Origin of the sequence: Brevundimonas nasdae (assembly GCF_016654005.1) — a bacterium.
Classification (GTDB): domain Bacteria; phylum Pseudomonadota; class Alphaproteobacteria; order Caulobacterales; family Caulobacteraceae; genus Brevundimonas; species Brevundimonas nasdae.
In genome coordinates this window covers 619,001-674,520 of sequence record NZ_JAEPWN010000001.1, presented here as the reverse complement: position 1 = coordinate 674,520, position 55,520 = coordinate 619,001, and the positions used below count along the sequence as shown (strand labels likewise).

Genomic DNA, 55,520 nt, shown 5'->3' with positions numbered 1-55,520 from the left:
GGACCCGATCCCATTGCTTGCGGCTGACCATCGGGCCGACCGAGACGTCCGGGTCGTGGGGATCGCCCGCCTTCACCGCCTCGACGGCGGCCTTGATCTTCTCCAGCGCCTCGGCCTTGCGGCTTTCGGGGACCAGAATGCGTGTGCCCGCCACGCAGGCCTGGCCGCTGTTCAGGAAGCCCGAACCCACTACCGCGGGCATGACCGCGTCCAGATCGGCGTCGTCCAGAATGATCTGCGGCCCCTTGCCGCCCAGCTCCAGCGTGACCCGCTTCATCGTCTCGGCGGCGGCGCGCAGGATCGACTTGCCCACGGCGGTCGAGCCGGTGAAGGTCACCTTGGCCACATCGGGGTTCGACGTGAACTCGGCGCCCACCACGTCGCCGCGTCCGGTGACGATGTTGAACAGGCCCTTGGGCGCGCCGACCTCGTGCAGGGCCTCCATCACCACCTGGGTCTGGATGGCGCTCATCTCGCTGGGCTTGATGACGATGGTGCAGCCCGCCGCCAGCGCCATGGACATCTTGGCGGTGATGAAGCTGGCGTTGCTGTTCCACGGGGTGATGCCCGCCACCACGCCCAGAGGAGTCATCCGCACCTCGGCATGGCCGATGACCTGATCGAAGTCATAGGATTGCAGCGCCTCTGCGGCTTCCAGGAAATTGGTCGCGGCCATGTCGGCCATCCAGTCGACCCGGCCCTTGGGCGCGCCATATTCCTCGACGATGGCGGCGATCAGGTCGTCGCGGCGGGCGGCGACGGCGGCATGGAACCGGCGCAGAAGGGCGATGCGTTCTTCTTTCGTCGTGCGCGACCACGCCGGCAGGGCGCGTTTCGCCGCCGCCACCGCCGCCCGTGCATCCTCGGCGTCGCCCAGACGCACCGTGCCGATCACGGCCTCGGTCGAGGGGTTGAACAGTTGGAACCGCTCTTCACCGTGCGGGGTGACGAAGGCACCGTCGATATAGACCTGATTGATGTCGCGCATGGTTGCTCTCCTTGTTGGAGCCGGGATGTAGCGCCGCGCCATTGCCTGTATAAGCAACCAAAACCGACACGAACTGTCCCGGAAACCCGAACAATGAACCGCAGCGGCCTGATCGAACTGGAAGCCGTGGTCGCCGTGGCCCGACGCGGGGGCTTCCGCGCCGCCGCGCGTGATCTGGGCATGTCGTCATCGGCCCTCAGCCACGCGGTCGGGGCGCTGGAGGCGCGGCTGGGCGTGCGCCTGTTCGACCGCACCACCCGCAGCGTGGCCCTGTCAGCGGCGGGCGAACAGTTCGTGGCCCAGGTCAGCCCGGCCCTGGCCCAGATCCACACCGCCATCGAAGACGTGGACCAGCACCGCGACCGCCCCTCCGGCACCCTGCGGCTGAACACCTCGCTCGGCGCGGCCCGCATGGTGTTCGAACCGCTGATCCTGGAATATCTGCGCCGCTATCCCGACATGAAGGTCGAACTGGTCACCGAAAGCCGCTTCATCGACCTGGTCGAAGATGGGTTCGACGCCGGTTTCCGCCTGCAGGAAAGCCTGCCCGCCGACATGGTGGCCATTCCCTTCAGCCGCACCATCCGCTCCATCGTCGTCGGCTCGCCCGCCTATTTCGAAGGGCGCGAGCGCCCGCGCGTCCCGCACGACCTGCTGAACCACGACTGTATCCGCATGCGGATGGCCTCGGGCGCGATCTATCACTGGGAGTTCGAGAAACGCGGCGAGGCGATCGAGATCGACGTCCCCGGCCCGCTGGTTCTGGACGAAATGTCGTTGATGCACGAGGCCGTGCTGGCGGGCGTCGGCCTGTTGCTGATCGCGGAACAGACGGTCGCCGACGATCTGGCCGCCGGGCGTCTTATTCAGGTGCTGGACGACTGGACCCCGGCCTATCCGGGCCTCAGCCTCTATTACCCCGGCCGCCGCCACGCCCCGGCGAAACTGCGCGCCTTCATTGATCTGGTGCGCGAAAAGGCCTGCTGACCGCTCTCACCAGGCGCCCAGTTCGCGCAGTTGCCGCACCAGTTCGTCCGGCGCCTCGCCCGCATCCAGGGTGTCGATGTCGGCGGGCGCGTCCTTGGGCTCGAAATAGCGCCAGCCCTGGAACGGCCTGCGCGCCATCGGGGCCGTGCGGATCACCCTGGGCTCCAGCGTGATCTCGCAGCGGCTTTCCTTGCCCTCGCCCAGGGTCGTGATGTCCACGATCGGCTGGCGGCAGGCGATGCTGCCCTTGATGACCCAATACAGCGATCCGCCATCCTCGATCTCGGCCGCACGCTTGGGCGTCATCCGGGTGTGAACCACCAGAGGCTGGCCGCTGGCGGCCCGTGTCTCCAGCCATTCGACCTCGGACACCCCGACGCAAAGCTTGATCATGTGAAGCGACATGGCGCCCACCTAGTCACCCCGCCCCGGAATGGCCAGACCCGTCGTCTCATGACGCCCCTCTACGGCGCAGGATTCAGATACGGCAAGGCTTCGACCAGTTGGTAGCCCGGCGTGTTCTGCACGAAGTGGCGCAGCCAGTAGCCGTGTCCCGCACCGAACACGACCACGATCCGATCGCCTGGCCGCGCCACGGCCATCAGCTTGGTGAAGATCTTGGCGTTGCGCTCATACCAGCCCGCGTTCAGCTCGGCGCCCGGTTGCTCCGCCCCGTCACCGAACTTCAACAGGCCGTAGTAGATGTCCATATTGCCGCTGATCGGATGATCCGGGCTGCTGTCCTCGGCCAGCAGCTGACCCAGGGTTTCATGCTTCTGGCGCTCCGACAGTTCGGCGGCATAGGCGGCGACGGGGGCGTTCAGGGCCGCGAACTCAGCTTCCCGGTGACGGGCTGTGAACCAGGCCTGCACCTTTTCGAACGGGAAATAATCTCGCCCGCCTTCTTCCGGCTGTTCATCAATGGCGTAAACGCGGCTCAGCCCCTCCAGGTTCGCCAGCCGATAGCCGATCTGATAACGCTCATCGGCGTGGGTCAGCAGCATTGACGGCTGGAACGAGGGATAGACCTGATCCAGCAGGGTCGTCTTGTCCGCCGCCACACGCTCCAGCGCCACCGCCGTCGGGCGAAACCGCCGCAGTCCTTCAGCCACCGCCTCCAGTTCCGCCTGCTTCTGCGGCGTCGTCACAGGATCAACGACGACGTTGTTCAGGTCCTGTCCCGGATTGTCGAAATGGAACGCCCCCACGATCATGACCTGAACCGGCTCCGGCGCGGCGGCGGGCGGCGCCGACTGCGCCGATGCGGCGACGGGGGCGAAACAGGCCACGGCGAGGGCCGAGGCGGCGACAAGGATTCTGAACACAGGCTTCTCCAACACTTCTACAGCGTCAGAGGCTTTGACCGACGTCAGCGGATGCAGCTATCCTCATTAAATTTCAGACAGATAACTCCGTAAAGATGTGGTTCAGACGGCTTCGGCTGACGCCTTCACCACCGCCAGAACGGTCGCTTCGGTGACCTGATCCCCGACGCTGGACGAGACGCTCTCGACCACCCCGTCGAAGGGCGCCGTCAGGGCGTGCTCCATCTTCATGGCCTCCAGCACCACGACAGGCTGGCCCTTGGTCACGACGTCGCCCGCCTTGGCCGGCGTGGCGACGATCTTGCCCGGCATGGGCGCGCGGAGGCTGCCGTCTGAAGCGGAACCTTCACCCTGCCCCCGCACATGGCTAATTGCTGTAACAGGCCAGGCGTCGCCATGCTCGAAGATGACTCCTTCGACGCCGCCCATGGCTCCAACATAGCCGAGCGTCACATCGTCACCGACGACGATCCGATCTCCAGCAGCGCGACTAACGACCGCTCGACCGTCGACTTCGATCTTCCAACTGAAATCTCCACGTCCGTTGCTCAGAGCCGACCCTTCGACTCTCTCGCCATTGATCTGCGTCTGAAACAACGCGCGCGACGGGCCATTAAGACGAAAGCCAACGGCCGCGCTGTCGGCATCCGACGACCAAGGCGACAGATATTCGCCCAGTTGCGGCGACAAATGATGATGGTCCGCGATCAGGTTCAACGCGGCGACTCTGGCGTCCGACGACGGCCCGCTTCCCAACAGCGCCGCCTCTTCTTCCGCGATGAAGCCCGTATCCACGTCGCCCGCTACAAAGCGCGGATGGACCAGACAGCGTTTCAGGAAGCCCGCATTGGCCTTGACCGGCCAGACCTCGACCTCGCCCGCCGCCTCGGCCAGCCGCGCCGCCGCCGCTTCGCGCGTGTCTTCGTGCACGATCAGCTTGGCGATCATCGGGTCATAGAACTGGCTGACCTCGCCGCCCTGCTCCACGCCGGTGTCGACGCGGATGCCGTCAGGCATCACGAAATGCTCCAGCTTGCCGATGGAGGGCAGGAAGCCGTTCGCGGGGTCTTCGGCATACAGCCGCGCCTCCATGGCCCAGCCGTTCAGTTTGATCTCGTCCTGTTTCAACGGGATCGGCTCGCCCGCCGCCACGCGGAACTGCCATTCGACCAGATCGACGCCGGTCACGCTCTCGGTCACCGGATGCTCGACCTGCAGGCGGGTGTTCATCTCCATGAACCAGACGCCGTCCGCCTTCAGCCCGTCAGAGGCGTCGGCGATGAATTCGATGGTTCCGGCCCCGACATAGTTCACCGCCTTGGCCGCCTTGATCGCGGCCCCGGTCACAGCGGCGCGCACGGCCTCGCTCATGCCCGGCGCAGGCGCCTCTTCGATCACCTTCTGGTGGCGGCGTTGCAGCGAACAGTCGCGCTCATACAGGTGGACGACATTGCCGTGCTTGTCCCCGAACACCTGCACCTCGATGTGGCGCGGGCGGGTGATGTAGCGTTCGATCAGCACCCGGTCGTCGCCGAAAGCCGCCGCGCCCTCGCGCTTGGCGCTGGCCAGACCGGCGGCGAAGTCGGCGGGATCATCGACCCGCTTCATTCCCTTGCCGCCGCCGCCTGCAACCGCCTTGATCAGCACGGGATAGCCGATCCGCGCGGCCTCCGCCGTCAGCGTCTCTTCCGACTGGTCCGCGCCCTGATAGCCGGGCGTCACCGGCACATCAGCCCTGATCATCAGATCCTTGGCGGCATCCTTCAGCCCCATGGCCCGGATCGAGGACGGGTCCGGCCCGATCCAGATCAGGCCCGCCGCCGCGACAGCCTCGGCGAACTCGGCGTTTTCGGACAGGAAGCCGTATCCGGGGTGGATCGCCTCCGCCCCCGTCGCCTTGGCCGCCGCCAGCACCTTGGCGCCGTCCAGATAGCTTTCCCGCGCCGCAGCCGGGCCGATCAGGACCGCCTCGTCGGCTTCGCGCACATGCAGGGCATGGGCGTCGGCCTCGGAATAGACGGCGATGGTGCGTATCCCCATCCGCTTGGCGGTGCGGAAGACACGGCAGGCGATTTCGCCGCGATTGGCGACAAGGACGGACTTGAACATAGCCCATCCTTAACCGGATCATGCGCATCAGGCGAGAGGGCGGGCGCCATCGTTCTCTCGTCCCAAAATGTGCGCCGCCAGTTCCCGTGCGGTCCTGAACCCGCTATCCCGCAGCCATGTCACTGCGCCCCCTCTTCGTCACCCAGGTCTATGAAGCCTCCCTCGCCGACGGCCGGGGCTGGCCCGACTTCAACGAACAACTGATCGACGTCATCCGCATGATGGCGGAAGAGGATGAAGCCGGCCGCCGCTGGTGCCGCGCCAACGCCTATCGGGGCTACACCTCCTATGGCTCGTTGAACGACCTGCCGCAGCGCTTCCCCGAGTTCGCGGAGCTGAAACGCCATCTGGACCGTCACGCCGTCGCCTACGCCAAGGCCCTGAACTTCGACCTGGCGCGCAAGCCACGGCTGGACAATCTGTGGGTCAATATCCTGAAGCCCGGCGGCGGTCACACCGGCCATATCCACCCGCACGCCTTCCTGTCCGGCACCGTCTATATCGACATCCCCGACGGCGCCTCGTCGCTGAAGCTGGAAGACCCCCGCCTGCCCTTCATGATGGCCCGTCCCGGCGTCACCGAGGACGCCCCCGAGGCCGAACGCCCCTTCGTCTATCTGCGCCCTCAGGCGGGGACGGTGCTGATGTGGGAAAGCTGGCTGCGCCACGAAGTCCCGACCAATCAGGCCAAGTCTGACCGCATCTCCATCAGCTTCAACTACGCCTGAACGACGCGGCCGCCCCTTCAGCGCCACATTCAACCCTAGCCTCCCCGCAACGCTTCAGGGGGAATCACGAATGAAACGCTCGGGCCCGGCCGTTGCACTGATGGCCGTTCTCGCCGCCGCCTGCTCGCCCAAGGCGGACGCCCAATCGTCGCCGCAAACCGCAGCCCAGGCCCAGGCCGCCCAGGCGGAAGGCGCCCCCTATGTGCTGAAGGGCACCCAGGTCTGGACCGTGCCAGATCCGGTTTCGGGCCGCGACTACGAGGTCTTCGTCAGTCTGCCCGCCAGCTATGAGGCCAATCCCCAGCGCCGTTATCCGGTGCTGTACGTCACCGACGCGGACTATGCCTTTCCCATCATCCGTCAGGTCGCCCGACGTGTGAATCTGGACGGCCCCCGCCTCGAGGAGTTCATCCTGGTCGGTCTGTCCTATTCGCGCGGCGACAGCGGCGTGGTCAGCCGCAATCGTGACTACACCCCAACGCCCAACGGCCCGCGCAGCGCCAGCAGCAACGTCCATGGCCAGGGCGCGGCCTATCAGACCTATCTGAAGAACGAAGTCCTGCCCTTCATCGACAACCGCTTCCGCGCCGACCCCGCGCGCCGCGTCCTGCTGGGTCATTCCTACGGCGGCCTGCTGGGCGCCCAGATCCTGTTCACCGACCCGTCGATGTTCCAGGCCTATGTGCTGGGCAGCCCGTCCTTCTGGTTCGACAAGCGCCACATCATGACGATGGAGGCCGCCTACGCCCGCAGCCACACCGACCTGCCCGCCAATGTCTTCATGTATGTCGGCGATTGGGAAGTGCCCGGCCCCAGCCCTCGCAATACCAGCGGCGCCAATCTGGTGCGCGACATGCAGACGATGGAGACGACGCTGAAGTCCCATCACTATCCGAACCTGCGCGTCCAATCCCTGGTCCTGACCGACGAAGACCACCTGACGGTGGCCCCGGTCGGCTTCACCCGCGGGCTTCTGGCGGTGCTGCCGGCGAAGTAGGCGCCTCACCTTCGTCATTGCATGGGAAATGTCACGGCCGCACCTGGACAGGGTTTCACAGACCCCGCCAACCCGCCGCAGGCTTCGGGGTTAAGGCGATAAGACCGCCACCATTCAGCGCCCCGAGCTTGCAGGCCAACCACCCGCGCGGGGCGTCAACCCCGGCGCCCCGGCTTGCCCTCCACTCAGGCCTCCCAACATCGCAGCTACGGCGCGATGCCACAGTCGTTTGTGCGCGGCCTTATTTGCCCTTCGCGCTCCGGGTCGCTACATCCGCCCGAACCTCCCACGTCAAGACGAACCCGAAGGGCGAAACCGCACCTCATGGCGCAACAATATATTTTCCAGATGCAGGGTCTGACCAAGACCTTCCCTGGCGGCCGCAAGATTTTCGAAAACATCTGGCTCAGCTTCTACAACGACGCCAAGATCGGCGTCGTCGGCGTCAACGGCTCGGGTAAATCGACCCTGCTGAAGATCATGGCCGGCCTGGACACCGAGTTCACGGGTGAAGCCCGCGCCGCCGACGGCATCAAGCGCGGCTATCTGGAGCAGGAGCCCCAGCTGGATCCCGCCCTGAACGTTCGCCAGAACGTCGAGGCCTGGTGCGAAGAGAAGCAGTGGGTCAACCGCTTCAACGAAGTCGCCGCAGAACTGGGCGAAAACTACACCGACGAACTGATGGAGGAGATGACCAGCCTCCAGGAGAAGATCGACGCCGGCGACGTTTGGGACATCGACAGCCGCATCGACCAGGCCATGGGCGCTCTGCGCTGCCCGCCGGACGACTGGGAAGTCACCAACCTGTCGGGCGGTGAAAAGCGCCGCGTGGCCCTGGCCCGCCTGCTGCTGTCCAAGCCCGACATGCTGCTGATGGACGAACCGACCAACCACCTGGACGCCGAATCCGTCGCCTGGCTGCAGCACCACCTGGAGAACTTCCCCGGCTGCGTCATTCTGGTCACCCACGACCGCTACTTCCTGGACCAGGTGACCAAGTGGACGCTGGAGCTGGACCGCGGCAAGGGCCACCCGCACGAGGGCAACTACTCCTCATGGCTGGAAGCCAAGACCAAGCGCGTGGTGCAGGAACAGTCGGAATCCGAAGCCCGCCAGCGCGCCCTCACCCGCGAACTGGAATGGGTCCGTTCGGGCGCCAAGGCCCGTCAAGCCAAGTCCAAGGCCCGTCTGGCCGCCTATGAGCGGATGGTCGAGGAACAGGAATCGATGCGCGGCGCGCAAACGCACGCCCACATCCAGATCCCGCCTGGCCCGCGTCTGGGCAATGTGGTTCTGGAGGTCGAAGGCCTGCAGAAGTCGTATGGCGAGAAGACCCTGTTCGACAACCTGACCTTCAAGCTGCCGCCCAACGGCATCGTCGGCGTCATCGGCCCCAACGGCGCCGGCAAGTCGACCATGTTCAAGCTGATCACCGGCCAGGAACAGCCCGACGGCGGCACGATCAAGGTCGGCGAAACCGTCAAGCTGGCCTATGTCGACCAGTCGCGCGACGACCTGAAGCCGGACGAAACCATCTGGCAGGCCATCTCGGGCGGCACCGACGTGATGATGGTCGGCAAGCGCGAGATCAACACCCGCGCCTATGTTGGCAGCTTCAACTTCAAGGGCGGCGACCAGCAGAAGAAGGTCGGCCAGCTGTCCGGTGGTGAGCGCAACCGCGTCCACCTGGCCAAGACGCTGGCGTCCGGCGGCAACCTGATCCTGCTCGACGAACCGACCAACGACCTGGACATCGAAACCCTGCAGAACCTCGAAGAGGCTCTGGAGGAATTCGCGGGCTGCGCCGTGGTCATCTCCCACGACCGCTGGTTCCTTGACCGTCTGGCCACCCACATCCTCGCTTTCGAAGGCGACGGCCATGTGGAATGGTTCGAAGGCAACTTCGAAGCTTACGAACAGGACAAGATGCGCCGCCTGGGCGCCGACAGCATCATCCCCAAGCGCATCCAGCACCAGAAGTTCGGTCGGTAATCGACTGATCGATAAAGAGGAGCCGCTGCATGACCCAACGCCCCGCCGTTCTCATCATGCAGCGGCATCTCGCCCCGCTCTCCGGCTTCCTCGAGAGCGCCTACGACGTTTACCGCTTCTGGGAAGGCCCGCCGGTCGAGGCCGCCCACGATATCCGCGTCATGGTCGTCGCCGGGGAATACCCGCTCGACAAGGCCCTGATCGAACAGCTTCCCAATCTCAGCCTGATCGCCTGTTTCACCTCGGGCTATGACGGCATCGATATCGAATGGTGCCGCGCGCGCGGCCTGCCGGTCACCCATGCGCCCGGCGTCAATCACGAAGACGTCGCCGATCACGCCCTGGGCCTGATCCTGGCTGCGCGACGCCAGATCGCATCCGGCGACCGTCAGGTCCGCACAGGCGAATGGACGATCGAGACCCGCAACATCACCGCCTCCATCGGCGGCCAAAAGCTGGGCGTCGTCGGCCTGGGCCATATCGGCAAGGCCGTCGCCAGCCGCGCCGAAGCCTTCCGCATGGCGGTCAGCTGGTGGGGCCCGCGTCCACACGAGGCGCAATGGCCCCGCGCTGAATCCCTGCTGGCCCTGGCCAAGGCCAGCGACGTCCTGGTCGTGGCCTGCAAGGCGGATGAGACCAATCGCGGCCTGATCTCACGCGAAATCCTCGACGCGCTCGGCCCGGACGGACTGCTGGTCAATGTCTCGCGCGGGCAGGTGGTGGACGAGGATGCCCTGATCGCTGCATTGAAATCCGGCGCCCTGGGCCAGGCGGCGCTGGATGTCTTCATCGACGAGCCGACCGATCCCGCGCGTTGGGCCGACGTGCCCAACACAGTCCTGACGCCCCACACCGGCGGCGCCACGACCGCCGGCGTGCAAGGCATGCTGGTGCTTCTGATCGAGAACCTTCAGGCGCATTTCGCAGGCGAACCCTTGAAGACGCCCGTCGTCTGATCTCAGCGCGGGCGCTGGGGCCGTTCGTCCGCTGTCACGACGCCGTCGCCGTTCTTGTCCAGCGTCTTGAACTCGGCCTGAACGCCCGCATCGAACTCGGCCCGCGTGATCCGGCCGTCGTTGTCCGCGTCGAACCGTGTCAGCATCCGCCCGCCGCGGCCATTGGCCAACTCGGTCGCATCGACAACGCCGTCGTGATTGGCGTCCAGACGTTCGAACAACTGCCCCATCCGCGCCTGAAACTGGGCCAGGGTCTCGCGTTCCGGCGGTCGCATTCCGCCCCATTGGCCGCCGCCCTGCCCCCCGCCCATCGGCGGCCCCGCCATCTGCGGCGGCTCGGGGAAATCACTCTGGGCCAGGGCCGGGCCGGCGGCGGCAAGTGCGAAGGCGGTAATCAGCAGGATACGCATGGGACCACTCCAAAAGGGCTGCGAAACCTTGAACGCACGCACGAAGTTTTCCCGTCGCATCCTTATCTGAGAAGCGATTTCACTTGCCAAATCATATAAGGATATCTTTATATGATCGCATGAGCCTGTCCGCTGATCAGACTGTCGAAGCCCTGCGCGCCGCTGGCGAGCCGACCCGCCTGCGCGTCCTGTCGTTGCTGGCGGGAGAAGAGCTGTCGGTCATGGAGATGTCGCGGATTCTGGACCAGAGCCAACCCCGCGTCTCGCGCCATCTGAAGCTGATGACCGACGCCGGTCTGATCGAACGCTTCCCGGACGGCGCCCGCGTCTATTACCGCCTGTCGCACGACGCCCAGGCCCGCCGCCTGATCGACACGGTGCTGGATATTCTGGCCGAAGACGCCGGTGAAGCCGATCACCGCCGCCTTGATGAAGTCCGCAAGGACCGCGAGGAAGCCGCCGTCAGCTATTTCGAACAGGTCGCGCCCCAGTGGGACCGCCTGCGCAGCCTCTATGTCAGCGAAAGCGCCGTCGAAGCCGCGCTGGAGAAGGCCGTCGGCCCCGGCCCGTTCGAGCGCGTGGTCGATCTGGGCACCGGCTCGGGCCGGATGCTGACCCTGTTCGGCAAGAAGGCGAAAATGTCCGTCGGGCTGGATCTCAGCCAGAACATGCTCAACATCGCCCGCACCAATGTCACCAAGGCGGGCGTTGAGCAGGTCGAACTGCGCCACGGCGACATCTTCGCCACCCGCCTGCCCGCCGCCAGCGCCGATCTGGTGATCGTCCACCAGGTGCTGCACTACCTTTCCGACCCCGCCGCCGCCGTCGCCGAGGCCTGCCGCCTGGTCAGCCCCGGCGGGCGTCTGGTCATCATCGACTTCGCGCCCCACGACTTCGAACACATGCGCGAGGCCCATCAGCATCGCCGCCTGGGCTTCGCCGACAGCGAGATCAACGGCTGGCTGCAGGATGGCGGCCTGACGCCGTCCGCCCCCATCGCCCTGCCGCACGACGCCGAGGGCCTGACCGTGACCATCTGGACGGCGGAACGCCGCCTCCAGGACAGAAAGACCGCCTGATGGCCTCCCCCGCTCCGCTCAATCTGGCCGAAGCCCGCGCCCTGCTGCTGTCGCCGCTCGGCCCCGTCGCCCGTGCGGGATCGAACCGTAACGAGGTCCGCGTCTCCTTCGAATTCTTCCCGCCCAAGTCAGACGAGGCCGAGGCCAATCTGTGGAAGGCGATCCGGCGGCTGGAGCCGCTGAACCCAGCCTTCGTCTCCGTCACCTATGGCGCAGGCGGTTCGACGCGTGAACGGACCCACCGGACGGTTCAGCGCATCATCACCGAAACCTCCCTGCGCCCCGCCGCCCACCTGACCTGCGTCGACGCCAGCCGCGAAGAGGTCGATGAGGTCATCGAGGGCTACAAGACCATCGGCGTCGATCATATCGTCGCCCTGCGCGGCGATCCGCCCGGCGCATCCGGCATCGGCGGCGCCTATCAGCCCCGCGCCGACGGCTACGCCAACGCCACCGAATTGACCGCCGCCATCAGCCGTATCGGCGGCTTCGACGTCACGGTCGGCGCCTATCCCGAACGCCACCCCGAAAGCCCCTCCATCGACCACGACATCGATGTGCTGAAGGCCAAGGTAGATGCAGGCGCTACCCGCGCCGTCAGCCAGTTCTTCTTCGACATCGATGCCTTCCTGCGCTTCCGCGACCGGGTCCGGGCGGCGGGCGTGACCATTCCGCTGATCCCCGGCGTTATGCCGGTGTCCAACTTCAACGGCCTGAAGCGGATGTGCGGCTCATGCGGCGCGTCGGTGCCGGAATGGCTGGCCGGGCATTTCGACGGGCTGGACGACGATCCCGAGACACGCAAGTTGCTGGCCGCCTCGGTCGCCGCCGAAACCTGCGCCCGTCTGCAGGAAGAGGGCTTCAGCGACTTCCACTTCTACACCCTGAACCGCGCCGATCTGGTCTATGCGATCTGTCGCGTGCTGGGCGTGCGTGAAACCAAGGCCGTCGCGTAATGACATCCCCCCTGACCCGCCCGGAACGGATCGCCGCCCTGCACGCGGCGGCCAAGGAACGCATTCTGGTTCTCGACGGATCGTGGGGCGTGATGATCCAGCGGCGTGGGCTGAACGAGGCAGACTTCCGCGGCGACCGCTTCGTGACCGCCAACGGCTACAACGAAAAGGACCAGATGAAGGGGAACAATGACATCCTCTGCATCACACGTCCCGACGTCATCTCCGACCTGCACGACCAGTATTTCGCCGCTGGCGCCGACATTTCCGAGACCAACACCTTCTCGGCGACCACCATCGCTCAGGAAGACTATGCGCTGGACGCGCAGGCTGTGTGGGACATCAATCTGGAAGGCGCCAAACTGGCCCGAGCCGCCGCCGACCGTTGGACCGAGAAGGAGCCGCACAAGCCCCGTTTCGCCGCCGGCTCCATCGGCCCGCTGAACAAGATGCTATCCATGTCGTCCGACGTGAACGACCCCGGCGCGCGGCTGGTCACCTTCGACCAAGTGTACGAAGCTTATCGCCAGCAGGTGAAGGCCCTGAACCAGGGCGGCGTCGATCTGTATCTGATCGAAACCATCACCGACACGCTGAACTGCAAGGCCTGCATCAAGGCGATCAAGGATCTGGAGGACGAGGGACTTGATCCCCTGCCCATCTGGATTTCCGGCACCATCACCGACCGTTCGGGCCGCACCCTGTCGGGCCAGACGGCCGAAGGCTTCTGGAACAGCGTGCGCCACGCCAAACCCTTCGCCGTGGGCTTCAACTGCGCGCTGGGCGCCGACCTGATGCGCCCCTTCATCGCCGAACTGAGCCGCGTCGCCGACACCCTGGTCGCCGCCTATCCCAACGCGGGCCTGCCCAACGCCATGGGCCAGTACGACGAACAGCCCCACGAAACCGCCCACTTCATTGAGGAATGGGCCGCCTCCGGCCTGGTCAACATCGTCGGCGGCTGCTGCGGCACGACGCCCGACCACATCAAGCATGTTGCCGAAGAGGTCGCTCCGCTGAAGCCCCGCGCCATCCCGGAACGCCCGGTGGCCCTGCGCCTGTCGGGACTTGAACCGTTCGAGCTGGCTTCCTGATGCGTCCCGTCTTCATCAACGTCGGCGAACGGACCAACGTCACCGGCTCGGCCAAATTCCGCAAGCTGGTGGTCGAGGGGAACTATTCCGCCGCCCTGGACGTCGCCCGTCAGCAGGTTGAGGCGGGCGCCCAGATCATCGACATCAACATGGACGAAGGCCTGCTGGACGGCGTCGTCGCCATGCGGACCTTCCTCAACCTGATCGCGGCGGAACCTGACATCGCCCGCGTGCCGGTGATGATCGACAGCTCCAAATGGGAGGTCATCGAGGCAGGCCTGAAGTGCGTTCAGGGCAAGCCGATCGTCAATTCGATCAGCATGAAGGAGGGCGAACAGGCCTTCCGCGACCACGCGATCCAATGTCTGCGCTACGGCGCCGCCGTCGTGGTCATGGCCTTTGACGAAGTCGGTCAGGCCGACACCGCCGCGCGCAAGATCGAGATCTGCACCCGCGCCTACAACATCCTGGTGAACGAGGTCGGCTTCCCGCCCGAGGACATCATCTTCGACCCCAATATCTTCGCCGTGGCGACGGGGATCGAGGAGCACGACAATTACGCCGTCGACTTCATCGAGGCGGTCAAGGTCATCAAGGCCACCCTGCCCTACGCCCGCGTCTCAGGCGGCGTGTCGAACGTCTCGTTCAGCTTCCGCGGCAATGAGCCGGTGCGCCGGGCGATCCATAGCGTCTTCCTGTATCACGCCATCAATGCGGGCATGGACATGGGCATCGTCAATGCGGGCGACCTGCCCGTCTATGACGACATCGACCCGGTGCTGCGCGAGGCCGTCGAGGACGTGATCCTGAACCGCCCGCAGCGGACCAATGTGTCCAACACCGAGCGGCTGGTGGACATGGCCCCCACCTACAAGGGCGAAAAGGGCGCGGCCCGCGTCGTGGATCTGAAATGGCGCGACGCCCCGGTCGGCAAGCGGATCGAGCACGCTTTGGTGAACGGGATCACCGAATATATCGACGCCGACACCGAGGAGGCGCGCCTCTCGGTCGAACGCCCGCTGCACGTCATCGAAGGTCCGCTGATGGACGGGATGAACGTGGTCGGCGACCTGTTCGGATCAGGCAAGATGTTCCTGCCGCAGGTTGTGAAATCCGCCCGCGTGATGAAACAGGCCGTCGCCTGGCTCGAACCCTTCATGGAGGCCGAAAAGGCCGGTAAACCCCGCGAACAGGCGGGCCGGATCCTGATGGCGACGGTGAAGGGCGACGTCCACGACATCGGCAAGAATATCGTCGGCGTCGTGCTGCAATGTAACAACTACGAGGTCATCGACCTGGGCGTCATGGTCCCGGCCGACCGCATCCTGGACGCCGCTGTCGAGCACAAGGTGGACATCATCGGCCTGTCTGGCCTGATCACCCCATCGCTGGACGAAATGGTCTTCGTCGGCGCCGAGATGGAGCGCCGCGGCTTCGACATCCCCCTGCTGATCGGCGGCGCCACCACCAGCCGCACCCATACGGCGGTCAAGATCGAACCCGCCTATCGTCGCGGCTCGACCACCTATGTCATCGACGCCAGCCGCGCCGTGGGCGTGGTCGCGGGTCTGCTGTCGCCGACCGAGCGGGCCAGGAACGAAGCCGCCACCCGCGACGAATACATCCGCATTCGCGAACAGTACGCCCGCGGCCAGGAGGTGAAGGCCCGCGCCACTCTGGCCCAGGCGCGCGAGAACCGTTTCCGCCCCGATCCGTCCCTGCCCATGCCCGGCGCCCCGTCCTTCATCGGGGTGAAGGCGTTCGACGCCTGGGATCTGCAGGACCTGGTCAACCACATCGACTGGACCCCCTTCTTCGCCAGTTGGGAGCTGATCGGCCGCTATCCGCTGATCCTTGAGGATGAGATCGTCGGCGAGGCCGCACGCGACCTGTTCAAGGACGCCCAGGCCATGCTGAAGCGCATCGTCGAAGAGAAATGGTTCACGGCAAAGGGTGTCGTCGGCTTCTGGCCCGCCCGCGCCGTCGGCGACGACATCGCCGTCTTCTCGGACGAAACCCGCACAGAGGAAATCGCCCGCTTCCACACCCTGCGCCAGCAGATCAAGAAGTCGAACGGCAAACCGAATCTTGCCCTGTCCGACTTCGTCGCCGAGGAAGGCGATGACTACATCGGCGCCTTCGCCGTCACCGCCGGTCATGGCGAACTGGAAATCGCCAAACGGTTCAAGGACGCAGGCGACGACTATTCGTCAATCATGGCCACGGCGCTGGCCGACCGCCTTGCCGAGGCCTTCGCCGAACGCCTGCACAAGGAAGTCCGCACTCAGCTGTGGGGCTACATGCCGGATGAGGCCACCAGCGTCGATGACCTGATCGCCGAGCAATATCAGGGCATCCGCCCTGCCCCCGGCTATCCGGCCCAGCCCGACCACACGGAAAAGGCCACACTGTTCCGCCTGCTGAACGCGGGCGTGAATGCAGGCATGGCCCTGACCGAAAGCTTCGCCATGACGCCCCCGGCCTCGGTCTCGGGCCTATACTTCGGCCACCCCGGCAGCCACTATTTCGGCGTGGGCAAGATCGATCGCGATCAGGTGGAGGACTACGCCCGCCGCAAGGGGATGGAGGTCGCCGTCGTCGAACGCTGGCTGTCCCCCATCCTCAACTACGATCCCTACGCCGCACCACGCGAAACGGCAGCCTGAGCGCCAGCTCAGACCGCCGTTACAGGTCGCCAGCGTCGATCAGTTGGCGGCGGGCTCTTCCAGACCGACGTCCGCCGGCGTCGCGGGCGGCGTCGTGATGTTGTTTCGAATGCGGCGCGCCGCGTGTTCGCAGCGGCCCGGCAGACCATAGAACAGGCCGAACGACTGGCTGCGCGCCGCCTCGTCCTGACTGGCCAACAACGGCGCCCACTGCGCCTTGGCCGCTGCAGCCGCCTGTTGCGCCGCCGCCTTCGACGCCGCCGTCTGACGTGGCTCAGCCGCCGCCAGGGCGCTGCGGAAATCCTGTGCCTCCAGACGGCCCAGACGCACCAGCTCCGTATCCTCAGGCGAACGATTGGTCAGTGTCTCGCCAAGATCCGCATGACCCGTCACCAACGCATCGCACCAGGCCACCAACGGATAGTCCTGCGTCGGCGCCCCGCGCGGCAGCGTGTTCGAATAGGCGATGGCTTCCCGCGTCCTCAATGCATCCGCGCTTTCGTTCGAGCGGTTCGTGACGATCGGACCATCCTGATCCTGCGCGAAAGCCGCAGACCCCACACTGACGGCAATCGCTACGGCAATGAAGATGCTATTTTTATTCATGAAATTCCTCGACCCTAGGATGGGCTGCACAACCTAAGCGAAAGCAACGCTTACCCAGGCAAATGGTTTTAATGGGGCGAAAAAAAGCGGCGAGCAAAATGCTCGCCGCTCCCAGTGCTAGATCGAATGACTTTTAGAAGTCAGCCGTGATGCCGATGAACATGAATCGACCCATTGCATCGTAGGTTTGTGGATAGGTGTTGTTATTGCCGGTGGTGCCAACGCTGTACGATAGCGGAGGATCGCGATCGAAGACGTTGTTGATGCCGACGCGCAGCTTCATATTGTCACGCAGTTGCACGTTGGCAGCCAGATCGAAGTAGTTTTGTGCATCGAAACTGCTGTCAAGACGTCCCGGACCGGCGACGTTATCGACGCCACCGTAGTAACGCCACGTAGCCGACAGGTCAGCGTTCCAAGGCATCTGCCAGGTCACACGCGCGCGGTGACGCCACTCATTCTTGGGCGTTCCGCACTCACCGGCAAACTTACCGACACAGTCATATACGGCAGCACCCGCGCCCGGATCGGTTTCCATCTTGTCGAGCCACGAACCGACCATGTTGAAGGCCAGACTGCCGTAAGTGTCCAAACCAAAGCGGTCGAGGCCGACGTTGTAGTTGACGTTCACATCGATGCCCGAAGTCTTCAAACCACCAATATTGGTGTTGAAGGCCTCGACATATCCACCCGTTGTCCAGAGGGTGCCAATGTTGCTGCGAACGACACGCGCACACGCATCCGCCTGGTTGTTAACATAGCAGTTATCGAGGGTGACCAACGGATCAATGATGTCGATCCGGTTCTTCAGATCAATATTGTAGTAATCGACGGAGATATTGAGGCCACGCACGAACGAAGGAGCGAACACTGCCCCGAACGTGTAGGTGTCCGCCGTTTCAGGCGCGAGGTCCGGGTTACCGCTCTGCAAGTAGTTGTACTGCCCGGCTGGGCTTTCCAACAAACCGCCGACCAGGCCGTACTGAGCGGACGGAACGCCGGTTGCTACGCACTGAGCAAGCGTCGCTGTCGGATTCGGCCCGCAAGGGTCGCCATCCGCATCAAACAGGTTCAGGCCTTGCGGGCGGAACAGTTCGATAACATTCGGCGCTCGCGTCGTTCGCGCCAAGCTGGCCCGGAAACGAAGATCCGAGACAGGGGCCCAGTCGATGCCAAACCCATAGGCGTCAGACTTGAACTTGTCGTAGGTCGAATGGCGGTACGAGCCGTTGATCGACACCTGGTCTGCAAAGGGACGCCCCTCGATGAGCGGCAGACGGAATTCGCCGAACAGATCATAGACCTGAACAGAACCAGCCACGCTCTTCGTGGGTCCGCCTTGCCCGGCCAAATCACCCGTCTCAAACGAGGTGTCCGAAGTCGCGACAAGCTTGTCGCGACGGTATTCAGCGCCGAAGGCGACTTGCAGGCCGCCATCAGCCCATGGGCTGCTGACATACGAACTCAGATCGCCCGTCACAGCAAGCGTGATAACCTGCTGTTCCGTGGCCCCGCGCTGAAGGCCCGGGGTCTGGAGATACGCCAAGGCTTCCGGCGTGACGCCATCCGGCGAATAGATGTTGTAAGGAACGCAGGCGGCATCAACGGCAGCCAACGGACCGGTCGGACCGTCGGGATCGATCGCCGAAACGCACGCAGCCTTACCCGTTGCCGGATCGATCGCCACGTCAAGCGCACGTCCAATACGCTGGTTCGAGAAATCGTTCAGATAAGTGCGGCTAAGGCTGACCTTCGAATAACTGGCGGCCAGATCGTAGCTCCAAGTGTCGCTCAAATCACCGCGGATGCCGACGACCCCACGATAGTTCTGGGAACCAATGGAATCCTGACGACCGCCGCCTTCGACGTTACGACGACCAATCAGCACCTCAACCGTATCAACACCTGGAGCACAACCCAACGCAGTCGCCTGAGCGCCCGACAGAAGAGGATTGTCGCAGCTGATGTTGTAACCGCCGTTTGCCGACGTGCCGCCGCCGAAGAATACACCGGAAGGAGCGATCTGAGCGACGGTGCTGTAGTCGCTAAAGCTCAGGCTGGTGAAGGCTTCAATCTTATCATTGACCTTGTAGGTCCCGTAGGCGCCCAGGGTGTAGCGTTCATCAGGGCGCTGATAGTGGTTCAGCGGGCCAAAATTATAGGCGTCGTCACCCGTATAGTTGCGGAAACCACCGCCACTGGCGACAGTCAGGTTGGCGCCATTCTCCAATGAGTTGAACCGCCCGGTCGCATTGGTGCTGGAGCCGCCGCATACAAAGCTGCCTGCATTCTCGCCACCCAGCGAACAAGAGGAATAGTCGCGATCACGACCCAGGATCTTGTTGTTCTTGCGATAGCCTGCGTAAGCTGTGAGGTTGCCACGTCCATCCGGGGCGTTCACCCCCATGATAATGGTGACTTCACGGCTAAAGCCGTCCATCACATTGTCATCCGGCAGCTTGAACTGTGAAGGGTTGCCAGCCGCACGACCTTCAATGACACTGCGCAGGTTGCCTGGACCGTCATAGTCGTTGTGATGCTGATAGAAGCCGTACTGGGCATCGATCCGCAGCCCTTCGAAGTCTTTCTTCATGATGAAGTTGACCACGCCGGCGATGGCGTCAGAGCCATAAACAGCTGCTGCGCCGCCCGTCAGGACTTCCACACGATCAACCAACTGACCCGGAATCTGGTTCAGGTCGGCAGCCGTATCATTAGGCGAACCGTAACCCATACGGCGACCGTCGATCAGAACCAGCGTACGGTCCGAGCCAAGCCCCCGGAGATCGACCGTAGCAGTGCCCGACGCGCCATTGGCGACAGTTGAGTTTTGAGCAGCAAACGCTTGGGGCAGTTGGTTGATCAGATCTTCAACGCGGGTAACGCCCTGAACATTGATATCCTCTCCGGTAACCTGGGTCACCGGGCTGGTGGTTTTCAGATTCGCTTGAGGAATACGCGACCCCGTCACGACGATGTCTTCGACCTGTGCAGTACCCGTCGTGGATTGCGCCATTGCTGGCGCAGCTAGACCAACGAGGGTGATCCCCGCGATGATCGTAGATGCGAGCAAGAACTCGCGTTTCATCCGATTCTTCAAAACCCACCCTCCTGAGATTCCAGCAACCATATAACTAAGGCTTAGCTGCTATTGTTAAGTTGAAGCGCCCGCCAGATTGTTATGGCGCATTCACACTGGCAGGTTAGGCACGCACATCATAAACTCGCCATGGAAATTACATATTAGCCACGATCATGGCACCACACTGTCACTCCTTAGCCACATTACCCCAATGCTAAGCTTTGATGTAGTTGATGATGAGCGCCCGAAATTAGGGTCATTTTTTTACCCATGGAGCCCAGATGAAGTTCACAATTGCGGCTGCGACCCTGATGATAGGCATCAACATGCCCATCGCCACCACGGCGGCGCGACAAGCTTCAGATCAAAAATCTGTGTTATTTGAACAGCTCGCAGCGTGTCGCACGATAGCGAATGACACAGAACGACTCGCCTGCTTTGATCAGCGCGCTTCAACATTCGAAACGGCGCAACGAACCGGAGACGTGGTTGTCGTTGATCGCAGTCAAATCCGCCAGGCTAGACGCCAGCTGTTCGGATTCGAGCTTGGCTCCATGCCAGACATTTTCGCGGGCCATCAAGCTGAGGCCCCAATTGACGCCATTGAGACGTCGCTCACTTCCGCAGTCCAAGGGGGCGATGGAAAGTGGGTGTTCAAGCTCGCCGATGGCTCGGAATGGCGCCAAATAGACTCTGATCCCGTGCGTTTTCGCAATCAGGAGGGAATACAAATTCGCATTCGACGCGCTGCGCTTGGAAGCTATCAGCTTGTCGCGGGCAACAGTCGGGCCGTGCGGGTTCGTCGGCAGTAATAGACTATCGCTCAACCGCCACGCGACTGGCGTACGGCGCAGGTTCCGGCGTGCAGGAGGCTGTGATCAGTTGCGCCGCCATGAGACAGATTATGGCGGCGGCTATCGGTTGCAGCCGATTTGAGACAGCGTAGGTGAGCGTGCGGGCCACAATGAGCACTCCGGGACAGGTTACCGAGACCTTAACGCAAGGCCTGAGCCACGATTGGAGCGCCCCGCTATGATTCCCTATGTGCGCCAGTTCGACTTCGCCTATGGGCGGCGCGATCAGGTTTCACCGCTGATCCAGAGAGTGATCGCGGCCAATCCGGGACCGTTCACCTTTACCGGCACAGGGACCTATATCGTCGGCAAGCCGGAGGCTGGCGCAGCCGTGGCGGTGATTGATCCCGGGCCGCTGGACGACGCCCATCTGGCGGCCCTGCTGGCGGCGGTCGAGGGACGCACTGTCAGTCACGTGCTGGTCACCCACACACACCGCGATCACGCGCCTCTGGCCCGCCCCTTCGCCGCTGCGACCGGGGCGACGATCCTGGCGGCCCAACCGCCTGCGCGCGACACCCATGCCTCTGGCGCGCTGGATGAGGATGATGACGCGGACTTCGAACCCGATGTCGTACTGAGCGGCGGAGAGGTCATGGCGGGCGACGGCTGGACGATGGAGGCGGTCTTCACGCCCGGCCATGCGTCCAACCACATGGCGTTTGCGCTGCATGAGGAAAACGCCCTGTTCAGCGGCGACCACGTCATGGGCTGGTCAACCACTGTGGTGGCCCCGCCGGACGGGAATATGCGCGACTATTTGAGAAGCCTGGATACGGTCATCGCGCGTGAGTTCACGACCCTCTGGCCGACACATGGTCCGCCGATCACAGAGGTCAGGCTCTTCCTGGAGGCCTATCGCGCGCACCGACTGGATCGCGAGGCGCAGGTGTTGGCGCGGTTGAGGGCGGGCGACCGCACCATCGCCGACATGGTGCCGGTGCTCTACGCCGCCGTGGATCAGCGGCTGTGGCCCGCCGCTTCACTGTCGGTCCTGGCGCATCTGATCAAGCTGGTTGAGGACGGGGTGGTCGCGGCTTCTCCGGCTCCTGCCCTATCGGCTGAGTTTCGCCTGATCTAGCGAAGCTCGGCTTCCAGAGCCTCGACGATCTTGGCTGTCAGACGGCAGGTGGCGCCGCCGTCCGGACGTGCATCCCGAGCGACCACACGAATATCGGTGCGGCCCGGTCGGATGCGGATGACGGCGTCATAGGCAAAGCCGAACCAGGCCCCCTCATGCACGCCCTCGACCTGGAAGGTGGTGGCCCGCGTCACGGGGAAGCCGGCATCGACCAGGGCCGAACTAGCCTGCTGGGCAGGGACCTGGCTGGGGATCGACCGCGCTGCGGGACAGGCGGCCGGATCGGTGAAGGTCGAATGGCGGTTCAGATCGGCCAACTGCGCCGCGGGCGGTTCCTCCACATTGGTCGAGACGTCGCGCGGAGTGTCTTTCGACAGTTGGTTCTGCTGCCACAGGAAGCCGCCGACCGTCACGCCTGACAGGATCAGGGCGATGGCGGCATAAACGCCCCTGCCCTTCATATCCCGCACCGCCAGCACCACCGCGACGAGCGCCCCTACCAGACCGATCCAGGCCAATCCCCGCGCCACGGTCCATGTCAGCAGGTCATAGCTGATCGACAGGTCCAGACCGCCGAACCGCGTCGCCGCGATCGCCGCCACGATCAGAACCCCTGGCGCGGCCGCAAGGGCGGCTAGCCAGGGCAGAACGGCGGGAACAGGCTTTCTGGACGGCATCTGGACCTATGGGGATCAGGCGGAAGGCGTGGTTTCCGGTAGACGGTAGTCCTTCATCCGCTCGCGCAGAAGCTTCTTGTCGATCTTGCCGGTGGCTCCCAGCGGGATTTCGTCCACCGCCACCACGTCGTCAGGCATCCACCATTTGGCGATCTTGCCCTGCAGGAAGTCGAGATGCTCCTGCTTGTCCAGGGTTTGGCCCTCTTTCAGCTTCAGCAGCAGGACCGGGCGTTCGTCCCATTTCTTGTGGGCGGCGCCGATGACGGCGGCCAGCTCGACCTTGGGGTGACCGACGGCGATGTTCTCGATCTCGATAGAGCTGATCCACTCCCCGCCTGACTTGATCACATCCTTGGAGCGGTCGGTGATCTGCATGAAGCCCAGTTCGTCGACGGTGGCCACGTCGCCAGTGTCGAAGAAGCCGTCGTGGTCCAGAATGGCGTCGTCCTGACGGAAATAGGCGCGCGCCACCGTCGGCCCCTTGACCAGCAGGTGGCCATAGGTGCGCCCGTCGTGCGGCAGGATCTGACCCGCGTCGCTCTTCAGCTCCAGCTCGACGCCCAGCGGCGGCGTGCCCTGTTTGACGCGGTACTTGATCTGCTCGTCATAGGGCATGTTCGCCGTCTCGGGCGTCATGTTGGACAGGGTGCCGATGGGCGAGGTCTCGGTCATGCCCCAACCCTGCAGCACCTCGATGCCGAACTCGTCGTTGAAGGCGCGGATCAGGCTTTCCGGCACGGCGGCGCCGCCGATCAGCACACGGGTCACGCTGGAAAGTTTGAGGTTGTTCTCGCGCATATGGGTCAGCAGGCCCTGCCAGACGGTCGGCACTGCGGCGGAGAAGGTGACCTTCTCCGTCTCCAGCAGTTCATAGATGGATGCGCCGTCCATCTTCGGTCCTGGCATGACCAGTTTGGCGCCCGACGCCGGACCGACGAAGGCGATGCCCCAGGCGTTGGCGTGGAACATCGGCACGACCGGCAGGATCACCTCGGTCGTCTTGGCCCCGACCACCGTCGACTGCATGGCCATAAAGGTGTGCAGGAAGTTGGAGCGGTGCGAATACAGCACCCCCTTGGGGTTTCCCGTCGTGCCCGAGGTGTAGCAGAGGCCGCAGGCGGTGTTTTCCTCGAAGTCGCCCCAGACCACATCCGCCGACTGGCCCGCCACGACCCGCTCATAGGCTTCGGCCTTGGGCAGTTTGGTGGCAGGCATATGGGCCTCGTCAGTCATGACGATCACCCGTTCGACCTTGGGAATGTGCGGCAGGATGGCTTCCAGCAGCGGCACGAAAGTCAGGTCGACGAAGATGATGCGGTCTTCGGCGTGATTGATGATGTAGACCAGCTGCTCGGGGAACAGGCGCGGGTTCAGGGTGTGGCACACGGCGCCGATGCCCATGACGCCGTACCAGGTCTCGATGTGCCGGTCGTTGTTCCAGGCCAGGGTGGCGACGCGGTCGCCGGGCTTGACGCCCCAGGCCTTCAGGGCGTTGGAGACGCGTTTGGCGCGGTCGTGTATCTGGCCATAGGTGGTGCGCGTGATCGGCCCTTCGACCGAACGGGTCACCACTTCGCGGTCGCCATGCCAGTTTTTGGCGTGGTCGATGATCTTGTCGACCGTCAGCGGCCAGTCCTGCATCAAGCCCAGCATCGTATCGTTCCTGTCCCTTGGATGCGCCTGCTCTACATGCGGCGCTTGGCAAGACGCTATATTCGTTATCAATGTTAAGCAACGTGACCAAAGGGAAGGTTCGGCGCGGCGGATCGTCTCCAGTGGCGCAAAACGGCGACGCGCTCTAGAAGCCGCGCATGGCTATACTGATCGCGATTACGGGGGGCTCCGGCTCCGGAAAATCCACCCTGGCTGAGGCCCTCGTCTCATCCCTGCCGCAGGGAGCTGCGGTTCTGGTGCGCGAGGACTCCTATTACCGCGACGCCGCCTCGGTGCCGGATTTCGACGCCGACACCTTCGACTTCGATGACGTCGCCGCGCGTGATCACGACCTGATGATCGCCGACCTGAAGGCGTTGAAGGACGGCCGCGCCGTCACCGCCCCCGTCTATTCGTTCATCCACCACGGGCGAGAGCCTGAAGGCGAACCGATCCCCGCCGCCGAGGTGGTGGTGGTCGAGGGCATTCACCTGCTCTGCACGCCCGAACTGACCCAGCTGTTCGACATCCGCGTCTTCGTCGACACGCCTGCCGACATCCGCTTCATCCGCCGACTGCTGCGCGATCAGGCCGAACGCGGCCGCTCGGCTGATTCCATCGTGTCGCAGTATCTGGCCACCGTGCGTCCTGGCCATGAGCGCCTGACCGAACCGTCCCGCGTCCATGCCGATTTCGTTGTCGCCGATGCGACGGCGGCGGTGCGTCTGGAAGACCCGCAGGCCGTGGTGCGCCTCGCCGCGCCGGTGCTGGCCCATCCGCTATTGCAGGGGTTCCCGAGGCGCTGAAGTCTTTGCCCCAGGAGAAAGAGGCCTAGGGCCACAGCCGCTCCGACGTCCATCCATCCGCTGCTCGCACGAAACGCAGCCGGTCATGCAGTCGGAACGGCCGATCCCGCCAGAACTCCACCGACTGGGGCGTGACGCGCCAGCCGGTCCAGCGCTCGGGCCGGTCAACCTCATGGCCGTCGAACCGCGCCGTCTCGCGCGCCACGGCGGCCTCCAGCGTCTCGCGCGCATCCAGAACCCGCGACTGGTCCGAGGCCCAGGCGCCGATCCGGCTTTCGCGGGCGCGGCTGGCGAAATAGGCGTCCGCCTCCTCCACCGTCACCGGCTCGACGGCGCCGCGCACCCGCACCTGGCGACGCAGCGACTTCCAGTGGAAGGTCAGGGCCGCCACCGGACGCGCCGCAAGCTCCAGCCCCTTGGCGCTTTCGCGGTTGGAGTAGAAGGTGAAGCCCCGTTGATCCACGTCCTTCAGCAACACGATCCGCGCGTCCGGCAGGCCGTCCGCATCGACGGTCGACAGGGTCATGGCGTTGGAATCATTGACCTCATGCGCGCCGGCATCGGCCAGCCACTCGATGAACAGGCTGATCGGCTCGGGTCGGGCGAAGATGCTCTCGTCGCCGTTGGCGGCCAGGGCTGCGGCATAGTCGCGGGCGTATTCCTCACGCGACGGGCTGGGCGGGATCACAGGAGCAGTCATGCCGCCTGATTACGCCCCGCAAGCGCCGCTGCAAATGATCGAGATCAAGTCACAGCCCGCAAAAAAGCGAATCACAGTTAACCCGCTCTTGACCATGATTGACGAACGGTAGGGGCATGAGCGCCATCCGTTCCCGTTCCGATGCTGTTTCCGTTCGTGAGGCCCTGTCGATTCTGGGTCTGCACGGCGCCGTGGACGCCGCGTCGCTGAGCGCCGCCTTCCGGGCTGCTGTGAAGTCGGCCCGTCCCGATCAGCCGGGCGGCGATGACGACCGTTTCCGCCGCGTGATCGCCGCCTATCGCCTTATCCAGGCCAGCGGCGGCGCCCTGCCCGCGCTTGAGGCGCCCAAGGTCAAGCCCGCTCCCGCACCTGTGCTGGCCATCACTCCCATGCAGGCGATCAACGGCGCCCAGATCGACCTGCGGCTGGGTGCGCGCACCATGCGGGTGAAGGCCCCTGCCGGTCTGCGCACCGGCGAACACCTGCGTCTGCGCGGCGGCGGGGAGGACGGGTCGGATATGTATCTGCCCGTGCTGATCCGGCCCGCAGGCGGCCTGTCGGTGCTGGGCGACGACCTGTTCATGACCGCATCCACCAGCCCCCGCACCCTGAGCGAAGGCGGCCGTGTCGAGATCGAGACCCACCTCGGCGTCCGGTCTGCGTGGATCATGCCGGATGCGCCCGAGCCCGTGCGTCTGCGCCTGCGCGGCCTGGGCCTGCCGGCGCGTGGCAACAGGTCCGCAGGCCATCTGTTCGTCACCCTGACCCCGTGTGAGGACGCACCCTCGGCGGCGGAAGACCTGCTGCTGCGCTTCAACCGGGTCTGGACGCCGCAAAGACTGGCCGCCTGAGACGCAGTTCCGCATGTTTCGCGCGCAGCGGAACGCCATCAGCAGTTCCGTCTGAAACGATCATGCTCTAAGTCGGCCCCATGTCGCACAATACCTTCGGCCATCTGTTTCGCGTGACCACCTGGGGCGAGAGCCACGGCCCGGCCATCGGCTGCGTCGTCGACGGCTGCCCGTCGCTGATCCCCCTGACCGAAGCCGACCTTCAGCCCTGGCTGGACCAGCGCAAGCCCGGCGGCTCGCGCTTCGTGACCCAGCGCCAGGAAAGCGACACAGCCCGCATCCTGTCGGGCGTGTTCGACGACGGCGACGGCCCGGTGACCACCGGAACGCCCATCTCGATCATGATCCAGAACGAGGACCAGCGGTCCAAGGATTATGGCGAGATCGCCCGCGCCTATCGCCCCGGCCACGCCGATTATGCCTATCAGGCCAAATACGGCGTGCGCGACTATCGTGGCGGCGGACGCTCCTCGGCGCGTGAGACGGCCAGCCGCGTGGCGGCCGGCGCCGTGGCCCGCAAGCTTCTGGGCGACGGCGTCAAGATCCGCGCAGGCGTGGTCCAGATCGGCCCGCACAGGATCGAGGCCGACCAGATCGACTTCGAGGCCGTTCACACCAATCCGCTGTTCGCCGCATCGACCGCCGTCGTGCCCGAGTGGGAGGCCTATCTGGACGGCGTCCGCAAGGCTGGCTCATCCATCGGCGCCATCGTCGCGTTAGAAGTCACGGGCGTTCCCGCTGGCTGGGGCGCGCCGCTGTACGGCAAGCTGGACTCTGAGCTGGCCGCCGCCCTGATGTCGATCAATGCGGCCAAGGGTGTCGAGATCGGCGCGGGCTTCGGCGCCGCCGAACTGTCCGGCGAAGAAAACGCCGACGAAATGCGTCTGGACCTGAACAGGCAGGCGGTCTTCCTGTCCAACAAGGCGGGCGGCGTGCTGGGCGGCATCTCGACGGGCCAGCCGGTCACGGCGCGGGTGGCGTTCAAGCCGACCTCGTCCATCCTGACCACGCGCCAGACCATCACCCGCGACGGCGAGGAAACCGATCTGCGCACCAAGGGCCGCCACGACCCCTGCGTCGCCCTGCGCGCCGTTCCGGTGGTCGAGGCCATGGCCGCCTGTGTCCTGGCTGACGCCTTCCTGAGGCACCGCGCCCAGGTCGGATGAACCTGATCCGCCCCATCTCCGATGGCGACGAAGCCGCCGTCATCGCCCTGTGGTCCGCCTGCGACCTGACCCGACCGTGGAATGATCCGGCGCAGGACCTGCGCCTGGCGCGCGACACCGCGACCTCCGCCATTCTGGTGGCGACGGATGACGACCGGATCATCGGCACGGTCATGACCGGGTTCGAAGGACACCGGGGCTGGGTCTATTATCTGGCGGTCGATCCCGCGTATCGGGGCGCGGGTCTGGGCCGCCTGCTGATGACGGCGGCGGAAGCCTGGCTGAAAGCTCAGGGTGCGCCGAAACTTCAACTGATGGTGCGCGCGGACAATGCCGCGGCGCTGGGCTTTTACGAGCGGCTGGGCCTGGAGCGGCAGGACGTCGTTGTGCTGGGCCGCAGGCTGGACGGGCGATAGGCTTCCGGCGCCGACCGGCTCTCCACGGGCCGTTCATCCTGGCGCATCAGGGCCATCAGGCCCGACAGTCCTGTCGTCATCACGATCATGGATCGACTCCTGCAACTGCGAACCGTTTGCAGGTTTGCGCATGTTTCGGCTGCGTGCAAGAGGGGATGGTCGGTGGCGTAAACCTCAGGAGATCAACCGTGCGTGAAGACGGCAAGCTGGACTATCTCGAACTGCCCGCGACCGACCTGGCCCAGACCAAGGACTTTTACACCAAGGCGTTCGGCTGGACCTTCGTGGATTACGGCCCGACCTACGCGGCCTTTGATCAGGGGCTGGACGGCGGCTTCGACGCGGACGCCGAGCGCACGAAGACGCCCCTGCCCGTCCTTTACGCCCACGATCTTGAAGCCATGCAGGCCAAGGTCGAGGCTGCGGGCGGCACGGTGCTGAAGCCGATCTACAGCTTCCCCGGCGGGCGTCGTTTCCACTTTGCTGATCCGGCGGGAACCGAAATGGCCGTCTGGTCCGAGACCTAGCCTCTAGCGCAGGTCGACCGACTGGCCGATCCGTTCAGCCAGGTCCCGGTCAGCACCTTCAACGCTGGCGACCCAGACGTGGATTTCACGTGGGGCGGTCTGGCGTTGGAACAGATGCTCCAGCGCCAGGCGTCGCCCGCCCTCTGTCACGACGATGGAGGCGCGGCCGGCCGCATAGACCTGCTCGCCGTCATAGATCGGAAACTGCGACGCCGGTCCCGCATAGATCATCAGCAGAGTCTGGGCGCCCCGCCGCACGGAATAGACGTTCCCGTCCGTCCCGGCAGGCATGCGCACGATGCTGAATCCGCTCTGCAGATCGACCGAGAACGGCAGGGCCGCAATCTCAGCAGGCGTCAGGGCGCGCGCCGCCGTCGCCGGGTTCGTTGCTGGCGACGCCGCTTGAGGTGGGACCGGTGCAGGGCTCTGAGCGGGCGCTGGTGTCGCAACGGGCGACGCCGTCGCCGGACGAGGCGGCACAGCGGCGGGCGGCGTCGGCCTTAAACTGGGGCCTGTCGCAGCAGGCGTCGCCGGAGCAGTTGCAGGCGGCGTCACGGTTGGCGTCGGCGCAGGTGCAGCCTGACGCGGCGGGGCGGCGGTAGGCCTAGCCTGTGCAGGAGTCGCCGTCGCTGAAGTCACCGGTGTCGCAGGCGTGCTGGCGGGCGGGGCCGCTGCCGTCGGCGCTGCAGCGGTCGGCCGCGTCGCTGACGGCGGCAAACTGTTCAGATCATGGGTCAGCGATGACGCCGGCGCAGCGGCGGCTGCGGGCCTGGGCGTCTGAGGCGCAGGCGTCACAGGTCGAGATGTCGGCGCTGTGGCAGCGGGCGCGGGTGCGGGCCGCACAGCGGGCGAAACCGGTGCAGGCGCCGACTGCTGAACCGGCGGCGGTGCTGCAGCGGTCGAAGCCGACGGCGGCAGGCTGTTCAGATCGCGCGTCAGATCCGATCCCGGACGCTGGGCGGGCGGGATCGTCTGCCCGGACAACAGGGCGGCGGCGGCGAGTGCGATCATCGACATGCGCCGACCATTACGCTCACACGCGCTGACGGCAAGAGCGTATCAGGCCTTGGGCATCAGCACCCAGAAGGCCGCGCCCTCGCCTGGCTCGGACACGACGCCGATTGTTCCCTGCTGCAGTTCGACCAGGCGCTTTGCCAGGGCCAGGCCCACGCCGTGACCCTCGATGCTGGAACGCTCCAGCCCCAGGCGGTTGAAGGGTTCGAACAATTGAGCCTGTTTCTCGACGCTCAGCCCCGGGCCGAAGTCCACCACCTCGATCCTCACGCCTTCGCCCGACCGGGCGGCGCGCAGAACGACCCGCCCGCCCGATGCGCCGTATTTCAGGGCGTTGGAGGTCAGATTTCCGATCACCTGGGCCAGACGCTGGGAATCCGCCAGCACCGTCAGCGCCTCGCCCTCGGCCTCAATATCAATGGTCAGATCGCGGGCCTCGGGACGCAACAGGGCGGCGCGGCGCGTATCCTCCAGCAGGCCCGCAACATCCGTGGGCCGCACGTCCACCTTGATCGCTCCTGCCTCGGCCCGGGCGACATCCAGCAGGTCATGCGCCAGAGCCTCTACCTCGCGCGCCGTGCGCACCAGCATGTCCGCCATCTCGGCCTGCTGCGGCGTGATGGCGCCCAGTTGCCCGTTCTTCCACAGATCGCCGATGCCGATGATGCCCGCGACGGGGCTCTTGATCTCGTGGGCCACGTTGGCCAGCAGGCGTGACTTGGCTTCCGATACGCGCTCAGCCCGCGCCTGCCCCGCCTTCGCCCGCGCCGCCAGCCGATTACGGTCTTCCAGCAATGAGGCCAGCAGGATCATGGGCACATAGCCGATCAGCACCAGCAACTGCGCGGCCAGGACCTGTTCCGCCACCGCCTCGTCACGCAGATAGGGCCCCATGCCGTTCATCGCCGATCCGACCGCCAGAACGGCGACGATCAACAGACTGGTCGCCGCGCCGATCACGCCCAGCCGCGCCGACGCCAGCATCAGCAGCGGCAGCAACACGAAACCAAACGTCAGCTGCCCGTCATAGATGGCGGTATAGACCACGCCGATGGCCATCATCAGGGCGCAGAACTCGATCAGGCGCGCCGGGCGCATCAACCGCGCCAGACTGGCGCGCGTCACCGCCAGACCCAGACAGCCCAGAATGGCGATCCCCATCGCATGGCCGAACCACCACGTCTGGAAGTTGGCCAGGAAACCACCCTGCCCGCTCAGGGTCAGGACGCTGGAGATCAGGATTCCCGCCGGGATCGGTGCGATCAGGGCCGCTGCAAACACGAAACGCCCGGACATGGTGGCGCTCGACATATTCTGCCCAGGCGCGATGCGACGCGCCAGCACGACGGCGACGGTGATCTCCAAAATATTGGCGAAGGCGAACAACAGGGCGTAACCGGGCGCATTGCCGGCCAGTATTTCGCCGATCAGCATGCTGATCGTCAGGACCGCGATGAAGGCGGCGTCTTCCTTTCGGCTGCTGCTGTTTCTCAGCCAGATGGCGATGGCGACGCCGCCCCCGCCCCAAAGACCCGCAACCAGTCCCGACGAACGCGTGAACATGATCGACAGCACGATCAGGATGGCGACGATCAGCCCGGTGGCGATCAAGGTCAACGGGTGTTCAAAGGTGCGGACGGCGTCGCGGCCCTCGTCCCTGACGGCCCGACGCGGCTGCGCCTGCGCATCAGACTTTCGCGCGGCGCCCGTTTCGATGTCGAGCGCACGGCTCATGGCGATAATCTCGGACTGGAACTGACGGCCGAGACTATAGGAGAGGTTCCTAATATCCCCTGAAACTAAGGATTCACCAATAGGTTGAACGCTGCAACCGCAAAGGCTGCGCCCTTGGGATGCCTCCACACGCCCGCGCTGACGGCGATGAAGTCCGCGCCCGCCCTGGCGACCTCCGCCGCATTATCGATGGTGATGCCGCCGATGGCGACGCAAGGCACCTCGACCGTCTCCTGCCAGACAGTCAGAAGCTCCAGAGGCGGGCGATGGACCGTCTCCTTGGTGTCGGTCGGATAAAAGGCGCCAAAGGCCACATAGTCAGCCCCGCCTTCCGCTGCGTCCCAGGCCAGGTCGCGGTCATCATGGCAGGTGACGCCGATCATGGCGTCCGGCCCCAGAATGCGCCGCGCCTCGGCCAGAGATCCGTCTTCCTGGCCGATATGAACGCCGTCGCAGCCCGTCGCCTTGGCCAGATCGGGCCGGTCGTTCAGCAATACGGCCACGTCATGCCGTCGCGCGATGGGCGCCAGCACCTCGACCGCCGCGCGGATGGCCGCGTCATCGGCGGGCTTCAGCCTGATCTGCAAAGCCGCCACGTCGCCGGCGGCCAATGCCTGGTCCAGCGTCGCAGCAAAGGCGTCGAGATCGGGGATCGACGGCGGCGTGATCAGATACAGTCGGCAGGGCGGACGGTCGGGGACGGTGGGAGTTCTGGCCATGCCCGTCCTTCCCTCTCCCGCGACGATCCGTCAACGGCCCAAGCCTGAGAACGACTTGCAATCGCCTTAAGGAATGCTATAGCGAACCATTCTCAGTCAGTGGATCGCGTAGAACCCTCGTGTACGTCTGCAACTGCAATGGCCTTCGCAAGCGTGATGTCGCCCAGTCGATCGAGGCTGGCGCCTGCCGCCCGCGCGATATTTTCGCCAGCCACCAATGCCAGGCCCAGTGCGCCAAGTGCGTCTGCGAAATGCGCCAGATGATCCAAGACAGCCGCGAAGCATTCGCACTCGCAGCCGAGTAGTCAGCGCCGCCCATCGCGGGCGAAAATCACTCGCACTATCAATGTACTGATAAAAACTCGCAAATAAACAACGCGGGTTTTACTGTGGTATTGCATCGCTCAACAAACGGCGAAGACGCCGTGGCGAGACCAAGGACCATGGCCATGAAGGGCGACCCCGCAATCATCCGCACGCTGAACGCAGTGCTGACCAACGAACTGACGGCCGTGAACCAGTATTTCCTGCATGCGCGCATGTTCGAAAGCTGGGGCCTGTCGCACCTTGGCAACGTGATCTACGAAGAATCGATCGGCGAGATGAAGCACGCCGACATGCTGATCAAACGCATCCTCTTCCTGGACGGCCTGCCCAACCTGCAGGACCTGCACAAGCTGAAGGTCGGCGAAGACCCCATCGAATGCCTGGGCGCCGACCTGCAGCTGGAGATCGACAGCCGCGCCACGACCGCCGCCGCCGTGACCCAGTGTGAAGAGACCCGCGACTATGTCAGCCGTGATCTGCTGATGAAGATCCTCAACGACACCGAGGAGCACATCGATTTCCTCGAGAACCAGCACAAGCTGATCGAACTGATGGGCGCGCAGAACTATCTGCAGTCCGCCATGAAGGAAATCGTCACCGACGGCGCCGCGACCGGCGGCTGAGGGAACCCTGGTCCGCTCCGGCCATTTGCTTTTGCAGGACATTCCTGGGGCTAAGCTGGAGCGGACCATGACTGACATCGACGAAGCCATCGACGACGTGCGCGATGCGGCGACGGACTTTCTGAACAGCGAGGGCCGCAGCGCCAGCCATGTCGTGGCGGGCATCATCATCACGGCGGGCTTCGCCCTTCTGGCGAGCGGCATCGCCTCGGGCGCATTGAGGCCAAAGCGGTCGCTGAAGCGTTTCCGCAATCGCGACCTGCCCATTACCGAAAAGCCGCAGGGCGCCTTCAGCCTGATCCTGCCCGCCGTCTTTTCCGCCACCACATTATCAGCGGTTCGGGTCTGGAACGCGCCGCCCGCCCGTGAACGCACCGCAGCCCTTGGCCTGTGGGCCGCCGCCCAGACGGTGAATGCAGTCTGGCTGGGGCTGCGTCCCGCGTCGATGTGGAAACAGGTATTCGCGGCCATGTCCTCCGCCGGTCTGGCCGCCGCCTTCGCCCATGAGGCCCGCAAGCTGAATGAGGGCGCCGGCAAGATGGCCGCGCCCACAGGCGCCGGGGTCCGCGTCAGCAACTACATCCATCGCAAGGCCAGCCAGGTCGGCGAGCGGTTCCGCACCCTGCATTAAGCCAGCCCGTATTGTGCTTTTGCGGGGCTTCCTTTACGGGTCGCGCCCTTCGCCACGCTCCGGACCGGCTGCGTGAGCGCAACCCCAATTCCGATGTGACCCCATGAAGATCAACGGCAACACCATCAAGCCCGGCATGGTCCTGCAGCACAATGGCGGCCTGTGGGTCGTGACCAAGGCCAGCCACGTCAAGCCCGGCAAGGGCGGCGCCTTCGCCAACGTCGAGGCCAAGAACCTCGAAACCGGCAACAAGCTGAACGAGCGCTTCCGGTCGGAAGACAAGGTCGAGCGCGTCACGCTTGAGCAGCGCGACTACTCCTACCTGTTCGACAACGGCGACAGCCTGGTCTTCATGGACGACGAGTCCTACGAGCAGATCGAACTGCAAAAGGGCTGGGTCGGCGAAGAGCGCATCCCCTACCTGCAGGAAGGCATGAAGGTCATCATCGAGTCGCATGAGGACCGCCCCATCGGCCTGGAGCTGCCGGACCAGGTGGTTCTGGAAGTCGCCGAAACCGAGCCGACCGTTAAGGGCCAGACGGCTTCGTCGTCCTACAAGCCCGCCATCGCCAACAACGGCGTGCGCATCATGATCCCGCCCTATATGTCGGCGGGTGAGAAGATCGTCGTCGATACGGCGACCGGCGAATACGTCCGCCGCGCAGACTAAGACGTCCCACGGCCCCTTCGGGGGCCGTTTCCTTTCTTGAACTTCTCCGCATCTCCGGGCCCCCATCTCAATCAGAATGGGCCTTGTCAGGACATGCGGACCAGGAGATTCCCCCATGGCTCTCGCCTCCGCCCTTCTTCAAGTCATGACCGATGCGGTCCGCAAGACCGCCCGTCCGATGATGCGCGACTTCGGCGAAGTCTCCCAGCTTCAGGTCTCCCGCAAAGGCCCCGGTGATTTCGTCACCGCCGCCGACCTGCGGGCCGAAGACACCCTGTTCGAACTGCTGATGAAGGCCCGCCCCGGCTATGGCTTCCTGGGCGAAGAGCGCGGCATGGTCGAAGGCACCGACAAGTCGCACACCTGGATCGTCGACCCCATCGACGGCACCACCAACTTCATGCACGCCATGCCCCACTTCGCCATCACGGTGGGTCTGGAGCGCCGCGCGCCTGACGGCTCCAGCGAGATCGTCGCGGGCGTCACCTACAACCCCGTCATGAACGAGCTGTTCTGGGCCGAAAAGGGCAAGGGCTGCTACCTCAACGACCAGCGCATCCGTGTCGCCGGTCGTCGCGACCTGTCCGAAAGCCTGATCGCCACCGGCCTGCCCTTCATCGGCAAGTCGGGCCACGCCCAGGCGATCAAGGACATTCACGCCGTGGGCCAGCGCGTCGCGGGCATCCGCCGCCTGGGCTCCGCCGCCCTGGACTTCGCCTGGGTCGCCGCAGGCCGCTATGACGCCTATTACGAACGCAACCTGAAGCCCTGGGACGTAGCGGCGGGCATCCTGTTCGTCACCGAGGCGGGCGGCCGCGTCACCACCATCGACAACGACGGCGATCCCAAGACCGGCTCAACCATCCTGGCCTCTAACACCGAACTGCACCCGCAACTGCGCAAGGTGCTGCAGGGCGCGTAAGACGCACAAAGCCTCTCCCTCTCCTGCGTGGGGAGGGAGAGCATCCGGCGCTGTCACGCCCCCGTCGCGTCCCGGCCCTATCCAGCGGCCATGATCCGCGCCATCCTGACCGCCCTGATCCTGTTCACGGGAGCCCCAGCCGTGGCCCAGCCCCTGATCATCGCCCATCGCGGCGCGTCCGGCGAACGGCCCGAGCACACGCGTTCAGCCTATGAGCTGGCCATCGAACAGGGCGCGGACGTGATCGAGCCCGATCTGGTCATGTCCAAGGACGGCGTCTTCATCGACCGGCATGAAAACGAGATCGGCGGCACGACAGATGTGGCCAGCCGCCCGGAATTCGCCGACCGCAAGACGACCAAGACCATCGACGGCGTCGTGACCGTCGGCTGGTTCACCGAAGACTTCACCCTGGCCGAACTGAAGACCCTGCGCGCCCGCGAGCGCCTGCCCCAGGTCCGCACCAGCAACGTCGCCTATGACGAGCGCGACCCGATCCTGACCTTCGATGAAGTGGTCACCATCGCGCGTGAGGCCTCAGCGCGCACCGGTCGCACCATCGCCGTCGCACCCGAGCTGAAACACCCGACCTATTTCGCCGGGATCGGTCTGCCGATGGAGGACGCCTTCGTCGCCGAACTGGAGCGGCTGGACCTGACAGGCGCCGACGCGCCGATCATCATCCAGTGTTTCGAAGTCGGCCCGCTGGAGCGGCTGTCACGTCGCATCACGGCCCCGCTGGCGCAGTTGGTCGGCGTGGGCGGCGCGCCCGAAGACCGGCCCGACCTGACCTATGCCCGGATGATCACGCCGGAAGGCCTGAAAGCTGTCGCCCGCTACGCCGCCTGGGTCGCGCCCGATGTGACGCTGGTCATGCCCCGCGACGCCCAGGGCCGCTCCACCGCGCCCTCCACCCTGGTGGCGGACGCCCACGCCGCCGGGCTGAAAATCGTGGTCTGGACCGTTCGCGCCGAAAACATCTTCCTGCCGCTGGAGCACCGTTCCAACGCCCTGCCCGCCGTCCATGGCGACATGGCGGGCTATGTCCGCGATTTGGCGGACACAGGCGTGGACGCCATCTTCAGCGACTTTCCCGGACTAGCGCGCGAAGGGCTGCGTTAAGGCCCCCTACGTCCCCCGGAACTGCAGCTCCGCCAGACGCGCATACAGGCCGCCCTGCGCCACCAGTTGATCGTGCGTGCCCTCTTCGACCACGCGGCCGTCGTCCATCACCACGATGCGGTCGGCGCGCAGCACGGTGGCCAGACGGTGGGCGATGACCAGGGTGGTGCGCTCCTCCATCGCCTGATCCAGTGCGACCTGCACCAGACGTTCGCTCTCGGCGTCCAGGGCGCTGGTCGCCTCATCCAGCAATAGGATCGGCGCGTCGCGGACCAGGGCGCGGGCGATGGCCAGACGCTGACGCTGACCGCCCGACAGGCTCTTGCCGCGTTCGCCCAGAGGCGTGTTGAAGCCTTCCGGCAGGGCGTCGATGAAGCCCAGCGCCTGGGCCTTCTCGGCGACGATGCGCGCTTCTTCCAGCGTCGTTTCCTCGCGCCCGAACTGGATGTTCTCCAGCGCCGAGCCTGAGAACAGCGGCGTCTCCTGCGACACCCAGGCGAAACGGTTGCGCACGGCGACCGGATCGGCCTCACGCACATCCACCCCGTCCACCGACACCAGCCCCGTCTGCGGATCGTAGAAGCGCAACAGCAGACGGAAGACCGTCGACTTGCCCGCGCCCGACGGCCCGACCAAGGCCACCGTCTCGCCCGGACGCACAGTCAGGCTGAAGCCCTTCAGCGCGGGCAGGTCAGGACGTCCCGGATAGGAGAAGCCGACCGCCGACATCGACACCTCGCCGCGCGGCGGCTGAGGCAGGGCGGTGGCGTGAGCAGGCGGCGCGATGTCGGGCACAGCCTGCATCAGCTCCTCGATCCGCTCCATGGCGCCCGCCGCCTTCTGGACATCGCCCCAGCTTTCACCCAGCGCGCCCACGGCGCCCGCCGCGAACACCGACAGCAGCACGAACTGCAGCAGGGCACCGGGCGACATCACGCCTGCGACCACATCCTGCGCGCCCAGCCACAGCACCAGGGTCACGCCGCCGAACATGACGACGATGATGAGAGCCGTCATCCAGGCCCGCGCGGCCATGCGGGTCAGCGATGCGTTGAAGGCGTCCTCCACGGCTGCGCCGAACCGGTTGATGGCGCTGCGCTCGCGGCCAAAGGCCTGCACCGTCTCGATGGCGTCCACGCTCTCGCCTGCAAAGCCTACGGCGTTAGCGAACCGATCCTGCGAGGTGACGGTCAGCTTGCGCACCCGACGCCCGAAGATGAAGATCGGCCCCAAGAGGAACGGCACGATCAGCAGCACCAGCCCGGTCAGTTTGGGACTGACGAAGAACAACAGGGCCACGCCCCCGATCAGGGTCAGGAAGTTGCGCAGCGCATAGGACACCGACGTGGTCATCAGCGTCTCGACCAAGGCGATGTCCGTGGTCAGGCGCGACAGCACCTCGCCCGTGCGCATATGGGCGTAGAAGGACGGGTCCAGCGTCAGGATGCGCCCAAACAGACCCTTGCGCAGATCCGCGATCACGCGCTCCCCCGTGCGGGTGACGTAATAATAGCGGGCGGCGGTGGCCAGACCCAGGAACAGGGCGTTGGCGCCCAGCAGCAGGAACCAGATGTTCAGGTTCGCGCCGCCTGCCTCGAACCCATGGTCGATGGCCCCACGCGCCAGCGCGGTCAGCCCCAGCGACGCCGAGGTCGACAACAGCAGCCAGAACACCGCCATCAGAGCATGGCCCTTGTGGCGCAACGCATAGGGAATCAGTCGCGCCAGCGGGCGGATGTCGCGGCGCTTGGCGCGTTTCTCGCCGGCCTCGGACATTTGTTCGGCCAGCAGAGCGCCCGCGCTGGGGCGGCCTTCCAGCTCGGCCCTGGCGGAATGATGGGATGCGGCAGGAGGAAGATCAGTCATTGCGCCTGCCTCTTGCCCCGGAACGCCCCCCGGTGTAAACGCCGCCGCTCATTCCCGCCCTCATCGGCGGGTTTCTCATTTCATGCGCACAGACGGTCGGCATCGTCATCGCGCCAGAGACCGGACGCCACCATGAAGCCCGACACGCACCCCGACTACCACTTCATCACCGTCGTGATGACCGATGGCAGCACCTACCAGACCCGTTCGACCTACGGTAAGGAAGGCGACAAGCTGGCGCTCGACATCGACCCGTCGACGCACCCGGCCTGGACCGGCGGCAACGCCCACCTGCTGGACCGGGGCGGCCGCGTTTCGCGCTTCAACAACAAGTTCGCCGGCTTCATCAAGAAGTAAGACCCTTAAGGCTGCGGCATACTGCAGCATTATGGTCACGAAGAGCGTCGGTCGCAGGACCGGCGCTTTTTGTTTGTCTGGAACGCCGATAACATACGGGCGTTCGGGGTAAGGCAAAGCAAGGCGTCGATCCACGGGGGTCGAACTGATCGAGAAGCAGACTGGTTATGAATAGACGGGAACTGGGTCTGGGCGTCGCGACCGCGACCATGGCCCTCGGCTCTACGGCGCGCGCACAACAGGTCTATGTGCAGCGGACCCTGGAGGCGACCGCCTTCTACAACAGTTTCAACGACCAGATCGGCCGCCTGCCGCAAGCGCAACAGCCTGATGTCCGCGCCTTCTATGAAATGAACGGCTGGCGCCCGGTGTGGAACGCCGAACGCATTCGCGCCCTGAACGCCGTCGCCCAACGGTCGGAGCGTCACGGTCTGGCCTCCAGCGACTTCTTCGATTTCGTCGGCCTTGCCGCCGACCCGGCATCGTCCGATCTGCGCACGACGGCGGCGGCCCTCGGCTATGGCCGTGCGCTGGCTCTGGGTAAGGTTCGTCCCGAAACGGTCGAAGACCTGTGGGAGATGCAGAAGAACCGCGTCGACCTGCCGCGCGGCCTGTCGGACGCCCTGAATCGCAACATTCTGCTGGACTGGTTCGAAGGTCTGGCCCCGACGGACATCGGATATCAGAACCTGTCCGCCGGCTATGTCCGCTACCGCCGTATCGCGGCGCAGGGCGGCTGGCCCGCCTTCCCCGCCGGTCCGACCATCGAACCGAACGCCAGCGACCGTCGCATCCCCGCGCTGATCGACCGTCTGGTCGCCGAGGGCGATCTGACGTCTGCTGACGGCGCGCGCCTGAAGGCCCAGGGCCTGACCTACAGTTCCGAACTGCAAAAGGCGGTCGAGGGCTTCCAGGTTCGTCACGGCCTGGGCGCAGACGGCCGCGTCGGCGCAGGCACCCAGCGCTCGCTGTCGGCCACCGCCGAGACGCGCGCCCGGCAGATCGCCCTGAACCTGGAGCGCCGCCGCTGGCTGAAGCGCGACGTCGCGCCTGAGCGGATCGAGGTCAACACCGCCGCCGCCATCATGGTCTATTGGAAGGACGGCAAACCGGTCCACTCCAACCGCGTCGTCGTGGGATCCGCCGACAACCAGACGCCCAGCCTGGAAAAACCGTTCGCCTCGGTCGTGGCCAATCCGCCCTGGTATGTGCCCGCCGGCATCGCGCGCCGCGAAATCCTGCCAAAGGGTCCGGGCTATCTGGCCGCCAACGACATGTATGTTCAGAACGGCACGGTCATCCAGCGCGCCGGTCCCCGCTCGGCCCTGGGCTATGTGAAGTTCGAACTGCGCGACAGCTACGCCATCTTCCTGCACGATACGCCGTCCAAGGGCGCCTTCAACCTGTCCATGCGCCAGCGCAGCCACGGCTGCGTCCGGGTTCAGAATGCGGTGGAGTTCGCTCGCCTGCTGCTGTCGCCCGACCCGACCAAGCTAAACCAGTTTGACGCCGCCCAGGACAGCCGCGAGACGACGCGTGTCACCACGGGCCGCGAAATCTCGGTGCGCCTGCTGTACTGGACCGCCTTCGTGGATGGTCAAGGTCGCGTGGCCTTCCGTGAAGACGGCTACGGCCGAGACGACAAGCTGGCCCAGGCGCTGGGCATCGCCGTCAACCTGCCCAAGCCCATCGACGACGGCGGCCGCCGCGACGCCAGCGACGTCGGACCGTAAAAGACAACCCTCTCCCATTGGGAGAGGGCTTGAACGCACGAGAGCGCCAGCGATCGTTCTTGCGTGAAAGGGTGAGGGTCACGACGGCGACGTCACTTCGGCGAACAGAACCCTCGTCCGACCCCACGGGCCACCTTCTCCCAACGGGAGAAGGAAATCGCGCCCTCTACTCTCTGAACGCCGCTTCCAGCATGCCCAACTGGCTCAGCACCGGGTTCTCAGGCGTCTCGTCCTGACCATCCAGATACATGCGCCGGTCCAGATACAGGGCGCGGTCGAACAGTTTTTCGGAACGCACCACATATTCGATCAGGGCGATGGGCAGCTCGGCGTGACTGGGCTCCGTCTCGACCTTGCGGGCGTTCAGACGATAGCGCGGCGCGCAGGCCGCCTCGGGCGTCATGTCGTCTTCGCGCACGGCACGCTGCACCAGCAGCCACGACGCAATCTGCATCAGGCGCGTGGTCAGCTTCATGCTCTCGGCGGCATAGGCCAGGGCCGCAGCCCGCGACAGTATCTTGGAATCGCGCCGTCCCTCGCCGTCCAGATAGGCGGCCGTCTCCTCGACCAGCTCCATGCCTTCGCGGAAGGTGCGGTCGAACAGTTCGGAACGCGCGAAGTCACGCACCGTGCGTCCACGCTCCAGCGCGGCCGCCGAGGTCTGTGCCGAGTGCGGGGTCGTATCAGACATCATCATCGGATCTAGGATTGGTCCTGAAATGGGCCCATGACGGCGCCTGTTGCGTCAAGCCTGCAACCGTCATGCCATGATTTCCCTTAACGGACGATTCACGATCCGAAGTTGAACAGGGCGTCTGCAGCGTTCTTCTTGGATTGTTTGGCCTCTATGGCCGCCCGACTGCGCGCGATCTCACGCTCCAGCGCCTCGATCCGCTCCTGCAGATCGCCCACCGAAACCAGATCCAGATCTTCCCGCGACAATGCGGTCAGCGCCTCGCCGCGCTGGGGGCGAGGTTCGAGATCCTCAAACATGGCGTCCCTTTCTGCCTCTGTTGCACTGGCCTGACACGGCCTCAAACCCATATGAGAGCGCCCGGACACGGACGATTGCAAGCGGAGCCCTCATGCGCATCATCACCATCGAAGGCGGCTCAGGCCCGGCGGAAGCCCTGACCCTGGCCGAACGCCCCGATCCCACGCCGGGACCAGGCCAGGTTCTGATCCGCGTCCACGCCGCGGGGGTGAACCGGCCCGACCTGTTGCAACGCATCGGCGCCTATCCCCCGCCGCCCGGCGCGTCAGAGGTGCTGGGGCTGGAAGTGGCGGGCGAGATCGAAGCGGTCGGCGACGGCGTCAGCCGCTGGCAGGTCGGCGACCGCGTGTTCGCCCTGCTGGGCGGCGGCGGCTATGCCGACAAGGCGGTTGTGGATGCACGCCACGTCCTGCCGATCCCCGACGGGCTTGATTTCGTCCAGGCGGCGGCCTTGCCGGAAACCGTCTTCACCGTCTTCACCAATGTGTTCGAAGCGGGCGGCCTGAAACCGGGCGAGACCCTGCTGATCCACGGCGCGACCAGCGGCATCGGCGTCACGGCCATCCAAATGGCCAAGGCGGCGGGCGCAAAGGTCATCGCCACCTCGCGCGGGGCTGAAAAGGCCGCCGCCGCCAAGGCTTTGGGCGCCGACATCAGTCTGGACGCCAAAACCGATGACCTGGCCGCCGCCATCGCCGAAGCCGGCGGCGCTGACGTGGTTCTGGATATGGTGGGACGCGACTACGCCGAACTGAACCTGAAGGCCCTCAAGCCGGGCGGACGCTGGGTGGTGATCGCCACCCTGACGGGATCGCTGGCCGAGGTGGACCTGATGCGGATCATGGTCAAACGCCTGACCCTGACGGGATCGACCCTGCGCGCGCGCCCTGCTGACGAAAAGGCCCGTCTGGCGGCGGCTGTCGAAACGACCGCCTTCCCCTGGATCGCATCCGGCGCGGTCAGGCCGCCGATCCACGCGACCTTCCCGCTGGAAAAAGCCGCCGACGCCCACCGCGCGCTCGAAGCGGGGGATCATGTCGGCAAGATCATGCTGACGACCTGAGGCCGTCTGATCCGGGGCGGCAGGCCGTCCCCGGATCATCCTTCTTACAGCCTAGCGACGGCTGACCGGGCGCACCGAAGAGATGCTGCGGTAGAAGTCGCCGTCCAGACGGCTGACGTCGCGGTCGATGATGCGGCAGCGGCCCCGGAAGTCGGCGTCCGTGCAGACTTCCCAACGGCCCTGGACGCGGATCGAGACGATGCGGTCATTGAACGGCGTGCGGCCCAGGTTACGGTCTTCATCGACAAACTGGCGCGAAGAGCCGCGGAAATTGGCGTTGTCGTAAACGGTGATCGAGGTCTGACCCCAGCCGCCGCCATTGTTTCCGCCCCAGCCGCCGCCGTTGCCGCCGCCGACCCATTGGCCGCGCTGCGGTCCGCAGACCAGCAGGCCGTTGTCATTGCTGATGTCCGCACGGCCGCAGCGACTGATGTTCAGGGTGCTGGTGCGTTCGTTGCGGCGCGTGTCACGGCAGGTCGCCGTCAGTTGATCGCCACGCACCGAGATATTGTTGCAGCTGCCGGTGTAGCTGCCCTGCGGGGTGCGGCCATTGCCCCAGCCGCCGCCATTGCCCCAGCCCCCGCCGTTGGCGCCGCCCTGACCGGGACGTCCCGGACCACGATCCTCATAGTCGCCACGGGTGCGGCCGCAGACCAGCAGGCCGTTGTTGTTGACGATTTCGTCGCCGCTGCACCGCGCCAGTTCGATCGAGGTGCCGCGAATCTGGCCCCGCTCGTCGCGACAGTCGGCATAGAGGCGCCCCTGGTTCGTGTAGGCGTTCGCGCAGGTCTGGGCGTAGCTGCCGCGCGGCGCGACGCGCTGCACCGAAAAGTCTTGACCCGAAGCCATCGCCGCAAACATGGCGGCGCCAAGCAGAATGGACATTGTGTTCTTCCTCTCCAGAACGAGGCGACGCCTCTTGTTGGCCGAACTAGGCCGACGAACATGAACCGTCGCTGTATAGCATTGTCGGTCAGCGTTTTCTTTTCACGCGAATAGGCCTATATCGAAACCATAAGCGCCCGGTCGAAAGGCCGGGCGCCGTCGTATCCAACGCCTGCCGAAGGCCCCTTCGGCTGCAAAATCATACCGGGACGAACGCCCCATGAGCGACATTCTGATGCCCAAGGCCACTGCGGTCTGGCTGGTCGACAACACCTCCCTCAGCTTTGAGCAGATCGCGGACTTCTGCGGCCTGCACCCGCTGGAAGTGCGCGGCATCGCGGACGGCGACGTGGCGCGCGACATTCGCGGCGTTGACCCCGTCACCGGCGGCCAACTGACCCGCGAAGAGCTGGACAAGGCCCAGGCCAACGAAAACTATCGGATGAAGGCCATCGTCAGCCGTCACGCCGAACTGCTGAAATCCGCCAAGCCTGCGCCGAAATACACGCCTGTTTCGCGCCGCCAGGACCGCCCGGACGCCATCGCCTGGTTCGTGCGCAACCACCCGGAAGTCGCCGACGCCCAGATCGCCAAGCTGCTGGGCACCACCAAGTCCACGATTGAAAGCGTGCGCAACCGCACCCACTGGAACTCGACCAACATCAAGCCGGTCGATCCGGTGACCCTGGGTCTGGTCGGCCAGCTGGTTCTGGACGAAGTGGTCAAGAAGGCTGCTGACAAGAAGGCCAAGGACGACCTCAAGAACGGCGGCGGCACCATCCAGGCCGTCGTTGAAGAGGCGGAGCCCGAGTTCGTTCCCGAGGCCCGCGAACGCCCCAGCGCCGAACCCACCGCCGAGTCGGTCTTCGGCAAGCGCGACTGATCTCGCTTCGCGTCGCACAGATGCAAAACGGCCCCGGAGATCGCTCTCCGGGGCCGTCGTCATTTTCGGGAGGTCGTGAGCGGCGCTAGGTCGCTCGCGCCTCCAGACTGGTGATTTCTTCCTTCAGCCTAAGCTTCTTCTGCTTCAGCTCCCTGACCTGCAGCGGGTCCACGGACGGGCGGGTCAACTCCTTTTGGATCGTCTGATCCAGAACGCGATGACGATTACCCAGTTCGCGAATACGAGCCTCGATGGTCATGGCTTGCGCCTCCGTTGGTTAGGGACCACTAGAGTGAGCGCCCGGATCGGCAGGCTGTGGAATCACATTCCAGTGACGGCCCGCCTCGCCGGACCCCACGGAGGCTGACCCCCAAAATGGTCGATGTTGTGAACGGAGCCATAAGAAACCCACCCGCGCGAATAGTGGTCGGGATTTCAGGGGCTTCCGGCGTCATCTACGGCGCCCGCGTGCTGGACGCGCTGAAAGACCTAGGCATCGAGAGCCATCTGGTCGTGACAAAAGCCGCCCTGCTCACTTTGTCGCAGGAGACGGAGATGTCCCCCGACGATCTGACCGGCAAGGCGGTCGTGGTTTACAAACTGGGCGACGTCGGGGCGACCATCGCCTCCGGCTCCTTCCGCACCCTGGGCATGATCGTCGCGCCCTGCTCCGTGAAGACGATGAGCGAGATCGCCACCGGCGTGACCTCTTCCCTGCTGACCCGCGCAGCAGACGTGACGCTGAAAGAACGCCGCCCGCTGGTTCTGATGGTGCGCGAGACCCCGCTGCATCTTGGCCACCTCCGCACCATGACGGCCCTGACCGAAATGGGCGCCGTCATCGCCCCACCCCTGCCGGCCCTCTACGCCAAGCCCGCCTCCATCATGGAGATGGTCGATCAGTCGGTCGGCCGGGCGCTGGACCTGTTCGGTCTGGACTGGTCGGCGGTGAAGCGCTGGGATGGAATGAAATAATGTCGCTTTGGGATTGGGCGGTCGCCGCCTATGCCGCGCCGGACGTGGCCGACGCCTGCCTGTCGCTGCAGGATCACCACGAACAGAATGTCCCCCTGCTGTTGTGGTCGGCGTGGGTCGCCCAGACCGGACGCCGTCCTGACGAGGATACGATCGAGGCCGCCTGCGACACCGCCCGCGCCTGGGACGGGGTGGTGGTCGCCCCCCTGCGCGCCGTGCGCCGCACCCTGAAGGCGCCTGTGCCGGACATCGACGACGGTCCGCGCGAAAGCGTGCGCAACCGCATCAAGGCGCTGGAGTTGGAGGCCGAAAAACATCTGCTTGAGGCGCTGGAGGCCCTGGCCCCGCCGCCCGCCGGCGCGTCGCGCCCCGCCATCGACGGACTGGCGGCCACCACGCGGGTCTGGTCACGCGTCACGCCGCGTCCGGCGCTGATCCGCCTGGCCGACGCCCTTCCGGCCTGAAATTCGCTGGCGTATAAGGCCGTGGGGACCCTGCGATGAACGACGACATTCCAGACATCAGCGAAGAAGAGGCGGCGCTGCACGCCCGCGTCAAACTGCTGCGCCAGGAGCACGCGGACCTGGACGCCTCAATCGACGCCCTGGGCCAGGCGGCCATTCCCGACCAGCTTATGATCGCCCGTCTGAAGCGCAAGAAACTGGCACTGAAGGACGAGATCGTTAAGATCGAAGACCGCATCCTGCCGGACATCATCGCCTAACCTGCGACATTTGCGACCCTGCGCCGCCCCTTCAGGGTCCAAAAGTCGCCCCATGCAGCAGGCATAAGCCCGGCCTCCCCGCCGGGTGTCCGCAGCGTTCTCTCGCGTCGCGTCCCCACACAACGCTCAAAGAGCGCCAGATGCCGGAGACGCCGCCGAATGCGACGCCTGCTTCCGATCGCCCCCCTGTCGCGGGCGAAATCCGTATTGATCCATTCGGGTCAGACCGCCGCTCTGGTCACGGTCGCCGTGCTGGCCGCCGCTGCCGCCCCCGCCGTGACGGCTTCCCCGACCCTGATCGACGCCACCTCCGCCCCCGTCGCACCACCCGTTCAGGCCCAGGTCGAAGCCGCCGGTCCTGTCATGCGCCAGATCGCCTTCCAGATGCCGGTGCGCGGATACGCCATCAACTCCGACTTCGGCATTCGTAAGCTGGCCATCGAGGCCCGCGCCCGCGCCCACAAGGGCGTCGATATCGCCGCCCCCAAAGGAACCTCGGTCTTCACCGCGGCTGAAGGCGAGGTGATCCGCACCGGCTATGACGCGGGCGGATACGGCAACTTCATCGAAGTGGCCCACCCCAACGGCATGACCACCATCTACGGCCACCTCAGCCGCATCGACGTGGCGACGGGCGACAGGGTGACACTCGAGCAACGCATCGGCCTGGTGGGCTCCACCGGCTATTCCACCGGCCCCCATCTGCATTTCGAAGTGCGCCGCGACGGCGACCAAGTGAACCCCACCCGCGTTGTCGGCCGCAATTTCGAAGTTGCGGTGAAGGCCAACACCTAGGTCTCGACCACGCAGTCGCTGAGCCGCTCTCTCAGCCAGCGCAGCCCGACATCACCGTAGCGTCGCGCGTGCCAGGTCTGGACGAAGCGGAACGGCGCCAGGGCGAACGGCGGCGACATGACCGCCAGGCGCGGGTCCAGCGGTTCGCGCAGGCTTCGACTGGCGATGGTCAGCACCAGATCCGTCCCCGCAATCAGGTCCTGCGCCACGCTCCAGTGCGGCAAGGTCGCCACGACGTCCCGCGACTGGCCCAGACGCGCCAGCGCCCCATCCACCTCATCCACGCGCCCGTCCTGCACAGCGACCGATACGTGCGGCCGCGCCAGATAGGCCGCCAGATCAAACCCTGGCTCCAGGGTCGAGCGATCCATGACGCAGACAAACCGCTCTTCCAGCAACAGGCCCTCGCGCACCTCGGCCGGGCGATCGGGGAACACCCCCAGCGCCAGATCGATGTCGCCGTCCACTAACGCCGCCATGGCTGCGTCCCGGCTGCGGGTCGTAATCGACAGCTGCACGCCCGGCGCCTGTTTCCTCAGCACCGGCAGCAGGCGCGGCGCCAGCATGGCCGACGCATAGTCTGACATGATCAGGCGATAGGTCCGGCGGGTCTGCGCCGGATCAAACGGCGCCGGTCGCACCAGCCCCCGCACGGCGGCCAGGGTTTCGGCCAGCATCGGCTCCATCTCGCGCGCCCGCGCCGTCAGCTCCCACCCGTCCGCGCCACGGATCAGCAAGGGATCGTCGAATGTCTGCCGCAGCCGCCCCAGCGCTTGGCTGACGGCGGGCTGGCTTTTGTTCAGCCGCAGCGCCGCGCGCGACACATGCCGCTCGGCGAACAGGGCCTCCAACACGACCAGAAGGTTCAGGTCCAGCGCAGCGAGATCATTCATCTGGTGAATATTAGTCGTTAGAAATGACGATTTCCAACATTCGCGATTATGGCCCACCTCCACGTCTGCAACGCAGCAAGGAGATGACCGATGAACGACGCCGGCCTTTCGCACATCGCCTTCGTGGTCAAAGACCTGGAGGCCAGCATCCGCTTCTACGAACATTATGCGGGCATGACTGTGATCCATCGCCGCGAGGCTGGCGGCGCAATCCGCGCCGTCGCCTGGCTGACCGACTTCTCGCGCCCCTTCGCCCTGGAGCTGGTGGAGTCCGAGGCGCTGGACGACACGCCGCTGGGTCCGTTCGGTCATCTGGGCGTCGCCTGCGCCCAGCGCGAAGACGTGGACCGTCTGGCGCAACAGGCCGCGCGTGAGGGCATACTGCGCAAGGCCCCGACCGACGGCGGCCCGCCCGTCGGCTATTGGACCTATATCGCAGACCCCGACGGCAATACGCTGGAGCTGTCGCATGGTCAGGCCATCGCCTTCACCATCGAGGACGCCCAACGCCTTAATCCAGAGGCCTGATTCCCTTCCCGCTGGCGTCGCCTCCCGAACCCTTGCTAGGCTCAAGCTCAAGAAACGGGAGGCGGCATGACAGCGGCACTGACGCTTGAGGGCGTGACCAAGCGATACGGCGATTTCGAAGCTGTTCGCGACCTCAGTTTCGCGGTTCCCAAGGGCTCGATCTGCGGCTTCCTGGGCCCCAATGGCGCGGGCAAGACCTCGACCCTGCGCATGATCCTGGGCCTGCAGCCCGCGACCAGCGGGCGGATCGACATTCTGGGCGCGTCGGACGGGCGTTTGGTGCGCGACCGCATCGGCTTCCTTCCCGAAGAGCGCGGCCTCTACAAGAAGATGACCCCGGTGGAGGCCATCGCCTTTTTCGGCGCCCTGAAGGGCCTGCCCATTGCTGAGGGCAAGAAGCGCGCAAAGGTGATGCTGGAGCAGCAGGGCCTGGGCGCGTCGCAAAAGAAGAAGATGAAGGAACTGTCCAAGGGCATGGCCCAGAAGGTGCAGTTGATCGCCTCGGTCGTGCACCGGCCAGAGTTCGTCATTCTGGACGAGCCCTTCTCGGGCCTGGACCCCATGAACCAGCAGGGTCTGGAAGAGATGATCCGGGGTCTGGCCGCCGACGGCGCCACGGTCCTGTTCTCCACCCATGTGATGCAGCACGCCGAACGCCTGTGCGACAAGGTCGTGCTGCTGGCGCGCGGGCGAAAGGCGTTCGAGGGATCGGTGGACGAGGCCCGCTCCACCTCGCCCCGCTTTTTGGATTTGGAAGGTGACATCACCCCAGACGCCGCAGCCGCCCTGCCCGGCGTGGCCAACGTCGAAGCCCTGGCTGACGGCCGACTGAAGGTCGCCCTTCTGCCCGGCGCGGCAGGCCAGGAGACGCTGAAGGCCGCTTTCCTGGGCGGATTGGACGTGCGCCGCTTCGCCCTGAAGGAGCCGACCCTGCATGACGCCTTCATCGGCCTGACCGGCGACCACCCGGACCAGCCCGCTGTTCGGGAGATCGCCCAATGAAGCGCACCCTGCTGATCGCCCGACGCGAATATGTCGCCTATGCCAAGACCGTCGGCTTCTGGCTTTCGCTGCTGGCCTTTCCCCTGTTCGCGGTGCTGGGCGGGGGCATTCCCCTGCTGATCCGCTCCGCCGAGCCGATCAAGGCTGTCGCCATCGTCGAGGAAGGGCCACAGGCCTCGGGCCTCGCCGCCGTCGTCCAGTCCGCGCTCAAGGCCGAGCAGGACCGCATCAACCAGCGCGCGCAGGACGCCGCCGCCAAGGGTCAGGCGGGCGCCGGGCGCGCCGTCGCCTCTCTGGGCGGACCAAAGATTCGTCTGGTTCCCGCCCCCGGCGCCATCGCTGACGCATCGACGGGACCATCGCGTGACGAAGCGATTCGTCATGCGCTGGACAAAAGCACGCCCGACGACCAACGCCTGGACGCCGTCGTCTTCCTGACCCGCCAGGATGGCCGTCCCGCCGCCCAGGTCTGGACCGGACGCGCCAATGATTCCGACGTCGGCGACTTCGTCCGCAGCGCCCTGCGCACCGGCTATCGCGAGGAGATGCTGGTCTCCGCCGGGGTCGCGCCCGCCCTGGTCGATCAGATCGAATCCTTCCGGCCCGAGGTGAAGGCCTTCTCGCCCAACGCCGCCAGCGGGGGCGAGGTGTCGATGCGCGACCGCCTGCCCTCCTTCATCGGCCTGGGCGCAGGGTTCCTGCTGTGGTCGCTTGTTCTGACCGGCGCCTCCATCCTGCTGAACAGCGTGATGGAGGAAAAGTCGAACCGCATCCTTGAGGTGCTGCTGTCCTCGGCTTCGGCCACCGAAATCCTGACGGGCAAGGTGCTGGGCGTGGCCTTCCTGACCTTGACCGTGTTGGCGGCCTGGGGCGGGCTGGGCGCCTTCGTCCTGCTGTCCGCCGCGCCCCAGACCGCCGTACAGGTGGGCCAGGTGCTGCTGCACCAGGGTCTGGTCTTCTATTTCATCGCCTATATGGTCGGCGGATACCTGATGTACGCCGTGCTGTTCGCCGCCATCGGCGCCTTCTGCGAGACGCCCCGCGACGCCCAGACGCTGATGGGGCCGATCATGATGGTGCTGATCGTGCCGATCATGGTCATGCAGATGGCCCTGACCAGCCCGGACGCCCCGGTGGTGAAGATCCTGTCGTGGATACCCTTCTTCACCCCCTTCCTGATGAGCGCCCGCGCCCCCAGCGATCCGCCCCTGATCGAGATCATCCTGACCCTGATCGGCATGTTCGCCACCGCCGCCCTGATGGTCTGGATCGCCGGACGGGCCTTCCGCGCAGGCGCATTGTCGGATGTGAAACTGAGCTGGAAATCGTTCGGACGGGCGATCACCGGGCGGGGGTGAACTCCAAACTCTCCTCCCTGTCGCGCAGCGATGGGGAGGTGGCGCGGCGCCTGCGACCGCGACGGAGGGGTTATTTTCTCACTGCCTAGGTCCAATCGACACTCAGCGCAAAACCGTCATTCCGGAGCGCCCGCAGGACGAACCCGGAACCCAGGAGTTGCATCCAGCTTCGACTCCATCAACGGCGCGGCCTTAGCCCTGGCTTCCGGGTTCTTCGCTTCGCTCAGCCCCGGAATGACGATCAAAGAGCTTGTGGACTGCGTGTCGATTGCCCCTTGATCGGCGGAACCTTCAACAACCCCTCCACCATGCTGCGTAGGAAGGAATAGAAAAAGGCCGCCTCCTTTCGGAAGCGGCCTTAAATCTTTTGGCTTTCGCCAGGTCCCTTGCGGGGCGGGTCTTAACGACCGCCGGGCACGCGGGGCTTCGGCGCGGGCAGCAGGCCCTCGCGTTGAGCGCGCTTGCGAGCCAGCTTACGGGCGCGACGGACGGCTTCAGCCTTTTGGCGAGCGCGTTTTTCCGACGGCTTTTCGTAATGCACGTGGCGCTTCATTTCACGGAAGCTGCCTTCGCGCTGCATCTTCTTCTTCAGGGCTTTCAGCGCCTGATCGACGTTGTTGTCGCGGACGAAAATCTGAACCAGGTTAAACTCTCCTTTGGCCGCCCGCCGCGTCCTGTGAGGGAGACGGGCGAACAAAATAAAATCGTCTTCCGGAAGCGAGCCTCTCGGATGAAGGCGCGCTGATACACGACCCACCCTGCCCTGTCCAGTTCAACGCGACCATTCTTGAAGGCTCGAAACCCCCGCGCGACAGGCGTATGTTCCCCCCATGACACAGAACCCTGATTGGGCCGACCGCACCGAACAGACCGTGCTGGACGCCGCCATTGTCCGTGCGCCCGCCCTGGGCTGGAACGCGCGCCTGGTGCGCGAGGCGTGCGAGGCCAGCGGCCTGTCCGTTGGCGACCAAGAGTTGCTGCTGCCCAACGGCGCGCGCGATCTGGCCGCCCTGTTGTCGCGCCGTCATGACGCCCACGCTCTGGACGCCCTGAGCCAGATCGACGCCAAGTCATTGAAGATTCGCGAACGAATCGCCCGCGCCGTCTCTGAACGCATGGAGGCGGGCGCCGCCGACCTTGAGGCCACGCGCCGCTGCGCCGCCTTCCTGGCCCTGCCCGTCAACGCCGACCTGGGGCTGAAACTGGCCTGGGAAAGCGCCGACCATCTGTGGCGCTGGGCCGGGGACGAGGCCACCGACTGGAACCACTATTCCAAGCGCACCATCCTGTCGGGCATCCTGATTCCCGCCCTGACCATGCGCTGGTTTGACGGTCGCGAACGCGCCGAAGAATTCGTAGCCCGCCGCATCGAAAACGTCATGGCCTTCGAAAAATGGAAAGCCGGCAAGGATTTCGACGCCCCCTTCAGGAAGGTGTCGGACGTGCTGAGTCGGATGCGTTACGGGGCGCGGGCTTAACTGCCCTATCCTCCGTCATCCTCGGGCTTGACCCGAGGATCAGATGATCCGCCGCATTGCGCTGGAATACACGCACAGCAAGCACAACGTCCGATCCTCGGGTCAAGCCCGAGGAAGACGGAGTCGAAGAGGTCGACGGGGAGAAGCGTTAAGCTGCTCCCAACACCCGATTCACATGCGCCATCTTGCGGCCTGCGCGCGCTTCGGCCTTGCCGTACAGGTGCAGGCGTTCGTCAGCCTTGCCGGCCAGATCGCGCCACTGGTCGACCTCGTCGCCCAGCAGATTGGTCATCTCGACGCGGGCGTGGGGGGTCGTGGGGCCGAGAGGCCAGCCCGTCACGGCGCGGATATGCTGTTCGAACTGGTCGCAGACGCAGCCATCCTGGGTCCAGTGGCCGGTGTTGTGGACGCGCGGCGCGATCTCGTTGACCAGCAGTACGTCGTCGCCCCCAGGAACGGGAATGTCGAACAGTTCGACGCCCAGCACCCCGACATAATCCAGCCCGTCCAGAATCGCCTCGGCGATGGCGCGAGCGCGGACCTGAGTTTTCTCGTCCACCGTCGCAGGCGCCAGGGTGGTGCGCAGGACCCCGCCCTCGTGGCTGTTCTCGCCCAGCGGATAGACCGCCATATGGCCGTCCCAGTCGCGCGCGGCGATGACCGACAGTTCGCGCACGAAGCTGGCCTTGGCCTCCAGGATCGCCGGACGGCCGCCCAGGCTTTCCAGCGCATCCGCCGCATCGGCGATGTCGCGAATCCAGACCTGGCCCTTGCCGTCATAGCCCTCGCGGCGAGTCTTCAGCAGGGCAGGAACACCCAGCACCGTCAGTCCGTCGATCAGGTCTGACAGCGTGTCCACCACCGCGAACTGCACCGTCGGCGCGCCCACGGCGTTCAGGAAGGTTTTTTCATCCACCCGGTCCTGCGACACGCGCAGAGCCGTCGGTCCCGGTGCGACCAGAGCCCCGGCCTCGGCCAGACGTTCGATGGATGCGGCGGGCACGTTTTCAAACTCGAACGTCACCACGTCGGCGGCCCGGCCCAGCGCCGTCAGCGCCTCGGGATCATCATAGGCGGCGACGATCTGACGCGCCGACACCCGGCCCGCCGGGCTGTTGGCCTCAGGATCCAGGATGACGACGTCAAAGCCCAGACGCGACGCGGCCTGGCTCAGCATCCGGCCCAGTTGGCCTCCGCCAATGATGCCGAGGGTCGAACCGGGGGGAAGCGGAAGGCTGGGCACGTCAGTCCTCGACGGATTCTGCGACGGATTCGGTCTGGGCGATGCGGAAGGCCGCCAGGCGTTCGGCCAGGGCCTCGTCCGAAAGAGCCAGGATCTGCGCGGCCAGAATGCCGGCGTTGGCGGCGCCCGCCTCGCCGATGGCCAGGGTCGCAACCGGCACGCCCGCGGGCATCTGCACGATGGACAACAGGCTATCCATGCCCTTCAGGGCCTTGGACTTCACCGGCACGCCCAGCACGGGCAGTTCGGTCATGGATGCGGCCATGCCCGGCAGGTGAGCGGCGCCGCCCGCGCCTGCGATGATGACCTTGTATCCGGCGGCCTTGGCGCCCGTGGCGAACTGAACCAGCCGCTCCGGCGTGCGGTGCGCGCTGACGACCTTGGCCTCCCAGGCCACGCCCAGTTGATCCAGTTTGTCGGCGGCCAGCTTCATCGTCGGCCAGTCGGATCGACTGCCCATGATGATCGCCACCGGCGTTGCGGAAGTCGCCATGTCTGTAAGGCCCCTCGCGGAAAGGCCGCCCGTTACAGCACGCAGACGACGCCCGCAACCGAACAGGGTGCGCCAAGGCGCCATTTCCGCCCGTTCTCACGCCGGTTTCGGCGCTGCGCCACCTTCAATGTCGTGAGATCAGGCTCTAACATCGCCTGATTGCGCGGCCGATTCTGCCGCGCGTCCCGGAGCCTTCCGCCGCCTTGACCGACGTGGCCGATCACGACCTGAACGCCGAGTTGGCCCGGTTGCGCGCCGAACTGGAGACGTGGAAGCAGCGCGCCGCAATGGCCGAGGCCCTGGCAGACCACGACGTCCTGACCCCGGCGCTGAATCGGCGCGGCTTCATCGGCGCCATGTCGCGCACCATCGCCTATTGCCAGCGCCACGACGTTCCCGCTGTGCTGCTCTATCTGGACATGGACGGGTTCAAGAGCGTCAACGACACCCTGGGCCATGCGGCGGGCGACGCCGCCCTGATCGCGGTGGCCAAGCTGTTCCTGCGGAACCTGCGCGAATCGGATTCCGTCGGCCGCCTGGGCGGCGACGAGTTCGGACTTCTGATGCTGCACGCCGGGCTTGAGGAAGGTCGCGCCAAGGCCCGCCAACTGGACGCGGCGCTGAAGGAAGAGGGCTTCGTCTGGGACGGCCAGAAGACCGAACTGGGCGGCTCTTTCGGCGTTCGGGCGCTGGACGGCCATACCGACCCGGAAGTCTGGCTGACCGAGGCGGACGCCGCCATGTGGGTGCGCAAGAAGGGGCGCTGAGGCCCCTCCCCGCGCTTCACGCTTACAGCGGCAACCGCAGTTGAATGCCACCCGTGTGGCTGTCGGCGTGGTCGCCGAACCGGCCGCGATAGCCGACGGTCACCTTCACCGGCCCAACCAGGCCCTCGACGCCCGCAGACGCCAGGAACTGGCCGCCGAACGGATCGTCGATCTCGCGCGACAACACCTGCGTCGGGTTGTTGAAGATGCCGACGCGCACCGGATCGGAACTGTCGTCCAGCGCATCACGATAGCCGCCCTCGGCGAACAGGCCGAACCCGCCCATTTCCGCCTCGGCGCGCAGGGACACTTCGCCGGTCAGAGCCTTCACCGTGCGGTCGCCGTACTGATACTGGGCGGCGACGCCCTGCTCATAATAGCCGTCCACGTCGCTGGCGACATAGGCCAGGGCTGCGCGCGGTGACAGGGCGAATCCGCCCATGTCGAACCACATGCCGCCCTGCAGACGGGCGCCGGTGCTGACCGCGCGCGTGTCGCCCGTGTGGACAATCGGGGCCAGGCTGGTGGTGCGCTTGATGTCGTTGATGTTGTCACGCGCCACGCCGACCGCCGCGTTGACGAAGACATTGTCCGCGCGCCAGCCGCCGTACAGATCCAGCCCGAAACTTTCGACCGAGAACTTGAACGCATCGCTGTCGACGTCCGCCTTCTGGGCCGAACCCGCCATGCCGAACCGCCACGAAGCCGACGGCCCCGCCTCCAGCGCGATCCGCCCGCCCCATCCGTCAGAGGTCGAAGACCGCACCGAACCGCGCGCGTCGGTCTTGGTGTTGTTGTAGTTGGCCGAGGTGGTGATCGAAACGCCCTGGCTCCACGCCTCACGTCCCGACAGGGCTTCGCTGGCCGCCTCCAGCGCCTCTTCTCGGTGACGATAGGTCGTCTCGCCCTGCAGCGTCGATTGGGAGCCGATGTCGGCGTAGTACAGATAGTCCGTCGCCAGCTTGGCGATCAGAATATGGCCGGTGGCGGTCGGGTGAACCCCGTCGAAGTAGAA

At 65.4% G+C, this 55,520-nt stretch carries 58 protein-coding genes (2 of these 58 running past the window's edge); 35 read left to right on the top strand and 23 right to left on the bottom strand.

The window, feature by feature from the left end; translation table 11 throughout:
- Positions 1-988 carry the 5' portion of an aldehyde dehydrogenase family protein gene (locus JKF87_RS03255; RefSeq protein ID WP_201097154.1) on the bottom strand. The gene continues 428 nt to the left of window position 1, outside the view, so only the first 988 of its 1,416 coding nucleotides appear in the window; it begins with the start codon at positions 986-988; the stop codon falls past the left edge of the window.
- Positions 989-1,081: 93 nt separating this feature from the next.
- Between JKF87_RS03255 and JKF87_RS03250 the strand changes: the two genes are divergently transcribed.
- Entirely contained in the window at positions 1,082-1,975 is an 894-nt protein-coding gene (locus JKF87_RS03250; RefSeq protein ID WP_201097153.1) for a LysR family transcriptional regulator, read from the top strand.
- Positions 1,976-1,981: 6 nt separating this feature from the next.
- Here the strand turns inward: JKF87_RS03250 and JKF87_RS03245 are convergent, their stop codons facing one another.
- The 3 genes from JKF87_RS03245 to JKF87_RS03235 all read right to left on the bottom strand — a co-directional run bounded on the left by JKF87_RS03245 (position 1,982) and on the right by JKF87_RS03235 (position 5,409).
- Positions 1,982-2,380, bottom strand: a complete 399-nt coding sequence (locus tag JKF87_RS03245; protein WP_201097152.1) for a DUF1489 family protein — start codon at positions 2,378-2,380, stop codon at positions 1,982-1,984.
- Positions 2,381-2,439: 59 nt separating this feature from the next.
- The gene (locus JKF87_RS18250; protein WP_201097151.1) at positions 2,440-3,300 is read right to left on the bottom strand and encodes a DUF5694 domain-containing protein; all 861 of its coding nucleotides are present in this window, start codon (positions 3,298-3,300) and stop codon (positions 2,440-2,442) included.
- A 102-nt stretch (positions 3,301-3,402) separates the two neighbouring features.
- Entirely contained in the window at positions 3,403-5,409 is a 2,007-nt protein-coding gene (locus tag JKF87_RS03235) for an ATP-binding protein (protein WP_201097149.1), read from the bottom strand.
- Between the two features lie 116 nt (positions 5,410-5,525).
- On the opposite strand from JKF87_RS03235, the gene JKF87_RS03230 reads away from it, so the two are divergent.
- The 4 genes from JKF87_RS03230 (at position 5,526) to JKF87_RS03215 (ending at position 10,082) form a co-directional block, all read left to right on the top strand.
- Complete coding sequence (locus tag JKF87_RS03230) at positions 5,526-6,137, top strand: TIGR02466 family protein (RefSeq protein WP_201097148.1); 612 nt, start codon at positions 5,526-5,528, stop codon at positions 6,135-6,137.
- Between the two features lie 70 nt (positions 6,138-6,207).
- Positions 6,208-7,134 carry an alpha/beta hydrolase gene (locus tag JKF87_RS03225; RefSeq protein ID WP_201097147.1) on the top strand — a complete coding sequence of 309 codons (927 nt, stop codon included), beginning with the start codon at positions 6,208-6,210 and terminating at the stop codon, positions 7,132-7,134.
- 324 nt (positions 7,135-7,458) lie between these two features.
- A complete protein-coding gene (gene ettA / locus JKF87_RS03220; protein WP_201097146.1) occupies positions 7,459-9,126 on the top strand; it encodes an energy-dependent translational throttle protein EttA in 1,668 nt (555 codons plus the stop codon).
- A gap of 29 nt (positions 9,127-9,155) precedes the next feature.
- Positions 9,156-10,082 carry a 2-hydroxyacid dehydrogenase gene (locus JKF87_RS03215; protein WP_201097145.1) on the top strand — a complete coding sequence of 309 codons (927 nt, stop codon included), beginning with the start codon at positions 9,156-9,158 and terminating at the stop codon, positions 10,080-10,082.
- Between the two features lie 2 nt (positions 10,083-10,084).
- Here JKF87_RS03215 and JKF87_RS03210 read toward each other — a convergent pair whose 3' ends face one another.
- Positions 10,085-10,492, bottom strand: a complete 408-nt coding sequence (locus JKF87_RS03210; RefSeq protein ID WP_201097144.1) for an EF-hand domain-containing protein — start codon at positions 10,490-10,492, stop codon at positions 10,085-10,087.
- A gap of 119 nt (positions 10,493-10,611) precedes the next feature.
- Here JKF87_RS03210 and JKF87_RS03205 point away from each other — a divergent pair, with 119 nt between their 5' ends.
- The 4 genes from JKF87_RS03205 to metH are packed head-to-tail and all read left to right on the top strand — an operon-like array spanning position 10,612 to position 16,287.
- The gene (locus JKF87_RS03205; protein ID WP_201097143.1) at positions 10,612-11,571 is read left to right on the top strand and encodes an ArsR/SmtB family transcription factor; all 960 of its coding nucleotides are present in this window, start codon (positions 10,612-10,614) and stop codon (positions 11,569-11,571) included.
- Positions 11,571-12,527: a methylenetetrahydrofolate reductase [NAD(P)H] gene (gene metF / locus JKF87_RS03200; RefSeq protein ID WP_201097140.1), complete on the top strand. Its 957-nt coding sequence runs from the start codon at positions 11,571-11,573 to the stop codon at positions 12,525-12,527. The genes JKF87_RS03205 and metF overlap by 1 nt, the downstream gene beginning before the upstream one ends.
- Positions 12,527-13,621, top strand: a complete 1,095-nt coding sequence (locus tag JKF87_RS03195; protein WP_201097138.1) for a homocysteine S-methyltransferase family protein — start codon at positions 12,527-12,529, stop codon at positions 13,619-13,621. Before metF ends, JKF87_RS03195 begins: the two co-directional genes overlap by 1 nt.
- Positions 13,621-16,287, top strand: a complete 2,667-nt coding sequence (gene metH, locus JKF87_RS03190; RefSeq protein WP_201097135.1) for a methionine synthase — start codon at positions 13,621-13,623, stop codon at positions 16,285-16,287. The genes JKF87_RS03195 and metH overlap by 1 nt, the downstream gene beginning before the upstream one ends.
- A 39-nt stretch (positions 16,288-16,326) precedes the next feature.
- Here metH and JKF87_RS03185 read toward each other — a convergent pair whose 3' ends face one another.
- Both JKF87_RS03185 and JKF87_RS03180 read right to left on the bottom strand, forming a co-directional pair.
- Entirely contained in the window at positions 16,327-16,893 is a 567-nt protein-coding gene (locus JKF87_RS03185) for a hypothetical protein (RefSeq protein WP_201097132.1), read from the bottom strand.
- Positions 16,894-17,026: 133 nt separating this feature from the next.
- The gene (locus tag JKF87_RS03180; RefSeq protein WP_201097130.1) at positions 17,027-19,981 is read right to left on the bottom strand and encodes a TonB-dependent receptor plug domain-containing protein; all 2,955 of its coding nucleotides are present in this window, start codon (positions 19,979-19,981) and stop codon (positions 17,027-17,029) included.
- A 275-nt stretch (positions 19,982-20,256) separates the two neighbouring features.
- Between JKF87_RS03180 and JKF87_RS03175 the strand changes: the two genes are divergently transcribed.
- Complete coding sequence (locus JKF87_RS03175; protein WP_201097128.1) at positions 20,257-20,787, top strand: hypothetical protein; 531 nt, start codon at positions 20,257-20,259, stop codon at positions 20,785-20,787.
- A gap of 220 nt (positions 20,788-21,007) precedes the next feature.
- Entirely contained in the window at positions 21,008-21,910 is a 903-nt protein-coding gene (locus JKF87_RS03170) for an MBL fold metallo-hydrolase (protein ID WP_201097127.1), read from the top strand.
- On the opposite strand, the gene JKF87_RS03165 is transcribed toward JKF87_RS03170, so the two are convergent.
- Positions 21,907-22,512 (bottom strand): DUF1499 domain-containing protein, encoded by a 606-nt coding sequence (locus tag JKF87_RS03165; protein ID WP_307417312.1) that lies wholly within the window; start codon positions 22,510-22,512, stop codon positions 21,907-21,909. The genes JKF87_RS03170 and JKF87_RS03165 overlap by 4 nt on opposite strands.
- Before the next feature lie 90 nt (positions 22,513-22,602).
- Entirely contained in the window at positions 22,603-24,240 is a 1,638-nt protein-coding gene (locus JKF87_RS03160; protein WP_201097125.1) for a long-chain-fatty-acid--CoA ligase, read from the bottom strand.
- Positions 24,241-24,398: 158 nt separating this feature from the next.
- Here JKF87_RS03160 and udk point away from each other — a divergent pair, with 158 nt between their 5' ends.
- Entirely contained in the window at positions 24,399-25,046 is a 648-nt protein-coding gene (gene udk, locus JKF87_RS03155; RefSeq protein ID WP_201097124.1) for a uridine kinase, read from the top strand.
- A 25-nt stretch (positions 25,047-25,071) separates the two neighbouring features.
- On the opposite strand, the gene pdxH is transcribed toward udk, so the two are convergent.
- Positions 25,072-25,746 carry a pyridoxamine 5'-phosphate oxidase gene (gene pdxH, locus JKF87_RS03150; RefSeq protein WP_201097123.1) on the bottom strand — a complete coding sequence of 225 codons (675 nt, stop codon included), beginning with the start codon at positions 25,744-25,746 and terminating at the stop codon, positions 25,072-25,074.
- Between the two features lie 116 nt (positions 25,747-25,862).
- Between pdxH and JKF87_RS03145 the strand changes: the two genes are divergently transcribed.
- The 4 genes from JKF87_RS03145 to JKF87_RS03130 all read left to right on the top strand — a co-directional run bounded on the left by JKF87_RS03145 (position 25,863) and on the right by JKF87_RS03130 (position 28,706).
- Entirely contained in the window at positions 25,863-26,597 is a 735-nt protein-coding gene (locus JKF87_RS03145; RefSeq protein ID WP_201097122.1) for a DnaJ C-terminal domain-containing protein, read from the top strand.
- Positions 26,598-26,677: 80 nt separating this feature from the next.
- Complete coding sequence (gene aroC, locus JKF87_RS03140) at positions 26,678-27,763, top strand: chorismate synthase (protein WP_201097119.1); 1,086 nt, start codon at positions 26,678-26,680, stop codon at positions 27,761-27,763.
- A complete protein-coding gene (locus JKF87_RS03135; RefSeq protein WP_201097116.1) occupies positions 27,760-28,179 on the top strand; it encodes a GNAT family acetyltransferase in 420 nt (139 codons plus the stop codon). Before aroC ends, JKF87_RS03135 begins: the two co-directional genes overlap by 4 nt.
- Positions 28,180-28,367: 188 nt before the next feature.
- Positions 28,368-28,706, top strand: coding sequence for a VOC family protein (locus JKF87_RS03130; RefSeq protein WP_201097115.1), 339 nt, complete (start codon positions 28,368-28,370; stop codon positions 28,704-28,706).
- Positions 28,707-28,709: 3 nt separating this feature from the next.
- Here the strand turns inward: JKF87_RS03130 and JKF87_RS03125 are convergent, their stop codons facing one another.
- From JKF87_RS03125 to thiE, 3 genes are all read right to left on the bottom strand, one after another.
- On the bottom strand, positions 28,710-29,717 hold the full coding sequence (locus JKF87_RS03125) for a hypothetical protein (protein ID WP_201097114.1): 1,008 nt from the start codon (positions 29,715-29,717) through the stop codon (positions 28,710-28,712).
- A 48-nt stretch (positions 29,718-29,765) separates the two neighbouring features.
- Positions 29,766-31,454 carry a sensor histidine kinase gene (locus JKF87_RS03120; protein WP_201097113.1) on the bottom strand — a complete coding sequence of 563 codons (1,689 nt, stop codon included), beginning with the start codon at positions 31,452-31,454 and terminating at the stop codon, positions 29,766-29,768.
- Between the two features lie 65 nt (positions 31,455-31,519).
- Positions 31,520-32,173 carry a thiamine phosphate synthase gene (gene thiE / locus JKF87_RS03115; protein ID WP_201097111.1) on the bottom strand — a complete coding sequence of 218 codons (654 nt, stop codon included), beginning with the start codon at positions 32,171-32,173 and terminating at the stop codon, positions 31,520-31,522.
- A gap of 119 nt (positions 32,174-32,292) precedes the next feature.
- Here thiE and JKF87_RS18240 point away from each other — a divergent pair, with 119 nt between their 5' ends.
- From JKF87_RS18240 to JKF87_RS03090, 6 genes are all read left to right on the top strand, one after another.
- Positions 32,293-32,478, top strand: coding sequence for a (2Fe-2S)-binding protein (locus JKF87_RS18240; RefSeq protein ID WP_244999607.1), 186 nt, complete (start codon positions 32,293-32,295; stop codon positions 32,476-32,478).
- A gap of 144 nt (positions 32,479-32,622) precedes the next feature.
- Positions 32,623-33,123, top strand: coding sequence for a bacterioferritin (gene bfr / locus JKF87_RS03110; RefSeq protein ID WP_201097109.1), 501 nt, complete (start codon positions 32,623-32,625; stop codon positions 33,121-33,123).
- A gap of 67 nt (positions 33,124-33,190) precedes the next feature.
- Positions 33,191-33,754 carry a tryptophan-rich sensory protein gene (locus JKF87_RS03105; RefSeq protein WP_201097107.1) on the top strand — a complete coding sequence of 188 codons (564 nt, stop codon included), beginning with the start codon at positions 33,191-33,193 and terminating at the stop codon, positions 33,752-33,754.
- Positions 33,755-33,857: 103 nt separating this feature from the next.
- Positions 33,858-34,424 carry an elongation factor P gene (gene efp / locus JKF87_RS03100; protein ID WP_201097105.1) on the top strand — a complete coding sequence of 189 codons (567 nt, stop codon included), beginning with the start codon at positions 33,858-33,860 and terminating at the stop codon, positions 34,422-34,424.
- 115 nt (positions 34,425-34,539) lie between these two features.
- Complete coding sequence (locus tag JKF87_RS03095; RefSeq protein WP_201097103.1) at positions 34,540-35,346, top strand: inositol monophosphatase family protein; 807 nt, start codon at positions 34,540-34,542, stop codon at positions 35,344-35,346.
- 90 nt (positions 35,347-35,436) lie between these two features.
- Entirely contained in the window at positions 35,437-36,468 is a 1,032-nt protein-coding gene (locus tag JKF87_RS03090; RefSeq protein ID WP_201097101.1) for a glycerophosphodiester phosphodiesterase, read from the top strand.
- 6 nt (positions 36,469-36,474) lie between these two features.
- On the opposite strand, the gene JKF87_RS03085 is transcribed toward JKF87_RS03090, so the two are convergent.
- Positions 36,475-38,334, bottom strand: a complete 1,860-nt coding sequence (locus tag JKF87_RS03085; RefSeq protein ID WP_201097098.1) for an ABC transporter transmembrane domain-containing protein — start codon at positions 38,332-38,334, stop codon at positions 36,475-36,477.
- 132 nt (positions 38,335-38,466) lie between these two features.
- Here JKF87_RS03085 and rpmE point away from each other — a divergent pair, with 132 nt between their 5' ends.
- Both rpmE and JKF87_RS03075 read left to right on the top strand, forming a co-directional pair.
- Complete coding sequence (gene rpmE / locus JKF87_RS03080; RefSeq protein ID WP_201097096.1) at positions 38,467-38,691, top strand: 50S ribosomal protein L31; 225 nt, start codon at positions 38,467-38,469, stop codon at positions 38,689-38,691.
- Positions 38,692-38,858: 167 nt separating this feature from the next.
- The gene (locus tag JKF87_RS03075) at positions 38,859-40,424 is read left to right on the top strand and encodes a L,D-transpeptidase family protein (RefSeq protein ID WP_201097094.1); all 1,566 of its coding nucleotides are present in this window, start codon (positions 38,859-38,861) and stop codon (positions 40,422-40,424) included.
- 166 nt (positions 40,425-40,590) lie between these two features.
- On the opposite strand, the gene rcdA is transcribed toward JKF87_RS03075, so the two are convergent.
- Together rcdA and JKF87_RS03065 are read right to left on the bottom strand one after the other, a co-directional pair.
- Positions 40,591-41,121 carry a protease adaptor protein RcdA gene (gene rcdA / locus JKF87_RS03070; protein WP_370874281.1) on the bottom strand — a complete coding sequence of 177 codons (531 nt, stop codon included), beginning with the start codon at positions 41,119-41,121 and terminating at the stop codon, positions 40,591-40,593.
- A 92-nt stretch (positions 41,122-41,213) separates the two neighbouring features.
- Positions 41,214-41,417: a DUF1192 domain-containing protein gene (locus tag JKF87_RS03065; RefSeq protein ID WP_109348180.1), complete on the bottom strand. Its 204-nt coding sequence runs from the start codon at positions 41,415-41,417 to the stop codon at positions 41,214-41,216.
- A 92-nt stretch (positions 41,418-41,509) separates the two neighbouring features.
- On the opposite strand from JKF87_RS03065, the gene JKF87_RS03060 reads away from it, so the two are divergent.
- Positions 41,510-42,481 (top strand): NAD(P)H-quinone oxidoreductase, encoded by a 972-nt coding sequence (locus JKF87_RS03060; protein ID WP_201097090.1) that lies wholly within the window; start codon positions 41,510-41,512, stop codon positions 42,479-42,481.
- Positions 42,482-42,532: 51 nt separating this feature from the next.
- On the opposite strand, the gene JKF87_RS03055 is transcribed toward JKF87_RS03060, so the two are convergent.
- Positions 42,533-43,366, bottom strand: a complete 834-nt coding sequence (locus JKF87_RS03055; RefSeq protein ID WP_236261043.1) for a beta/gamma crystallin-related protein — start codon at positions 43,364-43,366, stop codon at positions 42,533-42,535.
- 220 nt (positions 43,367-43,586) lie between these two features.
- Here JKF87_RS03055 and JKF87_RS03050 point away from each other — a divergent pair, with 220 nt between their 5' ends.
- Positions 43,587-44,249, top strand: a complete 663-nt coding sequence (locus tag JKF87_RS03050) for a DUF1013 domain-containing protein (RefSeq protein ID WP_201097089.1) — start codon at positions 43,587-43,589, stop codon at positions 44,247-44,249.
- 85 nt (positions 44,250-44,334) lie between these two features.
- On the opposite strand, the gene JKF87_RS03045 is transcribed toward JKF87_RS03050, so the two are convergent.
- Entirely contained in the window at positions 44,335-44,508 is a 174-nt protein-coding gene (locus tag JKF87_RS03045) for a YdcH family protein (RefSeq protein ID WP_201097088.1), read from the bottom strand.
- A gap of 116 nt (positions 44,509-44,624) precedes the next feature.
- On the opposite strand from JKF87_RS03045, the gene JKF87_RS03040 reads away from it, so the two are divergent.
- From JKF87_RS03040 to JKF87_RS18475, 4 genes are all read left to right on the top strand, one after another.
- Positions 44,625-45,224, top strand: a complete 600-nt coding sequence (locus JKF87_RS03040) for a UbiX family flavin prenyltransferase (protein ID WP_201097087.1) — start codon at positions 44,625-44,627, stop codon at positions 45,222-45,224.
- Positions 45,224-45,688 (top strand): TIGR02444 family protein, encoded by a 465-nt coding sequence (locus JKF87_RS03035; protein WP_201097086.1) that lies wholly within the window; start codon positions 45,224-45,226, stop codon positions 45,686-45,688. Before JKF87_RS03040 ends, JKF87_RS03035 begins: the two co-directional genes overlap by 1 nt.
- 35 nt (positions 45,689-45,723) lie before the next feature.
- Positions 45,724-45,948 (top strand): YdcH family protein, encoded by a 225-nt coding sequence (locus JKF87_RS03030; RefSeq protein WP_201097085.1) that lies wholly within the window; start codon positions 45,724-45,726, stop codon positions 45,946-45,948.
- Between the two features lie 159 nt (positions 45,949-46,107).
- Complete coding sequence (locus JKF87_RS18475) at positions 46,108-46,743, top strand: M23 family metallopeptidase (RefSeq protein WP_201097083.1); 636 nt, start codon at positions 46,108-46,110, stop codon at positions 46,741-46,743.
- On the opposite strand, the gene JKF87_RS03020 is transcribed toward JKF87_RS18475, so the two are convergent.
- Entirely contained in the window at positions 46,740-47,636 is an 897-nt protein-coding gene (locus tag JKF87_RS03020; protein WP_201097081.1) for a LysR substrate-binding domain-containing protein, read from the bottom strand. The two genes, JKF87_RS18475 and JKF87_RS03020, sit on opposite strands and share 4 nt — an antisense overlap.
- A gap of 90 nt (positions 47,637-47,726) precedes the next feature.
- Between JKF87_RS03020 and JKF87_RS03015 the strand changes: the two genes are divergently transcribed.
- The 3 genes from JKF87_RS03015 (at position 47,727) to JKF87_RS03005 (ending at position 50,524) form a co-directional block, all read left to right on the top strand.
- The gene (locus tag JKF87_RS03015; protein ID WP_201097079.1) at positions 47,727-48,164 is read left to right on the top strand and encodes a VOC family protein; all 438 of its coding nucleotides are present in this window, start codon (positions 47,727-47,729) and stop codon (positions 48,162-48,164) included.
- 66 nt (positions 48,165-48,230) lie between these two features.
- Positions 48,231-49,166, top strand: coding sequence for an ABC transporter ATP-binding protein (locus tag JKF87_RS03010; RefSeq protein WP_201097076.1), 936 nt, complete (start codon positions 48,231-48,233; stop codon positions 49,164-49,166).
- Positions 49,163-50,524: an ABC transporter permease gene (locus JKF87_RS03005; RefSeq protein WP_201097074.1), complete on the top strand. Its 1,362-nt coding sequence runs from the start codon at positions 49,163-49,165 to the stop codon at positions 50,522-50,524. Before JKF87_RS03010 ends, JKF87_RS03005 begins: the two co-directional genes overlap by 4 nt.
- Positions 50,525-50,924: 400 nt before the next feature.
- On the opposite strand, the gene rpsU is transcribed toward JKF87_RS03005, so the two are convergent.
- Positions 50,925-51,167: a 30S ribosomal protein S21 gene (gene rpsU, locus JKF87_RS03000; RefSeq protein WP_087120183.1), complete on the bottom strand. Its 243-nt coding sequence runs from the start codon at positions 51,165-51,167 to the stop codon at positions 50,925-50,927.
- A 187-nt stretch (positions 51,168-51,354) separates the two neighbouring features.
- On the opposite strand from rpsU, the gene JKF87_RS02995 reads away from it, so the two are divergent.
- Positions 51,355-52,002 carry a COQ9 family protein gene (locus tag JKF87_RS02995; RefSeq protein WP_201097072.1) on the top strand — a complete coding sequence of 216 codons (648 nt, stop codon included), beginning with the start codon at positions 51,355-51,357 and terminating at the stop codon, positions 52,000-52,002.
- 148 nt (positions 52,003-52,150) lie between these two features.
- Here JKF87_RS02995 and JKF87_RS02990 read toward each other — a convergent pair whose 3' ends face one another.
- Positions 52,151-53,245 carry a 5-(carboxyamino)imidazole ribonucleotide synthase gene (locus JKF87_RS02990; RefSeq protein WP_201097070.1) on the bottom strand — a complete coding sequence of 365 codons (1,095 nt, stop codon included), beginning with the start codon at positions 53,243-53,245 and terminating at the stop codon, positions 52,151-52,153.
- Position 53,246: 1 nt separating this feature from the next.
- Entirely contained in the window at positions 53,247-53,738 is a 492-nt protein-coding gene (purE, locus tag JKF87_RS02985) for a 5-(carboxyamino)imidazole ribonucleotide mutase (protein ID WP_201097068.1), read from the bottom strand.
- A 212-nt stretch (positions 53,739-53,950) separates the two neighbouring features.
- Here purE and JKF87_RS02980 point away from each other — a divergent pair, with 212 nt between their 5' ends.
- Complete coding sequence (locus JKF87_RS02980) at positions 53,951-54,505, top strand: GGDEF domain-containing protein (protein ID WP_244999721.1); 555 nt, start codon at positions 53,951-53,953, stop codon at positions 54,503-54,505.
- Between the two features lie 22 nt (positions 54,506-54,527).
- Here the strand turns inward: JKF87_RS02980 and JKF87_RS02975 are convergent, their stop codons facing one another.
- Positions 54,528-55,520, bottom strand: the 3' portion of a protein-coding gene (locus JKF87_RS02975; protein ID WP_201097065.1) for an autotransporter domain-containing protein. The gene runs 813 nt beyond the window's last position; the window shows 993 of its 1,806 coding nt (coding positions 814-1,806); its start codon lies beyond the right edge, outside the window; its stop codon occupies positions 54,528-54,530.

Coding starts and splice junctions, on each gene's coding strand:
- thiE (WP_201097111.1), bottom strand. CDS start 32,173: ATGGCCAGAACTCCCACCGTCCCCGACCGTCCGCCCTGCCGACTGTAT.
- udk (WP_201097124.1), top strand. CDS start 24,399: ATGGCTATACTGATCGCGATTACGGGGGGCTCCGGCTCCGGAAAATCC.
- JKF87_RS03215 (WP_201097145.1), top strand. CDS start 9,156: ATGACCCAACGCCCCGCCGTTCTCATCATGCAGCGGCATCTCGCCCCG.
- JKF87_RS03225 (WP_201097147.1), top strand. CDS start 6,208: ATGAAACGCTCGGGCCCGGCCGTTGCACTGATGGCCGTTCTCGCCGCC.
- aroC (WP_201097119.1), top strand. CDS start 26,678: ATGTCGCACAATACCTTCGGCCATCTGTTTCGCGTGACCACCTGGGGC.
- rpmE (WP_201097096.1), top strand. CDS start 38,467: ATGAAGCCCGACACGCACCCCGACTACCACTTCATCACCGTCGTGATG.
- bfr (WP_201097109.1), top strand. CDS start 32,623: ATGAAGGGCGACCCCGCAATCATCCGCACGCTGAACGCAGTGCTGACC.
- JKF87_RS03235 (WP_201097149.1), bottom strand. CDS start 5,409: ATGTTCAAGTCCGTCCTTGTCGCCAATCGCGGCGAAATCGCCTGCCGT.
- pdxH (WP_201097123.1), bottom strand. CDS start 25,746: ATGACTGCTCCTGTGATCCCGCCCAGCCCGTCGCGTGAGGAATACGCC.
- rcdA (WP_370874281.1), bottom strand. CDS start 41,121: ATGATGATGTCTGATACGACCCCGCACTCGGCACAGACCTCGGCGGCC.
- JKF87_RS03045 (WP_201097088.1), bottom strand. CDS start 44,508: ATGACCATCGAGGCTCGTATTCGCGAACTGGGTAATCGTCATCGCGTT.
- JKF87_RS03135 (WP_201097116.1), top strand. CDS start 27,760: ATGAACCTGATCCGCCCCATCTCCGATGGCGACGAAGCCGCCGTCATC.
- JKF87_RS03245 (WP_201097152.1), bottom strand. CDS start 2,380: ATGTCGCTTCACATGATCAAGCTTTGCGTCGGGGTGTCCGAGGTCGAA.
- JKF87_RS03090 (WP_201097101.1), top strand. CDS start 35,437: ATGATCCGCGCCATCCTGACCGCCCTGATCCTGTTCACGGGAGCCCCA.
- purE (WP_201097068.1), bottom strand. CDS start 53,738: ATGGCGACTTCCGCAACGCCGGTGGCGATCATCATGGGCAGTCGATCC.
- JKF87_RS03180 (WP_201097130.1), bottom strand. CDS start 19,981: ATGAAACGCGAGTTCTTGCTCGCATCTACGATCATCGCGGGGATCACC.
- JKF87_RS18475 (WP_201097083.1), top strand. CDS start 46,108: ATGCGACGCCTGCTTCCGATCGCCCCCCTGTCGCGGGCGAAATCCGTA.
- JKF87_RS03195 (WP_201097138.1), top strand. CDS start 12,527: ATGACATCCCCCCTGACCCGCCCGGAACGGATCGCCGCCCTGCACGCG.
- JKF87_RS03075 (WP_201097094.1), top strand. CDS start 38,859: ATGAATAGACGGGAACTGGGTCTGGGCGTCGCGACCGCGACCATGGCC.
- efp (WP_201097105.1), top strand. CDS start 33,858: ATGAAGATCAACGGCAACACCATCAAGCCCGGCATGGTCCTGCAGCAC.
- JKF87_RS03175 (WP_201097128.1), top strand. CDS start 20,257: ATGAAGTTCACAATTGCGGCTGCGACCCTGATGATAGGCATCAACATG.
- JKF87_RS03210 (WP_201097144.1), bottom strand. CDS start 10,492: ATGCGTATCCTGCTGATTACCGCCTTCGCACTTGCCGCCGCCGGCCCG.
- JKF87_RS03005 (WP_201097074.1), top strand. CDS start 49,163: ATGAAGCGCACCCTGCTGATCGCCCGACGCGAATATGTCGCCTATGCC.
- JKF87_RS03095 (WP_201097103.1), top strand. CDS start 34,540: ATGGCTCTCGCCTCCGCCCTTCTTCAAGTCATGACCGATGCGGTCCGC.
- JKF87_RS03020 (WP_201097081.1), bottom strand. CDS start 47,636: ATGAATGATCTCGCTGCGCTGGACCTGAACCTTCTGGTCGTGTTGGAG.
- JKF87_RS03085 (WP_201097098.1), bottom strand. CDS start 38,334: ATGACTGATCTTCCTCCTGCCGCATCCCATCATTCCGCCAGGGCCGAG.
- JKF87_RS03065 (WP_109348180.1), bottom strand. CDS start 41,417: ATGTTTGAGGATCTCGAACCTCGCCCCCAGCGCGGCGAGGCGCTGACC.
- JKF87_RS02995 (WP_201097072.1), top strand. CDS start 51,355: ATGACACAGAACCCTGATTGGGCCGACCGCACCGAACAGACCGTGCTG.
- JKF87_RS03250 (WP_201097153.1), top strand. CDS start 1,082: ATGAACCGCAGCGGCCTGATCGAACTGGAAGCCGTGGTCGCCGTGGCC.
- JKF87_RS03125 (WP_201097114.1), bottom strand. CDS start 29,717: ATGATCGCACTCGCCGCCGCCGCCCTGTTGTCCGGGCAGACGATCCCG.
- JKF87_RS03230 (WP_201097148.1), top strand. CDS start 5,526: ATGTCACTGCGCCCCCTCTTCGTCACCCAGGTCTATGAAGCCTCCCTC.
- JKF87_RS03010 (WP_201097076.1), top strand. CDS start 48,231: ATGACAGCGGCACTGACGCTTGAGGGCGTGACCAAGCGATACGGCGAT.
- JKF87_RS03160 (WP_201097125.1), bottom strand. CDS start 24,240: ATGCTGGGCTTGATGCAGGACTGGCCGCTGACGGTCGACAAGATCATC.
- JKF87_RS03035 (WP_201097086.1), top strand. CDS start 45,224: ATGTCGCTTTGGGATTGGGCGGTCGCCGCCTATGCCGCGCCGGACGTG.
- JKF87_RS03015 (WP_201097079.1), top strand. CDS start 47,727: ATGAACGACGCCGGCCTTTCGCACATCGCCTTCGTGGTCAAAGACCTG.
- JKF87_RS03205 (WP_201097143.1), top strand. CDS start 10,612: ATGAGCCTGTCCGCTGATCAGACTGTCGAAGCCCTGCGCGCCGCTGGC.
- JKF87_RS03120 (WP_201097113.1), bottom strand. CDS start 31,454: ATGAGCCGTGCGCTCGACATCGAAACGGGCGCCGCGCGAAAGTCTGAT.
- JKF87_RS03030 (WP_201097085.1), top strand. CDS start 45,724: ATGAACGACGACATTCCAGACATCAGCGAAGAAGAGGCGGCGCTGCAC.
- metF (WP_201097140.1), top strand. CDS start 11,571: ATGGCCTCCCCCGCTCCGCTCAATCTGGCCGAAGCCCGCGCCCTGCTG.
- JKF87_RS03040 (WP_201097087.1), top strand. CDS start 44,625: ATGGTCGATGTTGTGAACGGAGCCATAAGAAACCCACCCGCGCGAATA.
- ettA (WP_201097146.1), top strand. CDS start 7,459: ATGGCGCAACAATATATTTTCCAGATGCAGGGTCTGACCAAGACCTTC.
- JKF87_RS03170 (WP_201097127.1), top strand. CDS start 21,008: ATGATTCCCTATGTGCGCCAGTTCGACTTCGCCTATGGGCGGCGCGAT.
- JKF87_RS03055 (WP_236261043.1), bottom strand. CDS start 43,366: ATGTCCATTCTGCTTGGCGCCGCCATGTTTGCGGCGATGGCTTCGGGT.
- JKF87_RS03185 (WP_201097132.1), bottom strand. CDS start 16,893: ATGAATAAAAATAGCATCTTCATTGCCGTAGCGATTGCCGTCAGTGTG.
- JKF87_RS03145 (WP_201097122.1), top strand. CDS start 25,863: ATGAGCGCCATCCGTTCCCGTTCCGATGCTGTTTCCGTTCGTGAGGCC.
- JKF87_RS03105 (WP_201097107.1), top strand. CDS start 33,191: ATGACTGACATCGACGAAGCCATCGACGACGTGCGCGATGCGGCGACG.
- JKF87_RS03060 (WP_201097090.1), top strand. CDS start 41,510: ATGCGCATCATCACCATCGAAGGCGGCTCAGGCCCGGCGGAAGCCCTG.
- metH (WP_201097135.1), top strand. CDS start 13,621: ATGCGTCCCGTCTTCATCAACGTCGGCGAACGGACCAACGTCACCGGC.
- JKF87_RS03050 (WP_201097089.1), top strand. CDS start 43,587: ATGAGCGACATTCTGATGCCCAAGGCCACTGCGGTCTGGCTGGTCGAC.